56 protein-coding genes and 1 pseudogene (2 of these 57 running past the window's edge) are annotated in these 56,621 nt (G+C 61.7%); 26 read left to right on the top strand and 31 right to left on the bottom strand.

Features of this window, described 5'->3' with window-relative positions:
• The 4 genes in view from TTER_RS10100 to TTER_RS14890 are tightly spaced (at most 13 nt apart) and all read left to right on the top strand, a layout consistent with a single transcriptional unit that may run on beyond the window.
• Window positions 1-165, top strand: partial view of a hypothetical protein gene (locus TTER_RS10100; protein WP_012875924.1) — the final stretch only. 246 nt of this gene lie to the left of the window's left edge; 165 of the gene's 411 nt are visible here — the last part of the coding sequence; the start codon falls outside the window, past its left edge; it ends in the stop codon at window positions 163-165.
• Window positions 166-172: 7 nt separating this feature from the next.
• Window positions 173-2,350 carry a hypothetical protein gene (locus TTER_RS10095; RefSeq protein WP_012875923.1) on the top strand — a complete coding sequence of 726 codons (2,178 nt, stop codon included), beginning with the start codon at window positions 173-175 and terminating at the stop codon, window positions 2,348-2,350.
• A 13-nt stretch (window positions 2,351-2,363) separates the two neighbouring features.
• Window positions 2,364-3,719: an ADP-ribosylglycohydrolase family protein gene (locus TTER_RS10090; RefSeq protein WP_012875922.1), complete on the top strand. Its 1,356-nt coding sequence runs from the start codon at window positions 2,364-2,366 to the stop codon at window positions 3,717-3,719.
• Window positions 3,704-3,961 (top strand): hypothetical protein, encoded by a 258-nt coding sequence (locus TTER_RS14890; RefSeq protein WP_049823051.1) that lies wholly within the window; start codon window positions 3,704-3,706, stop codon window positions 3,959-3,961. Before TTER_RS10090 ends, TTER_RS14890 begins: the two co-directional genes overlap by 16 nt.
• Window positions 3,962-4,113: 152 nt before the next feature.
• On the opposite strand, the gene TTER_RS10085 is transcribed toward TTER_RS14890, so the two are convergent.
• On the bottom strand, window positions 4,114-5,031 hold the full coding sequence (locus TTER_RS10085) for an AraC family transcriptional regulator (RefSeq protein ID WP_083768945.1): 918 nt from the start codon (window positions 5,029-5,031) through the stop codon (window positions 4,114-4,116).
• Window positions 5,032-5,257: 226 nt separating this feature from the next.
• Between TTER_RS10085 and TTER_RS10080 the strand changes: the two genes are divergently transcribed.
• From TTER_RS10080 to TTER_RS10060, 5 genes are read left to right on the top strand one after another with little or no spacing between them, the layout of a single operon-like run.
• Window positions 5,258-5,881 (top strand): DUF1326 domain-containing protein, encoded by a 624-nt coding sequence (locus TTER_RS10080; RefSeq protein ID WP_012875921.1) that lies wholly within the window; start codon window positions 5,258-5,260, stop codon window positions 5,879-5,881.
• 26 nt (window positions 5,882-5,907) lie between these two features.
• The gene (locus TTER_RS10075; RefSeq protein ID WP_012875920.1) at window positions 5,908-6,210 is read left to right on the top strand and encodes a hypothetical protein; all 303 of its coding nucleotides are present in this window, start codon (window positions 5,908-5,910) and stop codon (window positions 6,208-6,210) included.
• Window positions 6,211-6,222: 12 nt separating this feature from the next.
• A complete protein-coding gene (locus TTER_RS10070) occupies window positions 6,223-7,026 on the top strand; it encodes a DUF2182 domain-containing protein (protein WP_012875919.1) in 804 nt (267 codons plus the stop codon).
• A 46-nt stretch (window positions 7,027-7,072) separates the two neighbouring features.
• Window positions 7,073-7,717, top strand: a complete 645-nt coding sequence (locus TTER_RS10065) for a DUF1326 domain-containing protein (protein ID WP_012875918.1) — start codon at window positions 7,073-7,075, stop codon at window positions 7,715-7,717.
• Window positions 7,714-8,421, top strand: coding sequence for a DUF1326 domain-containing protein (locus TTER_RS10060; protein ID WP_241215267.1), 708 nt, complete (start codon window positions 7,714-7,716; stop codon window positions 8,419-8,421). The genes TTER_RS10065 and TTER_RS10060 overlap by 4 nt, the downstream gene beginning before the upstream one ends.
• Window positions 8,422-9,093: 672 nt before the next feature.
• Here TTER_RS10060 and TTER_RS10050 read toward each other — a convergent pair.
• The 12 genes and pseudogenes from TTER_RS10050 to TTER_RS09990 form a co-directional block, all read right to left on the bottom strand.
• Window positions 9,094-9,486, bottom strand: a complete 393-nt coding sequence (locus TTER_RS10050) for a cupin domain-containing protein (RefSeq protein ID WP_012875916.1) — start codon at window positions 9,484-9,486, stop codon at window positions 9,094-9,096.
• A gap of 33 nt (window positions 9,487-9,519) precedes the next feature.
• Window positions 9,520-10,386, bottom strand: coding sequence for an NAD(P)-dependent oxidoreductase (locus TTER_RS10045; protein WP_012875915.1), 867 nt, complete (start codon window positions 10,384-10,386; stop codon window positions 9,520-9,522).
• Window positions 10,387-10,471: 85 nt separating this feature from the next.
• Window positions 10,472-11,269 carry a creatininase family protein gene (locus TTER_RS10040; protein ID WP_012875914.1) on the bottom strand — a complete coding sequence of 266 codons (798 nt, stop codon included), beginning with the start codon at window positions 11,267-11,269 and terminating at the stop codon, window positions 10,472-10,474.
• Window positions 11,270-11,316: 47 nt separating this feature from the next.
• The gene (locus TTER_RS10035) at window positions 11,317-12,165 is read right to left on the bottom strand and encodes an LLM class F420-dependent oxidoreductase (RefSeq protein WP_012875913.1); all 849 of its coding nucleotides are present in this window, start codon (window positions 12,163-12,165) and stop codon (window positions 11,317-11,319) included.
• Window positions 12,166-12,281: 116 nt separating this feature from the next.
• Window positions 12,282-13,253, bottom strand: coding sequence for an aldo/keto reductase (locus tag TTER_RS10030; RefSeq protein WP_012875912.1), 972 nt, complete (start codon window positions 13,251-13,253; stop codon window positions 12,282-12,284).
• Between the two features lie 38 nt (window positions 13,254-13,291).
• Entirely contained in the window at window positions 13,292-14,290 is a 999-nt protein-coding gene (locus tag TTER_RS10025) for an aldo/keto reductase (RefSeq protein ID WP_012875911.1), read from the bottom strand.
• A 24-nt stretch (window positions 14,291-14,314) separates the two neighbouring features.
• A pseudogene (locus TTER_RS10020) lies at window positions 14,315-14,980 on the bottom strand (CocE/NonD family hydrolase).
• A 66-nt stretch (window positions 14,981-15,046) separates the two neighbouring features.
• Window positions 15,047-15,424: a DUF2255 family protein gene (locus tag TTER_RS10010; RefSeq protein WP_012875910.1), complete on the bottom strand. Its 378-nt coding sequence runs from the start codon at window positions 15,422-15,424 to the stop codon at window positions 15,047-15,049.
• Between the two features lie 70 nt (window positions 15,425-15,494).
• Window positions 15,495-16,391, bottom strand: a complete 897-nt coding sequence (locus TTER_RS10005) for an aldo/keto reductase (RefSeq protein WP_012875909.1) — start codon at window positions 16,389-16,391, stop codon at window positions 15,495-15,497.
• Window positions 16,391-16,759, bottom strand: a complete 369-nt coding sequence (locus tag TTER_RS10000; RefSeq protein ID WP_083769014.1) for a nitroreductase family deazaflavin-dependent oxidoreductase — start codon at window positions 16,757-16,759, stop codon at window positions 16,391-16,393. The genes TTER_RS10005 and TTER_RS10000 overlap by 1 nt, the downstream gene beginning before the upstream one ends.
• A 67-nt stretch (window positions 16,760-16,826) precedes the next feature.
• Window positions 16,827-17,852 carry a zinc-dependent alcohol dehydrogenase family protein gene (locus tag TTER_RS09995; protein WP_012875907.1) on the bottom strand — a complete coding sequence of 342 codons (1,026 nt, stop codon included), beginning with the start codon at window positions 17,850-17,852 and terminating at the stop codon, window positions 16,827-16,829.
• Between the two features lie 255 nt (window positions 17,853-18,107).
• Window positions 18,108-19,517, bottom strand: a complete 1,410-nt coding sequence (locus tag TTER_RS09990) for an MFS transporter (protein ID WP_012875906.1) — start codon at window positions 19,515-19,517, stop codon at window positions 18,108-18,110.
• A gap of 154 nt (window positions 19,518-19,671) precedes the next feature.
• Here TTER_RS09990 and TTER_RS09985 point away from each other — a divergent pair, with 154 nt between their 5' ends.
• A complete protein-coding gene (locus TTER_RS09985; protein WP_012875905.1) occupies window positions 19,672-20,637 on the top strand; it encodes an AraC family transcriptional regulator in 966 nt (321 codons plus the stop codon).
• A 24-nt stretch (window positions 20,638-20,661) separates the two neighbouring features.
• On the opposite strand, the gene TTER_RS09980 is transcribed toward TTER_RS09985, so the two are convergent.
• From TTER_RS09980 to TTER_RS09965, 4 genes are all read right to left on the bottom strand, one after another.
• Complete coding sequence (locus TTER_RS09980) at window positions 20,662-20,904, bottom strand: glycoside hydrolase family 95-like protein (protein WP_012875904.1); 243 nt, start codon at window positions 20,902-20,904, stop codon at window positions 20,662-20,664.
• A 226-nt stretch (window positions 20,905-21,130) separates the two neighbouring features.
• A complete protein-coding gene (locus TTER_RS09975) occupies window positions 21,131-21,895 on the bottom strand; it encodes an SDR family NAD(P)-dependent oxidoreductase (protein WP_012875903.1) in 765 nt (254 codons plus the stop codon).
• 10 nt (window positions 21,896-21,905) lie between these two features.
• The gene (locus tag TTER_RS09970) at window positions 21,906-23,204 is read right to left on the bottom strand and encodes an aspartate aminotransferase family protein (RefSeq protein WP_012875902.1); all 1,299 of its coding nucleotides are present in this window, start codon (window positions 23,202-23,204) and stop codon (window positions 21,906-21,908) included.
• A 2-nt stretch (window positions 23,205-23,206) separates the two neighbouring features.
• Window positions 23,207-23,896 (bottom strand): GntR family transcriptional regulator, encoded by a 690-nt coding sequence (locus TTER_RS09965; RefSeq protein WP_012875901.1) that lies wholly within the window; start codon window positions 23,894-23,896, stop codon window positions 23,207-23,209.
• Window positions 23,897-24,148: 252 nt separating this feature from the next.
• On the opposite strand from TTER_RS09965, the gene TTER_RS09960 reads away from it, so the two are divergent.
• Genes TTER_RS09960 through TTER_RS09945 form a run of 4 tightly spaced genes read left to right on the top strand, consistent with a single transcriptional unit; the run spans window position 24,149 to window position 28,615 of the window.
• A complete protein-coding gene (locus TTER_RS09960; RefSeq protein ID WP_012875900.1) occupies window positions 24,149-25,498 on the top strand; it encodes an ABC transporter substrate-binding protein in 1,350 nt (449 codons plus the stop codon).
• Window positions 25,499-25,507: 9 nt separating this feature from the next.
• The gene (locus TTER_RS09955) at window positions 25,508-26,467 is read left to right on the top strand and encodes a carbohydrate ABC transporter permease (RefSeq protein WP_012875899.1); all 960 of its coding nucleotides are present in this window, start codon (window positions 25,508-25,510) and stop codon (window positions 26,465-26,467) included.
• A gap of 4 nt (window positions 26,468-26,471) precedes the next feature.
• Window positions 26,472-27,320, top strand: coding sequence for a carbohydrate ABC transporter permease (locus TTER_RS09950; RefSeq protein ID WP_012875898.1), 849 nt, complete (start codon window positions 26,472-26,474; stop codon window positions 27,318-27,320).
• Window positions 27,321-27,328: 8 nt separating this feature from the next.
• Entirely contained in the window at window positions 27,329-28,615 is a 1,287-nt protein-coding gene (locus tag TTER_RS09945; RefSeq protein WP_012875897.1) for a glycoside hydrolase, read from the top strand.
• A 9-nt stretch (window positions 28,616-28,624) separates the two neighbouring features.
• Here TTER_RS09945 and TTER_RS09940 read toward each other — a convergent pair whose 3' ends face one another.
• From TTER_RS09940 to TTER_RS09930, 3 genes are all read right to left on the bottom strand, one after another.
• Window positions 28,625-29,971 (bottom strand): family 4 glycosyl hydrolase, encoded by a 1,347-nt coding sequence (locus tag TTER_RS09940; RefSeq protein WP_012875896.1) that lies wholly within the window; start codon window positions 29,969-29,971, stop codon window positions 28,625-28,627.
• Window positions 29,972-29,999: 28 nt separating this feature from the next.
• Window positions 30,000-31,724: a dihydroxy-acid dehydratase gene (locus TTER_RS09935; protein WP_012875895.1), complete on the bottom strand. Its 1,725-nt coding sequence runs from the start codon at window positions 31,722-31,724 to the stop codon at window positions 30,000-30,002.
• A 227-nt stretch (window positions 31,725-31,951) separates the two neighbouring features.
• Window positions 31,952-32,371, bottom strand: coding sequence for a hypothetical protein (locus TTER_RS09930; RefSeq protein WP_012875894.1), 420 nt, complete (start codon window positions 32,369-32,371; stop codon window positions 31,952-31,954).
• A 190-nt stretch (window positions 32,372-32,561) separates the two neighbouring features.
• Between TTER_RS09930 and TTER_RS09925 the strand changes: the two genes are divergently transcribed.
• From TTER_RS09925 to cmr6, 10 genes are all read left to right on the top strand, one after another.
• Complete coding sequence (locus tag TTER_RS09925; RefSeq protein WP_012875893.1) at window positions 32,562-34,166, top strand: glycoside hydrolase family 10-like protein; 1,605 nt, start codon at window positions 32,562-32,564, stop codon at window positions 34,164-34,166.
• Window positions 34,167-34,288: 122 nt separating this feature from the next.
• Window positions 34,289-35,086 carry a glycerophosphodiester phosphodiesterase gene (locus TTER_RS14885; protein WP_012875892.1) on the top strand — a complete coding sequence of 266 codons (798 nt, stop codon included), beginning with the start codon at window positions 34,289-34,291 and terminating at the stop codon, window positions 35,084-35,086.
• Window positions 35,087-35,207: 121 nt separating this feature from the next.
• Entirely contained in the window at window positions 35,208-36,512 is a 1,305-nt protein-coding gene (locus tag TTER_RS09920) for a TM1812 family CRISPR-associated protein (RefSeq protein ID WP_012875891.1), read from the top strand.
• 16 nt (window positions 36,513-36,528) lie between these two features.
• Window positions 36,529-37,845 (top strand): TM1812 family CRISPR-associated protein, encoded by a 1,317-nt coding sequence (locus tag TTER_RS09915; protein ID WP_012875890.1) that lies wholly within the window; start codon window positions 36,529-36,531, stop codon window positions 37,843-37,845.
• A gap of 11 nt (window positions 37,846-37,856) precedes the next feature.
• Window positions 37,857-39,017: a type III-B CRISPR module RAMP protein Cmr1 gene (gene cmr1 / locus TTER_RS09910; RefSeq protein WP_012875889.1), complete on the top strand. Its 1,161-nt coding sequence runs from the start codon at window positions 37,857-37,859 to the stop codon at window positions 39,015-39,017.
• Entirely contained in the window at window positions 39,014-40,888 is a 1,875-nt protein-coding gene (gene cas10 / locus TTER_RS09905; RefSeq protein ID WP_012875888.1) for a type III-B CRISPR-associated protein Cas10/Cmr2, read from the top strand. Before cmr1 ends, cas10 begins: the two co-directional genes overlap by 4 nt.
• Window positions 40,881-42,143 carry a type III-B CRISPR module-associated protein Cmr3 gene (cmr3, locus tag TTER_RS09900; RefSeq protein ID WP_012875887.1) on the top strand — a complete coding sequence of 421 codons (1,263 nt, stop codon included), beginning with the start codon at window positions 40,881-40,883 and terminating at the stop codon, window positions 42,141-42,143. Before cas10 ends, cmr3 begins: the two co-directional genes overlap by 8 nt.
• A 3-nt stretch (window positions 42,144-42,146) precedes the next feature.
• Window positions 42,147-43,043, top strand: a complete 897-nt coding sequence (cmr4, locus tag TTER_RS09895; protein ID WP_012875886.1) for a type III-B CRISPR module RAMP protein Cmr4 — start codon at window positions 42,147-42,149, stop codon at window positions 43,041-43,043.
• A complete protein-coding gene (cmr5, locus tag TTER_RS09890; RefSeq protein WP_012875885.1) occupies window positions 43,040-43,438 on the top strand; it encodes a type III-B CRISPR module-associated protein Cmr5 in 399 nt (132 codons plus the stop codon). Before cmr4 ends, cmr5 begins: the two co-directional genes overlap by 4 nt.
• Window positions 43,439-43,440: 2 nt before the next feature.
• Entirely contained in the window at window positions 43,441-44,862 is a 1,422-nt protein-coding gene (gene cmr6, locus TTER_RS14880; protein WP_012875884.1) for a type III-B CRISPR module RAMP protein Cmr6, read from the top strand.
• A 27-nt stretch (window positions 44,863-44,889) separates the two neighbouring features.
• On the opposite strand, the gene TTER_RS09880 is transcribed toward cmr6, so the two are convergent.
• The 3 genes from TTER_RS09880 to TTER_RS09870 form a co-directional block, all read right to left on the bottom strand.
• On the bottom strand, window positions 44,890-46,008 hold the full coding sequence (locus TTER_RS09880; RefSeq protein ID WP_012875883.1) for a phytanoyl-CoA dioxygenase family protein: 1,119 nt from the start codon (window positions 46,006-46,008) through the stop codon (window positions 44,890-44,892).
• A 100-nt stretch (window positions 46,009-46,108) separates the two neighbouring features.
• Window positions 46,109-46,945 (bottom strand): helix-turn-helix transcriptional regulator, encoded by an 837-nt coding sequence (locus tag TTER_RS09875; protein ID WP_012875882.1) that lies wholly within the window; start codon window positions 46,943-46,945, stop codon window positions 46,109-46,111.
• Window positions 46,946-46,955: 10 nt separating this feature from the next.
• On the bottom strand, window positions 46,956-47,417 hold the full coding sequence (locus tag TTER_RS09870) for a RidA family protein (protein WP_012875881.1): 462 nt from the start codon (window positions 47,415-47,417) through the stop codon (window positions 46,956-46,958).
• A gap of 97 nt (window positions 47,418-47,514) precedes the next feature.
• Here TTER_RS09870 and TTER_RS09865 point away from each other — a divergent pair, with 97 nt between their 5' ends.
• Window positions 47,515-48,786 carry a heme-copper oxidase family protein gene (locus tag TTER_RS09865; protein WP_148211984.1) on the top strand — a complete coding sequence of 424 codons (1,272 nt, stop codon included), beginning with the start codon at window positions 47,515-47,517 and terminating at the stop codon, window positions 48,784-48,786.
• Here TTER_RS09865 and TTER_RS09860 read toward each other — a convergent pair.
• The 6 genes from TTER_RS09860 to TTER_RS09835 all read right to left on the bottom strand — a co-directional run bounded on the left by TTER_RS09860 (window position 48,753) and on the right by TTER_RS09835 (window position 54,164).
• Window positions 48,753-49,457, bottom strand: coding sequence for an intradiol ring-cleavage dioxygenase (locus TTER_RS09860; RefSeq protein ID WP_012875879.1), 705 nt, complete (start codon window positions 49,455-49,457; stop codon window positions 48,753-48,755). The genes TTER_RS09865 and TTER_RS09860 overlap by 34 nt on opposite strands.
• 14 nt (window positions 49,458-49,471) lie before the next feature.
• Entirely contained in the window at window positions 49,472-49,927 is a 456-nt protein-coding gene (locus TTER_RS09855; protein WP_012875878.1) for a hypothetical protein, read from the bottom strand.
• 67 nt (window positions 49,928-49,994) lie between these two features.
• Window positions 49,995-50,624, bottom strand: a complete 630-nt coding sequence (locus tag TTER_RS14875) for a DUF5666 domain-containing protein (protein ID WP_148211983.1) — start codon at window positions 50,622-50,624, stop codon at window positions 49,995-49,997.
• Between the two features lie 236 nt (window positions 50,625-50,860).
• Window positions 50,861-52,237, bottom strand: coding sequence for a GH1 family beta-glucosidase (locus tag TTER_RS09845; RefSeq protein ID WP_012875876.1), 1,377 nt, complete (start codon window positions 52,235-52,237; stop codon window positions 50,861-50,863).
• 12 nt (window positions 52,238-52,249) lie between these two features.
• A complete protein-coding gene (locus tag TTER_RS09840) occupies window positions 52,250-53,020 on the bottom strand; it encodes a sugar phosphate isomerase/epimerase family protein (RefSeq protein WP_012875875.1) in 771 nt (256 codons plus the stop codon).
• A gap of 49 nt (window positions 53,021-53,069) precedes the next feature.
• On the bottom strand, window positions 53,070-54,164 hold the full coding sequence (locus tag TTER_RS09835; protein ID WP_012875874.1) for a Gfo/Idh/MocA family protein: 1,095 nt from the start codon (window positions 54,162-54,164) through the stop codon (window positions 53,070-53,072).
• A gap of 164 nt (window positions 54,165-54,328) precedes the next feature.
• On the opposite strand from TTER_RS09835, the gene TTER_RS09830 reads away from it, so the two are divergent.
• Window positions 54,329-55,900, top strand: a complete 1,572-nt coding sequence (locus tag TTER_RS09830; RefSeq protein ID WP_012875873.1) for an SdiA-regulated/phytase-like domain-containing protein — start codon at window positions 54,329-54,331, stop codon at window positions 55,898-55,900.
• Between the two features lie 4 nt (window positions 55,901-55,904).
• Here TTER_RS09830 and TTER_RS09825 read toward each other — a convergent pair whose 3' ends face one another.
• Complete coding sequence (locus TTER_RS09825; RefSeq protein ID WP_012875872.1) at window positions 55,905-56,531, bottom strand: hypothetical protein; 627 nt, start codon at window positions 56,529-56,531, stop codon at window positions 55,905-55,907.
• A gap of 22 nt (window positions 56,532-56,553) precedes the next feature.
• Window positions 56,554-56,621 carry the 3' portion of a hypothetical protein gene (locus TTER_RS09820; protein WP_041425221.1) on the bottom strand. The gene runs 325 nt beyond the window's last position, so only the last 68 of its 393 coding nucleotides appear in the window; its start codon lies off the right edge, out of view; it ends in the stop codon at window positions 56,554-56,556.

Below are 56,621 nucleotides of genomic sequence, written 5' to 3'. Positions count from 1 at the left end.
GGCAACGACCTACAGACACGAGCATTTCTCAAAATTGTCAAGGATAGTTCCGAGAAATCTGCGGCAGCGGCTTTCGATGAGTTCGTGAGGCAATGGAAGTCATCCGGAGGTGAGGCGGCTTCGGCGGAGATGAGCGACAAGCTTGCGAGCATATATAAGGAGTAAGAACCGCATGGCATCAGTGGACACGCTCTCGGCCCTTGGGGCACACCCTCAGTGGCTACCTCCCAGGTCGGACTGCAGGGTGTTCCTGGGGCGGCCTGGAGCTCCTGAGGCGACCAAGACGGTGGTGGAGCCCGGCAACAGCTTCTCACCCGGGATGTATACTTTTGGCGTCACCTGGTGGCTCAGGCTGCACACGGGCTCCAGTGGAGCGACGTTCTTCGCTCCGGAGCGGGCTCCTCTGGAGAAGCTCCGGTGGCGCTGGGAGGAGGGGTTCCTACCACTGCTGCACTGCGACGTGCAACTGGATGACCTCAGCATTCGTCACTCGCTCCTGCAGCCGGCCGGGGAGGATGCACCAGCGGTGGACGCCACTGTCCAGTTGGTCAACACTGGGGCGCAGGCAGTGCGCCTCGAGCTGTTCCTGGCGCTGCGATCCCTGGGCCCGGCAGGCGGCCCGGTAGGCTACATAGCGCTTGGTGATGAGGGCACGGCGTGCGTCGACCGGGATGGCAGAGTTCTCCTGTCGGTGTCAAGCCCCCCAGATGCCGCCGGGTGCGGTGTGGGGGACCCATCCCCGTTGGCGATGAGGGGTGAGGTGCCACCTACCACCAAAGCCGCTGACGACGGTGGGTGGTGCTACGCACTCCTCAAGTACGAGCTACTGCTCGGCTCGGGAGACAGGTGGCAGCTCCAGCTGCGGTGCCCCCTACAGCCGAGAAGCGCCCTCAGGGCAGACATGCCATCCAAGGGGACGACACTTCCAGACGGCTGGGAAGCAAGAAGGCAAGCTCATCTGGACTGGTGGAGAAGCAGGCTTGAGACCTTGCGGGTAGATGTCCCGGACGCAAGGTTCAGGGAGGCCTTCCACGCCGGCTTGGTACATATGCTGACAGCGATGGTGGGCGATCAGGTGCGCATCTCGCCGCTCTTCTACCCACTGCCCTGGCTAAGGGATGGTGTGTTCATCATGCGCTGCCTAGACCTGGCGGGCATGCACGACATCGCCTGGGAAGCCACGGAGTTCTGCAGCAGACACGACTTCTTCGGCGGGTTTGGAGCCGAGGGCGACGCTCCCGGTCAGGGTATATGGGCCATCGTGCAGCACTACAGGCTCACGCACGACCTGGAATGGCTGCGCGCTCAGTATCCAGCCATCAGGCGGAAGGTGGAATGGCTCCTGAGGATGCGCCGGGCTGACACCCCGATCAGGGTAACCACCGATACCCCAGTGCTGGCCAAGATGCAGGCGGAGGCACACCTCGGGGTGATATGCCTGCCAGCAGCTCACGGCCTCATCATGGGCAACATGGATCACGCAGTCTCCTACTCCATCGGCTGGGTGAACCACTGGGCCATCTGCGGTCTGAGGGAGGCAGCGTACGCTGCCTCCGAGCTGGGACAGAGGGAAGACGCATCTACCTGGAAGTTAGAGGCCGAACAGCTCTGGGCATCCCTGCAGAAATACGCCGAGGAGCATCCCGAGCTGCTCACCATGGAGCGCACCCTCAACAGCATGCTCTGGCCCTGCCACGTGTGGGAGGGCCATGCAGCGCGTCAGCAGGCTGCCGAGGCGATCGATGCCTATTGGAGGAGGGTCCGGACGGCCGAGGACGGCAGCTACCTACCTGAGCCCTACTGGCTCTACTTTGAGGCGGCTCAGGCCCACAACGCCCTGCTCCTGGGGCAGAGAGAGAAAGCCTGGCAAGTGCTGGACTACAGGCTGAGCCACCAGGACCTGCCAGGGCTCTACGGCTGGCGGGAGGGAGGAGAAGGCGTCGGCACGGAGAACGCTACGGATGGCGTCACGCTCATCCCCCATCTGCGGGGGTGCCAAAGGGTGGACAGCATAGCCCCCCATGGGTGGACACAGGCTGAGTTGTGGCTGCTCCAGAGGGCAATGCTCCTGGAGGAGATGGAGGCAGAGCTGCTGCTGTTCGCGGGTGTACCCCGCGGATGGCTCCAACCTGGTGGTAGAGTCTCCTTCCATGACCTACCCTCCTGGTACGGGAGGGTGAGCGCGGAGCTAGAGGTCCAGCCAGATGGGCGATCGGTGCACATCAAAGTCCGAGGCGCGGATGCCCACACCAGGGTGAGGATCAGCTTACCAGGCGCGGAGGCTGTGCTGGAGAGCCCGGGACGTGACGAGGAACTGCGAACGGTCATCCCGATGCAAGATCAACCCTAAGGAGAGGTGAGCGATGCTACCAACGAAAGTCGTGGCCGAACGCATTCGGCAAGCTATAGAAGCCCGCGCCCTGCAGGGCTACGTGGTGGATGGCCTGATGGCCAGGTGGGAGGAGGTGAGGTCCAGCCCAGAGGAGTTGATGCGCCTGCAAGACACCCTCCGCATGCTCCCCCTGCAGCCCGAGTGGCCCTACCAAGAGCCCTCAGGACTGGATGAGATACGGGCGGAGAGAGCACCAGTCCAGCTATCCAACCTGTACCTCTCTGAAGAGGAGATAGCAGACAGGATACACGGCGGGTGGCTGGGCAGGATCGTAGGATGCATCCTGGGTAAGCCGCTGGAGGTGGGGTACGGACAGGATGAGATCAGAGCCTACCTGGAGGGAGCAGATGCTTATCCCCTGGACGACTATGTACCTTCCAGCTCGCGCACAGGGCAGATACTCAGGCGTGATTGCGTGCCCAGCATGCGAGGCTTCGTCCAATACGCGCAGGAGGACGATGACCTTAACTACATGTGCCTGGCCCTCAAGCTCCTGGAGAGACATGGACTGAAGTTCACGACGCTGGACGTAGGGCTCAACTGGCTGGAGTCCATCCCGTTCATGTGGACCTGGGGACCTGAGCATTCCGTCTACCTGAACCTGGCCACCGCGGTGGGTGAGCACTATCCGGAGGAGATCGATCTGGAGCAGGTCACGAGCCACCTCAACCCCGGAGAAGAGCTGATAGGAGCCCAGATACGAGCGGACGTGTACGGCTACATCTGCCCGGGGAATCCCGAGCTGGCCGCTGCCCTGGCATGGAAGGATGCCTATCTCACCCATCGCAAGAACGGATTGTACGGGGCCATGTGGGTTGCCGCCACCCTAGCCAGCACCTTCGTGGCCAAAGACGTCGAAGAAGCGATGAGGATGGGCCTGGCACAGATACCCAGGAGGTCCCGGTTCTTTGAGGCCCTAGAACAGACGCTCGCGTGGGCCAAATTGGACGGCGGCTGGGAGGAGACGGGCAGGCGCATCTCCTCATGCTTCGGCAAATACGGCTTCGCGGGAGCCATCAACAACGCGTGTATAGTGGCCGCTGCCCTCATGTACGGTTGGGGCAACGGCGGCGAGCCGGCCTCGACGATCTTCGAGAGGACTATCACCATAGCCGTCCAGCTGGGGCAGGACACCGACTCCAACGGGGCCACAGCGGGATCGATCATCGGGACGATGCTCGGGGCGCACCAGCTACCACAGAAGTGGACCGTCCCTCTGCACGACACGCTGCACACCTGCGTCGTGGGCTTCGGCAAGGAGAACATAAAATCCCTTGCCCACCGCACCTACGAGCTCAGCAGGCTCACCAGGTGGCAATCGCCCTAGGCCTTGATGCGGACCCAAAGGCAGGATTCATTCCCAGAGATGCACCACTGGCTACACCTCTGCGGTGGATGAAATGGGCTGACCTGCATGCGGGCCATCGGGAGTCCACCCCCTTGGGGATGACTGCCCGTCAAGAAAGCCTTCAGCGCCCGACGGTGGGCCATGCCGAGCAGGTCGTACAGCTTGTTCCCAGGATGCGCACATCCCCTCATACAGGAGGATACAACGGCTGCATAATCTGAGCACGAGCATCAGGCTGTCTTGTGACTCTTGTACGTGAGTATCTATCTACAAGGGCTGCAACTCCATCAGCACGCTGGCGCCACTGTGCTGGGGGATTACCCATAGCCCGCTTGAAGGCACGATTAAACGCCTCCTCGGATTCGTAGCCTACTTAGTACGCCACGGCAGCTGCGCTCAAAGTTGTATCGCGCAGCAGATGTGCTGCTGTCTGGAGCCGCCATTCGTTCAGGTAGTGCATGGGAGCACGCCCCAGCAGGCGGCTAAACCGCTCGCTGAGGGTGGAGCGAGAGCATGCTGACCGCCGCGCCAGCTCCTCGACGGTCCACCTGTGAGCCGGATCCGCATGCAGCTCCCTCAGTGCAGGCCCCACGATAGGATCATGCAGGGCAGCGAACCAGCCGATCTGTAGCGGATGGCTTGCCCAGTATCGCCGCAGCACCTCGAGGAGCAAGAGTTCCAGCGGGCGCAGCACTATGGAAGGTGACGTCAGCCACAGTCCCTCAGTTGCCTCGGCCGCGTAACGGGCACTCTCCATAACCCAGGTCGTTGCTGCCCCGGTAGGTAGCTGGATCTCAAGTACGGGCGCAAATGAGCCTACCACGGGGTCAAAGATCGGGTCATCACATTGGAGGTAGATGCAGATCAGACCAGTATGTGGGCCAGCTCCATCATGTTGGGGTAGCTGTCGTTGTAGCCAAGACGCCTGCAGCAGCGATTGGCTTGGAGCTACCTCCGACTCGCAGCTGGTCACGGTATGCCGATCCGCATAAGGCAACAGCACCACTTCCCCTTCGCTGAGCTCCAGGGCGATCCCATCGTGCAAACGCAGGCAGCACTTCCCCTTGGTAACGACGTACATCACCATGAGTCGTCGCGCCGACAAGTGCAGGATGTGGGCCAGGTCGCCCGAGGGAGAGGATTCGTAAGCCCAGGGGGCAGCGAGCTCGGCCCGCAGCACCATGGCACCCGCCAGGCCGATCACCGACAGCAGATCAGCCAGCAGGTCCGGCGGCGATCGCCGTGTGGAGAAATCAGGCGAATTGGTCAACCCCTTCGGCGTCCGCATCATGGTACTCCCCTATCTCGAGCCTTATACTTACGCTCGAGAACAGGATCATTATACTGTCCCAATGTGTGGGAATAGTTGAGGGGCGGGGATCCGCACATCAATCTCAAGGACATCTCAAGGGCATATGGATAGTGCTTGGTGTAGTGGCCAAGGCAACAGCTAACGGTCCGGGAGATTAGTATGTCGTCAGGGATACGGGTGGCCAAGCACCGCGGAGGATATGTTGATGGCAACGCAAGCGACTCCCACATGGCAGATCAAGGGGACCATTGTCCTGGCATGCAACTGCGACTACGGATGTCCGTGCAACTTCAATGCACCACCCACCCAAGGCCATTGTGAGGGTGGGTGGAGCTGGCACATAGATGAGGGCAGCTACGGCGACGTACGTCTGGATAACCTTACCTTCTCGATCCTCTGCGACTGGCCGGGGGCGATCCACGAGGGCAACGGGAAGGCTCTCGTGCTGATCGACGAGCACGCAGATGACGCCCAGCACGAAGCCATCTCCACCCTAGTAAGCGGTGAGGTGGGTGGCCCCTGGGCGATCCTGAGGCACACCTGGACAGAAGTTTACGGGCCGTACCCCGCTGCCTACGAGCTCGACCTGCGAGAGCATCATTCCTCGATCCGTGCGGGCAGCATTCTGGACCTGGAGCTCGAGCCCATTAGGAACCCGGTCACAGGGGCGGAGGCGCATCCGCGCATCCTGCTGCCGGAAGGCTTCGTCTGGAAAGATGGGTGCGTTACCGCCTCCCGGAAGTTCCGGGTACAGCACAGCGTATCCTACGATCACTCGGGCAAGTACGCTGCGTTCGCTAAGTTCGAGTACTCCGGGCCACCCTCATAGCTGATTGCCTGGGGCAGGAGCAGGGCATGGACAGAGCGTCTTCCACACAGTCGATCGAGGTACGTAGCACCAGCTGCCGACATCTCGGACGCAGCCGGCGCTACCAGTTCAACCACGACACTCTCGACCCACTGTGCGTGCAGTGCGCGATTCTCTATCGCCCGGTATGCCATCGGGCCCTCAGGATCGCACTGGTTGCAGGGACGATCCTCACGCTCATCAACCAGGGAGAGCTTACGCCCATGATCCTGCTCAAGACAGGGCTGACCTACGCCGCCCAGTATGCGGTCTCCGCGCTCTCTGTCCTGCAGGCAAACAGAGTACCTTAAAGGAGAGTAGCCATGTCGCAAGCGAACTCGCACGAAGTCCACCAACACGGTACGAACGCCCTACAGGTCCTCAGGCGGCGCGAGAACCTGTGGATCACGGTCGCGCTGCTCACGATAACCTTGGGAGCATGGATCTACACCATCTACAGGCCCAATCCAATGGGTGGCATGGATGGCGGGATGATGACGGGCGGCGGCATGAGCGATGTGACGCTCTTCCTGCTCGGTTGGAGCGTAATGATGGTCGCAATGATGATACCCGCGACGCTGCCGCTGATCCTACTCTACAGGACGGTGTCGCGCACGCGCACGACTGTATCGTCATTCCCATGGCTGGGGATGGGCGGACTCTTAGCAGGCTACCTCGCCGTATGGGTGGTGGTCGGGCTGCCGGTGTACGCCTACAGCTTGCTTGCCGATCAAATGGGATCATGGGGCACCGCGCTGCCAGCAGCGCTGCTGGTCGCGGGCGGGCTGTACCAGTTCACGGCCCTCAAGCGCTCGTGTCACTCTCGTTGCTCCTCCCCACTGTTCTTCCTCATGCAGTACTACAAACCCGGTCTGAGTGGGGCGATTAGGCTCGGGATACTGCACGGCATAGACTGTCTGGGCTGTTGCGCGGGACTGATGGTGGGGTTGGTCGCGCTTGGAATGATGAACTTAGCACTGATGCTCACGGCCGCCGTGATCATCTTCGCTGAGAAGACCTTGCCCTCCGGGCATCGGGTGTCCAGGCCGCTGGGCATGGCCATGGTAGCGGGAGGCATCCTGCTCCTGGCTTTGTCGTTGACCAACGGGAACCACATGACGATGTAGACGCTTGGCCATCTCTGTAGAACAAAAACATGGGAGGAATAGGAAAATGAATCAAGTACCTGAATGGCATGTTACTGGAGATTGGTTTGATGTGTGCAGTTGTAGTGTGCCATGCCCCTGCGAGTTCGCTCAGCCGCCAACGAACAACCACTGCGAGGGTGTCCTCGTCTGGCACATCCGCGAGGGCCATTACGGCGACGTGCAACTAGATGGATTGAACGTCCTCGCCCTCGGCGCGTTCGATGACAATATCTGGGCGGGCGCGAAGGCGGCGATGGCTATCTTTCTAGACGAGCGGGCCGACGAGCGCCAGCGGCAGGCCCTCCAGTCAATCTTCGGAGGTCAAGTTGGAGGTTGGCCAGCAGGATTTGCCGAGCTCATAGGCGACCTGCGAGGGGTCGAGTTTGCCCCGATCAGGGTCGAGGTATCTGACGACCTGGCCTACTGGCGAGTTGAGATACCTGGCAAGGTGACCGCTACAGCCGAAGCACTCTCAGGCCCCACGACCCCGTCCGGGCAGAGGGTCCAGCTGATGAACCCGCCCGGCAGCGAGGTCGGACCTGGCCAGGTGGCCACCTGGGGGAGCAGAGACGTGATGGAGCCCACCGAGGTCTTCGGTTTCCGGACCAACTTCACCGGCAGGTCGAGCAAGCACATCCCGTTCGACTGGAGCGGTCCAGGGGAGTCGTGACCGGAAGCGATACTTTGGCATCCTTTGTTGCCTATACAGGAGGTGTGGCGGGAATAATATGGTGCTTACGAGCGGGGTTTGACAAGCAGGTGCATACTCAGGGGAAACCTATGGCATGGCATATCTCAGGAACGTACTACGCACCATGTAGCTGCAAGGTAGGCTGCCCATGTACGCTTGGCGAGCCGGACGGCGACCAGGGCTGGTGCTCGGGCGCGATACTGCTTGATATCCAGAGCGGCGAGGTCGACGGCACCGACGTGAGTGGGTCCAGAGCGCTGTTTCTAGCGGACTGGCCTCGCGGATTCATCAGTGGCAACGGCACGGCCAGGATATACTTCGACTCGAGCATCTCCGCCGAGAAGCGCTCTGCATTGGAGCCGATGCTCATGGGCAAGATGGGAGGAGTGCTGGAGGTGCTGGCTTCCCTCGTGCCCAACATGCTAGCACCTAAGGATGCCCCCATTCAGATACAGACGATCGACGGCAAGACCCAGGCAACGGTGGGGGACGTGGGTATGGTCGTGGTTGAGCCCCTGGTCGGACCTAATGGTGAGCCGACCGTCCTGCAGAACGGGGCATTCGCCTTTCGCGGCCACATCACGCTCGGGAGAGGTACGGGCACGTACTTCCACGATCCAGAGATGCGGGCTTGGACCAGTGCTGGGCACGGGGAGATGGAGGAATTCGACTGGAGCGCATGACGTGATGCTGGCAGCGACCAGGACAGCGGCTCTCCGCTGGCACCGGGGCTGAGACCAGATACATAGTTATGAGCCTACCGCTCAGATACCGACGTCTCACCGCCGGTATCTTAGCCTAACACTTCAATAAATAGATGGGCGGATCCCCATACCGACGCTGGATGGAGAGCAGCAGGAGCTGGCTCGAGACCCTGAAGGTGCGGGGAGGCAGCAGCGATGGGGGCAGCTGCCCTTGACAGCCCAACCGATACGCTGCGGGGAGGGGTGCAGAAACCCTGATGAGCTCAGCGCCAGCACCCACCCCAATACCTACCCGAAGGGTCATTCCCCTCCCAGTAGAGGCGTATTGGGGATCCCCATCAGCCACCGCGTCATGACTGGGCGAGGTCGGATCCCGAGGCTTACAGCCGACCTCGCCCAGTCACCGCACCCATATATGGCACGAAGCTACGCATCCGCACTGAGCACCCCTCCGGCACAGCACCGCTAGGTAACGGCTGGGCTGCAGCCCTCCACGAGTGGATGAAGTAGTGCTTGCCGGACGCTAGTCATTAGCTGTAGTTGCCAACCCGACAATCCAGTACGCACCGCCCCGACGGTGCCCTCTGTAGCTTAGATATAGGGCACCGGGGCTGTTGCGGTCCTGCCGGTGCTGCCATGGGCTACCGGGGATTATCCCGCGCGGTAGTCCTCGTCCGACACGGGATCCAGCCAGGTGACCCTGCCGAAGGTGATCGCCAGGTGGCGCATCCGGTGCTCCTCCTCGGGATGCGCCCCGTGCCAGTGCTCGACTCCGGCGGGGATGCGCACGATGTCTCCCTCCGAGGCGTCCACCGGCTGCTCGCCGCGCACCTGCACCCGGCCTCGCCCCTCCAGGAAGTACAGCACCTGCTCGCCGCTGTGCACGTGCCAGAAGGTGCGCGCCCCCTTCTCGAAGGTCACCCTGGCCATAGCCACCGGCCCCTCAGAGGAGACGACCGACTGTATGTGGGTGGTGCCGGTGAAGCTAGTGGGCTCGCCGGACTGCTGTGGTAGATCTTCGATATGCTCAACCTGCAGCGCCATCTCTTACCTCCTTGGTTCTGTAGTGCCTCTGCATCAGGCCCCCCTGAGGACCTCCACCACGGCCGCGAAGTCCGCATCAGTGAGACCCCGCGCGAGGGCCATCCTGTAGATCTCGCGTGCCGCGGCCACCGTCGGCAGCGGCACGGTCCGCTCGACGCCCTCGTCGAGGGCGTAGGTCATGTCCTTGTGCATCCAGCGCAGGGCGAACTGCGTGCTGTAGTCGCCAGAGAGCATCTTGGGCCCCTTGGTCCTGACGACGGCGCTGCCCACCGCCCCGTTGCTGAGGATGTCCAGCACCTGAGAGGTGTCCAGCCCCGCGCTCTCCGCCAGGTGCAGCGCCTCGGCCAGGGCCGCGGCCTGCACGCCGACCAGCAGGTTGTTGATCAGCTTCATCGTCGCCCCGCTGCCGGTAGGTCCTAGGTGATGGATCGTCCGCCCCATGGCCTTCAGGATCGGCTCAACCTGTTCCAGGGTGCGCGCGTCCCCGCCTACCAGGAAAGTCAGCTCGCCGGCCTCCGCCTGGGGCTGGCTGCCGGTGACCGGGGCATCGAGGAACTGGCAGCCCATGTCCTGCGCGCGCCCCGCGAGCTCCCTGACCCACCTGGTCGAAAGGGTGCTGCACTCGATCAGCACCATCCCGGGTCTAGCGCCCTCCAGCGCGCCGGCCTCGCCCAGCCAGATGTGCCGGGACGCGCCGTCGTCCGCGACCATGCTGATGACGACGTCGGCCCCCTCGGCAGCCTGCCTGGGAGTATCGGCGACCTCCGCCCCCGCATCCCGCAGGGGCAACCCTTTCTCGAGGCTGCGGTTATACACGACCAGCGGGAAGCCCGCCTTGAGCAGGTTGCGCGCCATGCCGCTGCCCATCAGCCCCAGACCGATCAAAGCCACACGCTGCATGCTTCCACCTCCTTCCAAAGCTAAGACCGCAAGAGTTGCTACACGTAGCCGAGTAGCACCAAGCGTGCCCGCCAAGATGGTGCGCCTAGTACGGAGAAGCTGACCCCCTGTAGAACTCGTCCTGCAGGCGCGCGGCCTCGGTATCGGCCTTGATCGCGCGCAGCGCCCTGGCCACCTGTTCGGCTCGGGCATCCAGGAGCCTGTCACCTGCCTCGGCGTCCGCGGCCCGGGCGTCTCCCTGGTAGTGCGTGGGGTGATCGGCGTACCACCAGATGCCGGTCTGCACCCCGGCCTCGCGCAGGGCCCTAAGGCGACCCAGGGCCCTGCCCTCGTCATTGGTCGGGACCTGGTCCATGCGCACCAGGTCCGGGCGGATCGCGAGGATCATGCTCGTCTCCCCCGGCCCGGCGTGGCCCTCGGCAGAGGCATCCCACGGGACCTCTACGCCCTGGGGCAGGGGGCCTAGCGCGTGCACGATGTAGATCACGTAGTCGCGCGGGCTGTACAGCGGCAGCATGTTGAACAGCGCCAACAGCCCGAAGTTGCCACCGTGGGCGTTCAGCAGCACGATCTTCTTCAGGCCGTTGCGGGCCACCTCCCGGCAGACGTTGTCGAGCAGCTGGATCATCAGATCAGGATCGATGCTGATCGTTCCCGCCCTGTGACGGGCCTCAGGGATCTGCGTGAAGATGTAGTCGGGGAAGACTATCGCCGGCTCGATGGCCGCGGCGCGATTGGCTACCTCGCGCCCTATGTACATGTCGGTCCCCAGAGGGAGGTGATGACCGTGGCGCTCGATTACCGACAGCGGTATCACGCACACGCCCCCGCACTCCTTGACCGCCTCCGGGAAACGGTCTCCGGTAAGCTCCTCCCATCTCATCTCCTGCGCCTCCAAAAGTTAGAAGTGTTCTAGGGACTCATGTCCCGTCAACTAAACTGGCTAACTACCTCGTCGGCAAGCTTAGAGACTATCCCCTCGGGATAAGGGTAAGTCAGCATCAGGACTAGGTGCGTGGCCCCGGCTTCGACGAACGCCCGCACCGCCTCGGTGGTCGCCTGCAGATCGTCGTAGTTGACCCGCAGTTGGACCGAGAGCTCGATCTCGCTGGGATCGCGGCCCACAGCCGCGCAGTGCTCGTGCAGCACCTGCACCTTGTGCCGGAAGGTCTCCACATCGCCGCCAGTCGAGTTCCATATATCGGCGTAGCGTGCCGCGACGCGCAGGGTGAGCTGCTCGCCGCCGCCACCGATGACGAACGGCGGGTGGGGCTTCTGGACGGGCTTGGGCTCGCAGCGCGCCTGCTTGAGCTGGTAGTAACGCCCATCGAAATCGGTGAGGTGCTGGGTGAAGAGCCGCTTGATGATCTCGCAAGCTTCCCCCAGCCGCCGAATGCGCTCGCCGGGCTTGTAGAGCGGGATGCCCATGCTCTCGTGCTCGTACTCGTTCCATCCAGCGCCGATCCCGAAGTCCAGCCGCCCACCTGAGATCACATCCAGGGTGGCCGCCATGTGCGCGAGCACCGCAGGGTGGCGGTAGGTGTTGCCCGTGACCATGATCCCCAGCCGCAGCCGGGAGGTCTGCGCCGCCAGGGCCGACAGCAGCGTCCAGCCCTCGTAGCATGGGCCGTCGAGATCCCCCTGGATCGGCGCGAAGTGGTCGAACAGCCAGGCGTGCTCGAACGCAGGGTGCTCATCGGCCTCCTTCCAGACCCGCAGCATGGCCTCGTAGGTGGTGTGTTGAGGAGCGGTCTTGATGCCCCATCTCAGCTTGGTCAACTCACGTGCCCTCCTTGACTTTGATGACCAGGACCGACGGCCGCCTCCTGAGTACCAGGCGGCCGTCGAGGTGCATTGTAACCTCTAACCTTCGGGGCTGTAAATCACCTCCGAACCTACCAGGCGTAGGCCATGGGCGCCTCACCTCCTGGTCCGGGCCAGATCTCGTCCAGCCGACGCAGCACGTCCTCCGAGAGCTCTATCTCCAGCGCCCTCAGGCTGCCGGTCAGCTGCTCGACCGTGCGCGGGCCGATTATGGGAGATGTGACGTCGGGATTGTGCAGCAGCCAGGCCAGGGCCACGTTGGCCGGCTCCTCTCCCAGCTCTCGGCACAGCGCCTCGTACGCTTCCAGCTGAGGGCGGCGCCTCTCGATCTGCTCCCGCATGCGATCGTCCGCGCGTCGCCCCTCGCTGACCCCTCGCAGCACGCCTCCGAGCAGCCCGCCGCCGATAGGGCTGTAAGGGATGAGCCCCAGGCCGTAGTGGCGGCACGCGGGGATGACCTCCAGCTCTACCATGCGATTGCTGAGGTTGTACACGCTCTGCTCGGACACCAGCCCGAGGAAATGGCGCTCCCTGGCGGCGCACTGCGCGGTAGCGATGTCCCAGCCAGCGAAGTTGCTGCTGCCCACGTAGAGCACCTTCCCCTGCTGGACGAGGACCTCCATCGCCTGCCAGATCTCGTCCCAGGGCGTGCTGCGCTCTATGTGGTGCATCTGGTACAGGTCTATGTGGTCGGTCTGCAGGCGCCGCAGGCTGTCCTCGCACGCCTTGCGGATGTGGTATGCGGAGAGGCCGCGATCGTTCGGCCCGTCGCCCATCCGGCCGTACACCTTGGTGGCCAGCACGATCTTGTCGCGCCGTCCACCCCCCTGCGCCAGCCACCTGCCGATGATCTCCTCCGTGACGCCTGCCCCAAGATGGAAACCGTAAACGTTGGCGGTGTCGAAGAAGTTGATGCCGTGCTCCAGCGCCTGGTCCATGATCGCGAAGCTCTCCTGCTCGCTCGTCTGGGGACCAAAGTTCATGGTGCCCAGGCACAGGCGACTTACCTGCAGGCCCGTGCGGCCCAGCGATGTGTACTGCATGTCTTGCCTCCTTCTCTAATAGATATCCTCAGTATAAGCTATCTGGCCGGCGTTGGGTTCGGCCCTACCACCGGATGGGGGACATAGGGCTCCTCCAGGTAGGCCACGTCCTCTGGGGAGAGCTGCACGGACAGCGCCCCCACGGCCTCCTCCAGGTGCTCGGGCTTCGTCGCGCCGATGATGGGCGCCACCACGGGCTGCTTCCCCAGCAGCCAGGCGAGGGCCACCTGGGCGCGTGTGACGCCGTGCCTCCGCGCCACCTCGGCGACGCGCTCGATGATCTGCCAGTCCGCATCGGCCATGGCGTCGTACTTCCCCTTGGCTATCTCATCGGTCTGCGCCCGCAGGGAGCTCTCCTGCGACCAATCGCGCGTCAGCCTGCCGGCCGCCAGTGGGCTGTAGGGGATGACCCCTATCCCCTCCTCCCGGCAGAGCGGCAGCATCTCCCGCTCCTCCTCCCGGTAGATCAGGTTCATGTGGTTCTGCATGGAGACGAAGCGGGTCCACCCGTGCCTCTCGGCGACGTACAGGGCTTTCTGGAACTGCCAGGCGAACATCGCCGACGCACCGATGTAGCGGACCTTGCCGGCCTTGACCAGGTCGTGCAGCGCCTCCATAGTCTCCTCTATCGGCGTGTCGTAGTCCCAGCGGTGGATCTGGTAGAGGTCCACGTAGTCGGTCCCCAGTCGCCTGAGGCTGTGGTCGATCTCGGTCATGATCGCCTTGCGCGACAGCCCCGCCCCGTTGGGTCCCGGGCGCATCCTACCATACACCTTGGTAGCGATGACCACCTCATTGCGGCTGGCGAAGTCCCTCAGGGCCCTGCCCAGGATCTCCTCGCTCACGCCCAGCGAATAAACGTTGGCCGTGTCGAAGAAGTTGATGCCCAGATCGAGCGCCTGCTTGATGACCTGCCTGCTTTCCTCCTCGCGGAGCACCCACTTGTGCACCCAGCGATCGGGATCTCCAAAGCCCATGCATCCCAGGCAGATACGTGATACCTCCAAACCGGTGTTACCTAACCTTGTGTATTCCATAAGTGCTTCCTCCTTTTCATTGAGTTATCTCCTTCGAATAATCGGCAGAATCAGGCGCGATGGCCGGGCTGCGTCGTGGAAGACACGGTTGACAGCCGTGCGGTGACTCAGCCAGTCAAGGTAGGACAGCGCGTACTGGCGAATCAGTGGATGGCTGGCAAGGGGTATCTCCGCTAGTGCCGACTCCAGATCGAGCCGACCATCGACCTGCACGCCCCGGCGCCTCATCTCGGCTGAGATGATATCCTCAACCACCCAGCGCAAGTCGTGCAACACTTTAGCTCCCCCTTGGTAGACGCAGCCAGCGCACATATCCGAGAAGGTCACCGAGGGTACCATGGCCCGCAGAGCTGAAGGACTCTCCCTGGCCGGCAGCCACTGGGTAGCTCCCAGGTAGTCCCCCGAAGGGCCTACGATCTCGCTGGACCACAACTGAGAAGCGGCCCAGGCGAAGGTATCAAGGCCGTCGTGCGTCTCATGGATCAGGGGATAGAACTCACCCTCGGAGGCGTAGCGCCCACGCACGTCCTGTATCATAACCACTTAGTCCTCCTGTACGGCCCGCGGCACATCAAACCCGTCGAATGGCACGCGGTCCTTGTCGTAAGGGGTACGGGTGATGAGCACTGGCGCGGGTGACGCTCCATCCAGGCGATAGACGTCGGTGGCTAGCCTCACTCCATCACGCATAGGTGCCATAACGTTCTTCTCGATGAGTATCCTGGGCATACCTCCACGCTCTCCTTCCAGTCAGGGTCAGCTGGGGACTACCTTGAGCGTGGTGCTCCGCGCCGTCGGGGTGAGCATCGGAGGCACGTAGCTATCAAGGTAGCGGCGGTACTTCGTGCGGTACGCCTCGTCTATCTGATCGTTGACGCCTGGGTCGGCCTCGGGATGGAAGGCCACATCCCTCTCCAGGCCGCCCGCCAGCAGCTTGCCGGCGCCGCTTGCCCTGGCGGCTCGATACCAGGCAGCCTCGGCCCCTCGATAGGAGCGCACGTAGAGGTCGTCCCCCACACGCACGATCCAGATGGTGACGGGCCTGCGGGGCGTGCCGTCCCGCCTGAGGGGAGCCACCTGTATCTCCTCGGCCTCACCGATCCGCTCCAGATCCTCCTTTGTCCACACTGCCATGAGGTCACCTCCTTGCTATCCTCACGAATATCATCCTCATCCTTGCATGCTAGGCCAGAAAACCTATATCTTAGTCTTCGATCCTCCGAGGGAACATCCTGGTGTCCACCAGCTTGGGATCAGGACCACCGCGCACACCGGTGTCCAGTGCGTCGATCGCCGCGACCTCCTCGGCCGTGAGCTCGAAGTCAAAGACATCTATGTTCTCCGCTATGCGCTCGGGCCGCGCTGACTTCGGGATCGGGCAGAGCCCATGCTCAAGATGCCAACGCAGTACAACCTGAGCCGAGGTCTTGGCGTACTTGGCTGCCAGATCGACGATGACCGGTTCCTCCAGGCAGTTCTTCACCTTTTGCGGGTCCGTGGGGAAATACCTGTACACCCCACAAATCGGCGACCAAGATTGCGTGACGATGCCGTGTGCAGCATTGAACTCCCGCAGATCCCGCTGCGTGAAGTAGGGGTGCAGCTCCACCTGATTCACAGCTGGTGGGGTGTTCACCTCGGCTAGGAGCCTCTCTAGGTGGCTTGGACTGAAGTTGCACACCCCTATCGCCCGCACCAGCCCATCGACCAGCAACTTCTCGACCGCCCTGTAAGACGCTACCGTGGCTGCAAAGTCCGAGGGCACTGGCCAGTGGAGCAGGTACAGGTCGACGTAGTCCAAGCCTAGCTTGCGCAGGCTTCTGTCGAAGGCATGCAAAGCGGAATCATATCCGTAGTCGCTGATCCACAGCTTGGTCTGAACGAATACCTCCTCACGCCCCATCCCGCTGCTCCTGATACCCTCGCCCACCTGTCGCTCGTTGTTGTAGGAAGCGGCTGTATCGATGAGTCTGTATCCACAGGCCAGAGCGTTCCGGACTGCATCGGCGGTCTGCTCGGGTGGGATCTGGAAGACCCCAAACCCAATCACCGGCATCTCTACTCCATTGTTCAGGATGACCACAGGTCGTGTAGTGTCCATCACGATACCCCCTCAAACTCGATCACGATCGGCAGGGATGTGCGCCCCCACTCGTCGAGCTCACCGCCCCGCCGGTACTTCTCCACAAGCAGCCTGCGGGCCAGCTGGTCCTCAGCCGTGTCGGGCTGGAGCACTCGGGCCTTGCCAGTGTGCACTTCCCCACCCAGCTCCAGCGTGACCTGCGGGTTGGCCCGGATGTTGCGCACCCAGTCAGAACGGTCCCTGCCGCCCGAGAGCAGGTAGACGCGCCCGTCCGCCACCGCAAACCAGATCTCGATGCGGTGGGGACGCCCCGTCCGCCGGCCAACGGTCGTTAGGTAGGCGTAGAGCCTGTCCGCGTGCCGCTCCAGCCAACGCCGGAGGGCCATCCTATCCTCTTGCATCTCCAACCTCCTCACCACACCTCGGGCCCAGGCAACGTGTTGCCTGGGCCCCTCAAGGCACCAGCATCACCTTGATCGCGCGCCGCTCGTCCATAGCCCGGTAGCCCTCGGCCACCTGCTCGAGCGGCAGCCGCAGGTCGAACACCTTGCCAGGGTTGATCTTGCGTTGCCATATCAGGTCGATCAGCTCCGGCAGGAAGCGACGTACCGGTGCGGGGCCGCCATGCAGGTGCACGTGCGAGAAGAAGTACTCGTTGCCGGGGATCTGCACGTCGTGCAACACGCCGACGAACCCGACGTGCCCCCCAGGCCTCGTGGAGCGGATGGCCTGCATCATCGCCTCCTGCGTGCCCACCGCCTCGATGACGGAGTGCGCCCCCAGGCCGTTCGTCAGCTCCTTGACCCTGGCCACTGCCTCATCTCCCCTCTCCTGGATGATGTCCGTGGCGCCGAACTCTCTGGCCAGCGCCTGCCTCGATGGGTTGCGGCTGCCCGTCAGGATGATGCGCTCGGCACCCATCAGGCGCGAGGCGAGCACCGCCAGCAGGCCCACCGCCCCGTCGCCGACCACCGCCACCGTCTTGCCGGGACCCACCTCGGCGGCCACGGCCCCGAACCAGCCCGTGCCCAGCACGTCGGAGGCCGCCAGCAGGTCGGGGATCATGTCGTCGGGCGGGACGTCCGGAGTGGGCACGAGGGTGCCGTCCGCCAGGGGAACGCGCACGTACTCCGCCTGCGCGCCCGTGGGCGCCCCCGGCTGTCGATTGACGCACGAGGTCTGGTAGCCGGATCGGCAGATCTCACAGGTGTTGTCCGAGGCGAAGAAGGTGCCCACCACGAACTGCCCTGGCCTGATGTGCTTCACCTCGCTACCCACCTCCTCGACGAAGCCCGCGTACTCGTGCCCCATCGGGGCAGGCCGCGTCACCGGGTCTATCCCTCGGTAGGGCCAAAGGTCGGAGCCACAGATGCACGTCGCCGGCAACCTAAGGATGGCATCCGTGGGCTCGACTATCTTCGGATCAGGACGCTCCTCGCAGCGCACGTCGCGAGGGCCATACAGCACGGTACCTTTCATACTAACCTCCTTCCAGAACGCACTTATGTCTACTATGGCTTAGGCCATCGGCACCATCAAGCGGTGGGGGACCACAGCCTCCGCACCTAAGCTCGAGGCACCTCAGTGCAGGAGACGGACCCTGAGGGCCCGCGGCGGGCATCGACCCGCACCCGCCGGCCTTCCCGTCGGTCAACTGCCCCTTCCCGATCATGAAACCTTGCATCTCGTGAGCCCGCGCGCACAGCGAGGACACAGAGATCGCCCAGCAGCCGGCTACCCGAGGCGCCCGGCACCACGTTGGCCCCACCACACGGCGAGAGCTCCGAGCACCAAGGGCGCGGTCGTGAGCAGCACGGCGACGTTCCAGCTGGCGATGACTCCAGCAGGCCCGGAGCCGGTCGCACGTCCCACAAGCGTGACCACGGCGCTCACCCCTATAGCCGAGCCTACGAAGCGGGCGGTGTTGTTTGCCCCGCTGCCCATAGCGGTACGGCTCGGCGGCACACTGGCCACTGCCTGTCGTCCCAATGCCGCGTTGAGCAAGCCGTTGGCTACGCCTGCCAGCACCAGCCCAGGCAGCAGCCTCGCCACCGTGGCATCGGAGGTGGGCAGCAGGAGCAGGAGCTCACCCACCGCACACCCAGCCAAACCCACCACCAGCTGCGCCCGTGGGGAGAGCGACGAAGGCAGCCACCTGGCGAGCACCGCAGCGATCGAGCTCGGTCCTGACCATGCAAACAGCACAAGGGTCGCCACCATAACCCCATAGCCCAGTCCCACCTCCACCACTATCGGCACCACGGCCGACAGCGAGAGGATCCCCAGCCCAGCAGCAAAGGCCGCCATCGTTGCTCCCAGGAAGTCGGGACTACTCAGCAGCGACAGGTCGAACATCGGATGTGTGGTGCGGCGCTCGTAGAGCGCAAACGCCACCAGCAACAGCAAACCCGTAGCCAGCAGCAGCATCACCAAAGGGCTGTCCCAACCCAGCCTGCCTTCTACCAAGCCTACCATCAGCGCCGCCACCCCAAGCCCCAGTAGCAGCACTCCCCACACATCCACGGGCCTGGAGAGCTCCACCCTGGACTCCGGCAGCATCACCAGGCCAAGGCCGGCGATCATCACCATCGCCAGCCCCACCAAGAGGTAGGGCAGCCGCCATCCCCCGCCGGTAGCAACGAACGGTCCCAACGAGACCCCGGCTCCCAGCGCGCCCGCCCACAGCCCCATGGCTCGAGCTCTAGGGTATCCCTCAGGAAACAGCTGCCCTATGATGCCCTGAGCACAGGCCAGCACCGCTGCCCCTCCCATGCCCTGCAGGACACGGCCGAGCACTAGCACCAGCCCGTTGGGAGCCAGCCCGCACAGCAGCGAGGCCCCGGCCAGCAACAACGCCCCCACCACAAAGATGCGCCGTCGCCCGTGGTCGTCGCCTATCGCCCCGCTGCTAAGCAGCCCAGCAGCAAGCCCCAGGTTCGTCGCGCTGACCACCCACGCCTGCGTCCCTGGCCCCATCCGCAGATCGGCTGCCGTGCTGACCACCGTGGTCAAGGGCACCATGATGGCTACGTAGAGCAGGATCGTGGCAGCAGATGCCAACGCAAGGGCGCGCCAGGCACCCCGAGACACATCATCCATCCGCGTGTTCACATCCGAGACAACTTCAGATCTATGCACCACCATATGGGATCACCACAACCAACCTACTGGACAGCACTCAATGCCCCACCCCTTCGCTGAGGCTCATCCTGTCCGCGTCTAGGTAACATTATGGGAAGCAGGTGAAAAAAGGTGTTAGAATGATATTCCAGAATTTTTGTCATATAGTGCAAAAACCATGAGCTACACAGAGACAGGACCAAGCACCCAACTGCTGGCCATAGACGAGCGCGAGCGTCTCAGGATGCAGGCCAATCGCGAGGAGCTGGTGGACCTCATCCTACGCGCCGTCCCCGAGGACGGTGCCCGGGAGCCGATCGAGGGGCTCATGCTGCGGAGGACGTCTTACCCCACCGAGGGGGGCCGCGGCGTGTCCCAGCCGACCCTGTGCGTCGTCGCGCAGGGCAGCAAAGAGTTCCTGCTAGGGCACGAGCGCTACAGATACGACCCCTACCACTACCTGGTCGTCACGGCCGAGCTGCCCTACGCCAGCCAGGTGGTCGAGGCATCGCCCGCGCATCCGTTCCTGTGCGTCGTGCTTTACCTCGAGCCCAACCTGGTCCATTCGGTGATCATAGAGGCCGAGCGAGGAGCACCCAGCCCCAGATCGGATATCAGGGCGGTCCACGTGAGCCCGCTGGATGCCGGCCTGCTGGACGCGATGGTCAGGCTCGTGAGGCTCGTGGAGTCACCAGCACAGGCTAGCTTCCTTGCCCCCCTGATCAAGCGAGAGATCATCTACCGGCTGCTGCACAGCGAGCAGCGCGGCCGCCTGTATCAGGTGGCCGCGCAGACCGGCCACACACAGCACATCATACACGCCATCCGCTGGCTCAGGGAGAACCTCGACAAGCCCCTGCGGATAGAGCAGCTGGCGCGGGACACGAGCATGAGCGTCTCCAACTTCCACCATCACTTCAAGGCGATCACCGGCTTGACCCCGCTGCAGTACCACAAGCAGCTCAGGCTACAGGAAGCCCGTCGCCTGATGCTCAACGAGGGCCTGGACGCCACCAGCGCAGGCCACCTCGTGGGCTACCAGGACATCTCCCACTTCGTCCGTGACTACCGCCGCCTCTTCGGATCCCCTCCCATGCGCGACATCGAGCGCCTCAGGGAAGACGCGCTCGCGGGAGTACCTTAGCCTCAGGCTATCCCTGCGCGGGAGCTAGTTAGCACCCTCTAGCGCCCTCAGCTCATAGGTCAGCCCAGCCAGGCAGCGGAAACCGGCGACGCCGTCTTCTTCCCACCGCACCTCCACCGGCGCGCCATCGAGCCTCACGTCAAAGCGATCGCTACAGCGCACCCGACAGAGGCCATCGCGCAGGGTCCTGATCTCGGCGCTGGCCAGGCGTCCCCCCTGCCACCGGACGGACACCTCGAATCCTCCCCGGGCTCGCAGCCCCTGCACCCAACCCTCCCGCCAGGCATCAGGCAGGGCATCCTATCAGCAGGAAGTTGGACACATGCACCGAAGCTTGTACACCTATGGCTATGTGTTATAGACCATGATTAGAGCAGAAGGCAGCGAGGTTTGCTAGCTACTCAAGCTATAGACCTATCGCCACCGGAGGCACACCACGAAGCTGCTGGATTGCTGAGGAGCCTGAAGCTTAGCCGCGGATGACGAGCGCACGCTAGATCGCCGACGAGGCTCCGCCGTCCACGTAGATCGCCGCTCCCGTGACGCCACTGGACTCGTCGGAGGCTAGAAACAGGACTGCGTTGGCCACCTCGCGGGTGGAGAGCATCCTGCCGTTGGGCTGCTGCTGCTTGATCAGGGCGTTCAGCCGGTCCATCCCCCCAAGCTCCTCAGCCAACCTACGGTTCAGGGGTGTATCCACCCAGCCCGGACACACGCAGTTGCACCTTATCCCCCTCTCAGCGTAGGACACCGCGATGGCCTTCGTGAGGCCGATGATCCCGGCCTTCGATGTGGTGTAGGCCTCGTAACCCGGCTCGGTCAGCGTGGCCATGACGGAGGACATGTTGATGATCGAGCCCCGGCCCTGCTCCAGCATGTGAGGGATGGCTTCCCTGCAGAAGAGGTAGGTGCCTCGGAGGTTTACATCGAGCACCCTGTCCCACAGGTCATCGCCCAGCTCGTGAAAGGCCCCGGAGTACATCACGCCCGCGTTGTTGAACACCACATCGATTCGACCATACTGCCGGAGGGCGGCTCCAACGGCCTCTACCGCGGTCGCTTTGTGGGAGACATCCCCGCTGATGCCGACGACCTCGGCCCCTCCAGCCTTGAGCTGGCCGACGAGGCCCGCCAGACCCTCAGCGTCCAGGTCGACCAAGACTAGCCTTGCTCCGTGCTCGGCGAACACCTCCGCGGTGCCTCGACCTATACCGGAAGCCGCTCCTGTTATCACCGCTACCTTACCGTCCAGCCTCATCCCTACCACCTCATGACACGTGCGCTGGCATGCTCGAGAGCACCTGCCTGGCGATCTCGAGGGTCATAGCTATATCCGCCTCCGTGTGGGCAGCTCCCACATGGTTACGCTTCAAGGCGGTGGGGAGCATGAACACCCCGTGCTCGCACATCGATCTCCTGAACCAGATATCCCTCTCCGTGTCGTTCCGCAGCAGGTCCTCGTAGCTCTCGATGGGCCCCTCCATAAAGTAAGGTACGAAGACCGATCCAAAGCGAGCAACGGTCATGACGATGCCCAGCTCGCTGGCTATCTCCTGCAGACCGTTGGCGGCCATCTCAGCCAGCTGGAAGCAGTGCTCGTGGACCCCTCCAACCTCCAGCTCGCGGATGGTCGCGAGCGCCGCCGCCACGCTGCTCGGCGTGCCGTTAAAGGTGCCGGCAAAGAACACTCCCCCTCCCGGTGCTAGCCTCTCCATGTACTCGGCCTTGCCGACCAGAGCCGCTATGGGATAGCCATTGGCCATGGCCTTGGCAAAGGTGGACAGGTCAGGGGTAACCCCACATATCCGCTGGTATCCACCCAGGTCATGGCGGAACCCTGTGACTACCTCATCGAATATGAGCAGGCTACCGTTCGCGTGGGTGATCGTCCTCAGACCCTCTAGGAACCCCTCTTTGGGCATGACACAGCCTATGTTATGAGGTATCACCTCCACGATGACCGCGGCTATCTCATCACTGCGACTGTCCATGAGCTCGCCTACGGCCTCCAGATTGTTGAAGGGGAGCACAAAGGTATGGTCTATCTCCTCCTGTAGCATGCCCTGAGATAGCGGGTCCTTTCGCCCAATCCTCTCTGGTGGGCTGATCACGTTCATGGCCACGGCATCGTGCCAACCATGATAGGTCCCCTGGAACTTGACGATAGAGGGGCGACCGGTGACGGCCCGAGCTAATCTGATGGCGAGGTAGGTCGCCTCCGACCCTGAATTGCACAGCGCTACCATCTCGGCAGACGGGACGTGCTCGGATATCTTCTCTGCAAGCAACACCTCTAGGTCGGTCACTGCCGTTCCCACGAGGTCCACCCTCTCCATAGCCTCCCTCACGGCGGCGTTCACCGCGGGATGATTATGTCCCAGGATAATGGGGCCGAACGCCGCGTGATAGTCGAGGTACCGATTGCCGTCGGCATCGTAGAAGTAAGCTCCCTCGGCCCTGACTATCGCCATAGGCCAGGGCAGAGCTCGGTTGTTAGAATTGACGCCCCCCGGTATATGACGCCTAGCCCTCTCAACCCACTGGAGATTGCCCTCTGTGTTGCCCATCGCTAACCTTCCTCCTCGTGGTTGAACAAGGGAGAGAACCTGTGCCTGACCGACTGGCAATGGAACAGGACCAGCCTGGCGGCCTCGTCTGGATCCCTCCTCACCAGCGCCTGCATAATGAGCCTGTGTTCCCGGTTAGAAGCGAACATGCACTCCCTGTCAAGGCACTTGCCGTAGGCCATGAGAAAGAGATCCGTCTTCTCCTCGTTGCGGTTGACGACCTCTGCGAGCGATCTGTTGTCTGCTGCCTCACCTATCAGCGCATGAAACTCCCTGCCGGAGCGCAGGAAGGTAGGGACGTCCTCGTTGCTGGCGGCCTCCTCCCCCATCTGTATCACCTTTTCCATCTGCTGTATCTGGTCATTGGTTACGTAGAGACAGGCTCGCCTTGCCAGGTAAGGCTCGATCACCTCATTGGCCGTGAACATATCGATAAAATCCTCCCGGGTCAGCCTGCGCACGTACATACCACGACCATACTTGGTCTCTATCAGACCATCGTGTTCGAGCATGAGCAGAGCCTCCCTGACGGGGGTCCTGCTAACGTTGAGTGACCTGGCGATCTCCTCTTCCACCAACGGCTGGCCAGGGGCGAACTGGCCCTGGAGGATAGCCTCTTTGATGGAGGCGTACACCAGCTCTCGGTAGCGCCGGGGCTGACCTACGGGGGGAACCTTCAGAACCGCCTCCACATCAACACCTCCTATCGCAATCCATTTTGTATACAAACATTCTAGTGCAAAGCGCCCATAGAAGCAATAGGAATCCCAAAACACACCGTCAAGAACCTATTGACAAGCCCTGACCTCCCTACTACAATATTAGCTAACCGCTACGGGACATAAATTCGTATATTTGTATACAAAATAGGGGTATTGCAGGCATCAGGGCTAGTAAGGCATACGAGATCGGAGATCAAAAGGGGAGAGGAAGGAGAGCGAGCGATGAGCAGCACTGAGCAGCCTTTATCAAGAAGGTCTTTTCTAAAGATAGGAGGCCTAGCATTAGCAGGCATGGCGGTTGCCTGCGGCGCGCCGCAGGCAACCGCCCCCACCCCGAAGAGCGGAGGCGCAAGCAGCGCCCCGGTCAAGATAACCTTTTGGAACGCCCTCTATCCGACAGAGGATCCCAACAAGAAGAAGAAACGCGAGCAGTTCTACATCTACCAGGCCATCAAGAGGTTCGAGTCGGCTAACCCTCACATCACAGTGGAGCTGGTATCCGTGCCTGGTGATCCGCAGATGTTCACCAAGTTCCGTACGGCCAGCATCGCCAAGAACGGGCCCGACGTCTTTGGCACCTGGTCCGGCAACTACATGCTCAATCTCAAGCAGTTCCTGGAGCCCCTGGACAGCTACTTCACCCAGCCAGAGAAGGACCGCATAACCGGTTGGGAAGCCGTCACAGAGGGCTTTAGGCCGGGTCAGGGCAAGACCTATGGCGTGCCGGCCGGGTCCGATGGCTGTGTGTGCATCTTCTACAACAAAGACCTGCTCTCGAAGGCAGGAGTGGATCCCGAGAAGAACTGGCCCTCGGACTTCGCAGGCTTTCTCCAGGTGCTCCAGCAGATCAAGACCACCGGGGTAATACCGCTGACGCTTGGAGGTGGTGGGTACGTCTATCACTTGTTGAACTACTGGATCGCGCAGATGATAGATGGCAGCCCAGGGCTGGAGGAGCTAGTCACTGGCAAGAGGAAGTTCAGCGACCCCAAGCTAGTGTCCATCGTCCAGAACTGGACCAAGCTGCGACCATACACTAATCCTGGTGCGGAGTCAGCTGGGGACGAAGCTGTCCAGCTCTTCTATCGGAAGAAGGCCGCCATGACGACGGGAGGATTCTGGATCATCTCTGATGCTCGCACAACCCTGGGGGATGCTCTAGGAATGGTCAAGATCCCGAACTACAGCGATGACGCCCCCATCAAGAACGGAGGCGTTGGAGGGGTGGGCACGGCCTTCGTGGTCTCCAACTACTCCAAGCACAAGCAGGAGGCAGTGGACTTCATCAAGTTCTTGATGAGCAAGGAGGAGCAGGAGCTGAAGGCCAAGTCCGGAGAGGGCAACCTAGTGAACGTGAAGGATGTTGACCCCAATGAGCTCTACAAGGACCCGTTGCTCAGGCTACAGTACAAGTGGGGCAACGAGCCGACCACTATATTCTGGCCGGACAACGTCTTCCCCGCCGAGCTCACGGCCGAAGAGGTAGCTCAGGCTCAACTAGCTTGGACCGGTAAGCTCAGCCCCAAGGACTTCATGGAGAAGCTGGATAACAAGCGCGACGAGCTGCTCTAGGAGAAGCCGATGAGTACCTTACGCGGAACCGGCACCGGCAGGGCCCTGGGGCAAGCATCCAAGAAGGCACCAGGCTGTGTGCTCAGCATAGGACCTGGAGGGTTGGCCAAACGGGAGGCCATAACCGCCTACCTCGCGCTGCTCCCGTCGCTCGCGTCGATAGGCCTACTGGTATGGTACCCCTTCATCAACAGCATCTACCATAGCTTCACTCGCTGGGACGGCTACAACTCCAGCTGGATAGGGCTCCACAACTACATCGATATCATTAGCAACGGCGACCTATGGATGTTGCTAAGGACCAACGCCGTGTTCCTGCTATCCGTCCCCGGCATCCTCCTGATATCCCTGGTATTATCAGTGCTGCTGTACGAGCAGGTCCCAGGCTGGTGGCTCTTCAGATCGGTGTACTACCTGCCGACCATCCTGTCGGCTGCGGTAGTGGGCATGCTCATGAAAACCATGTTCTCTCCGGTGGGCGCAGTGAACCAGCTGCTAAAGGACCTCGGACTAGCTTTTCTAACGACCGAGTGGCTTAGCTCCACGCCCACGGCCTTCATGGTGCTCATACTGGCGTTCTACTGGCAGACGCTCGGGCAGGGAGTACTGATATTCCTCTCGGGGCTGGCCAATGTATCGACCGAGCTGTTCGAGGCAGCACGCATCGACGGAGCCAGCTGGTGGCAGAGGTTCTGGAAGGTCACATTGCCGCTGCTCGTGCCCACCATAGCCTACTTCATGATCATCAACGTGATATGGATCTTCGTCGGCCTGTTCGCCCTGGTGTACACGGTCACTGGTGGGGGGCCCGGGTACTCTACGACTCCGATCGACTACATGATCTACCTGAAGGCATTCCAGGTCGGGGACATGGGCTACGCCTCAGCACTGGCGGTGATCCTGTTCGTGATCGTGGCCATAGTTTCAGGCGTACAGCTAAAGATTTTCGACAAGCTCACTACGGAGTAGATGCATGATCAGAGCAAGCGCTTTTCCCCACAGAGAGCAGGCTTGGAGATGGCTGATCTCCCTGATCCTCACGCTTGTGGCGGTGGTAGATCTGTACCCGATCTTCTTCATGGCGGCCAACACCCTGAAGACGAACGCCGAGTATCTTACCAATCCCCTAGGGATGCCGAGGCACTGGACATACCTGGATAACTACATAGGTATGTTCTACAGGTTCGATCTGCCAAGGCTTTTCTTCAACACGCTGCTGTACATCCTGTTGGCCGCAGCCCTGTCCTTGGCTATCTCTATCCCTGGGGCATTCGCCTTAGCCAAGATGAACTTCCCTGCAAGGGGCTTCTTACGGATGGCGATCATCTCCACGCTCATCATCCCAACCATAACCTTTATAATCCCCAACTACCTGCTGATGTCCAAACTGGGGCTGGTGGACCACTACTTGTCCGTCGTGCTGCTATGGGGGATTACTAGCGTGCCTGGGACGATCTTCCTGCTCAGCGCTATCATGAGGGGCATACCGAACGAGGTGCTGGAGGCAGCGAAGGTCGATGGTGCCGGCTTCCTGCAGACCCTCCTCTGGCTGGTGATGCCGCTCAGCGTGCCGGGCATCATCACCGTGCTGATATTCAACTGCACCGGCTGGTGGAACGACCTGCTTCTGCCCCTGATATTCCTCCAGTCAGACAACAAGATGACCATCACGGTCGCGGTCGCCACCATAGTCGGTAGGTATAGCAGCGACTATCCGCTACTCATCACTGGACTGCTGCTAGCGTCTATTCCCCCCATGGGCATCTACATCCTGATGCAGCGCTACATCAGGCAGGGGCTGGTGATAGGATCTATCAAGTAGGAGCTGAGATGGTAGCTGTAGATGTAAGGGTGGACCTGGAGTCCCAATACCAGGAGATAGATGGCTTCGGGGTCAACATCAACCCCGTCTCCCACTGGAGAGATGGCAAGCTGGCTCCCGTGCTGGACACGCTGGTGGACGACCTGGGAGCTAGCATCTTTCGGCTGGACCCTTACGGCACGACCGACTGGATAGATCCGATGGGTGAGCTCGGCAAAAGCGCCCTCAACCGGATAAATTACGAGGCAGCGTACAGGTCACCACCTTTCGGAGAAGCCTGGGAGACGGCCCGCTACTTGGCGAGCAAGGGTGCGACTATCCTCTTGAACGTCAGCGGCCGGGTGCCCAATTGGATGTGTGACGAACAAGATCGCCTCACCGACATCAAGGCCTACTGTGAGCTGTTGGTGTCACTGGTAGACTGGGCCAGACACAAGGAGGGTCTGCCAGTAAAACTCTTCGGTCCCTTCAACGAGACGGACCTTGGCCTCCCAGAGGGCCCCAGCGCGGAACCCCAGATCGTGGCCGAGGCGACGGCACTGCTTGCCGCTGGGCTGCGGGATTTGGGGCTAAGGGACGTCAAGCTGGTGGTGGCCGACCAGGGCAGATATAACCTCGACTACATCCAGGCCATAGCTCGCGAGCCCGCCGCCCGGGACGCGGTAGGCGTGGTCGGGATGCACTGCTACTCGGATATACCTCTAGACTCCGTAAGCCGCTTTATCCAAGATCTTGACCTGCCATGGAGATACTGGTTGACCGAGTACGGGGACCTGGACCAGACCGGAGAGAAGGAATGGGAAGTAGCGGTGGCCTCCACACGCCGCCTCTTGCGAGGGCTTCAAGATGGTGCCCAGGCAGCCTTGGTATGGGACGCCTACGATAACTACCATCGCCACGATGAGTCCTGGAGCATATATGGCCTGCTGCGCACTGCCCTGGGCCGATACCTCCCCAAGAAGAGGTACTACGCCGCCAAACAGATCTACAGGTTCGTGCGTGCGGGGGCCCGCAGGGTGGCGGTGACCACCAGCTACTCAGGGGTAACTTGCCTCGCGTTCACCCACGCAGAGGGTATCACCATTGTCGGCCTCAACGAGGGACAGGATCACATCTCCCTGCGCCTCGCGCTTGAGCACGCAGACGAAGCGTCCCTGGGAGGCAGGGAGTGCTCGATTTGGGCGACGACCAGGGAGCTGAACTGCGAGATGCTGTACAGGTTTCCGCTCTCTCGGCAGCTGCAGCTGCACGTACTGCCCGAGAGCATCTTCACCGTCACCTCCTGTGCCCCATGAGGGAGCACTCTACCTGTAGTGCTCCCTCATGGCCTCATGCCCTGGCAGGCTAAGTATCTCCTCAACCAACTTAGCTGCCTGCTCTTCGGAGCGGGTCCATGGGTCCATGAGCACTAGCTGGCGCAGCAGCTCCAAGCTACCGTGCTCGTAGGCTGCAAGCTCCATATTGACCGGAGCTACCCTGTCGCGAAGTATGTGGTCGATGACGGGTCCGGGCAGGCCATCAGTGTGCACGGGCTCAAGGCCTCGCCTGCTCGCCAGCAAAGGCACCTCCACGGCGATATCCCTCGGTAGGCCCGGCACGAACTCGTGCGTGTTCGGCACGTTCCCTATGAGCACCTTGGGCACATCAAAGTACAGCGACTCCATCATAGGCACCATGACCTCGCCCGAAGCCTTCGGAGGGAAATGATCGATGAGCCTGGCGTTTGGATCAGCTGCCAGCTGGGCCATCTGCCTAACTTTGCTCTCCCCCCACTGGAAATAGCGCTGCCACCAGCCTGCCGGGTCCTCCCGCCAGCACCGCTCGACCTCCTCGCTGGTATGGTACCACCAGGGCCATGATCCGCCTCCCGGGGTGCAGGTGTCGCCTATAGGGAACACCCCGAACCTGCGGTAGAGGTCGATGGCCTTGGGCCCGAGATCATCACTCCAGCCACAGTTCTCCCAATAGGCTGGAGCTTCTTGCGCTATCCAGTCCTCGAGGAGAGGGAAGACATCCTGACCGTTATGGTAGATATGCGTCAGCCAGACGTGGTGGTTGACCCCAGGCACCTGGAAGGTGAGCTTGTCTCTGTCGAGCTTGAGCACATCTGCCAGGTGATACACACCGGAGAAACCGTGGCATAGGCCGACCATCTGGACTTGGGGGTACTTGCGGGACAGATAGGTTATGCCAGCCAGGACCGGATTGGCTACTTGTAGGTACCAGGCATCGGGGCATAGCTCCATAATGTCCTGGAGGACTTCCTCGAAGAGCCTGATCTGGTAGAAGTTGATCCAGAAGGCCTCGTCATGCATCACGTGAAGGCTACCGCCGAGGCGATAACCCAGCTTGCGCGCCTTATCCCAACCCTCACGCAGCCTATGGTGACCCGCAGCCAGTGCGGTGTTCACCACAAAGTCCGCCCCCTGCAGCGCCTGCCTGCGATCCGTGGAGCTCTCAAGGTAAAGCTGTGTGCCCACCTCCGTGGCATACCTACGGCAAAGGTTGTACACGACATCCAACCTGTCTGGATCTATATCCATGAACACGACTGTGCTACCACTTAGATTGGGAGTCAGGCAGAGATCTCGTATGAGGCTAAGAGAGAACACAGCACTGCCAGCCCCTATGATCGTTATTCTTGGTGCCATCTCCTCCTCCTTTGGATCAAGAATTCTCTCAGGATCTACCTACAACCGGTTCAACCAGGCCCAGATCTTCCCCTGGGACCAGCCTAAGAAAATCGAAGTCGCAGCCCTCATCGGCCTGCAGGACGTGCTCCATGTAGAGCAGGGGGTAGCCCCGGACGTGCTTGCGCGGAGGTGGCCTCCACTCTTGCCTACGATGGTCCATCTCCTCCTCATCCAGGAGCACAGATAACTTGCGGGAGGCAACGTCTATCTCCACCATGTCCCCGTCCCTCAGCAATCCCAGAGGCCCCCCTACGGCTGCCTCGGGACAGGCGTGCAGCACTATGGTGCCCGAACTGGTGCCGCTCATGCGCGCATCGCTGATGCGTAACATGTCCTTGATGCCCCTGGATAGCATCTTGCGTGGTATGGGGATGGCACCCCACTCGGGCATACCCGGCCCACCGACCGGCCCGGCATTGCGCAGCACGAGCACAGAGGACGGGGTCACCGGCAGGTCAGGGTCATCTATCCTCTGGAGCATATCCTCATAACTCTCAAAGACCAGCGCGGGCCCAGAGTGCCGTAGCAGATCGGGAGAAGCCGTGCTGGTCCTCAGGATAGCCCCCCTCGGCACGAGGTTACCATGGAGCACCGCTATGCTGCCGTCCGCATAGGGGGCAGAGGCCAACGACCTGATGGTGTCGCCCTGTGGCTCTGGGGCTGACTCCAGGTTCTTGCCCAGAGTCTCACCGGTGACCGTCAGGCAGCCTAGCGAGAGCATGTGTTGGAGCTCGCGCATCAGCGCGGGCACTCCGCCCGCTGCGTCGAAGTCGTCCATCAGCTTCTCGCCGGACGGCTCCACATCTACCAGCATCGGGACCATGCGAGCCACACGATCGAAATCTGCAAGTTGCAGATCGATTCCCAGCCTGCCAGCCATCGCCAGGAGGTGGATCACCGCGTTCGTGGAGCCCCCTATCGCTGAGTAGACTATCAATGCGTTCTCGAACGCGTCCCGGGTCATGATATCCGAGGGTTTTATCTGCCTTTGGACCAGATTGACGATCGCAAAGCCGCTCTTCTCGGCAGCCGCGAGTCTTCTGGAATCCACGGCTGGGATGGTGGATGTGCCAGGCAGCATCATGCCCAACGCCTCGGCCAGCACAGCCATCGTGGAGGCGGTTCCCATAGTGTTGCAGGTGCCGACGCTGGCCGAGTAGCGCGCCTCCAGCTCCTCGGCACTCGACCCATCCACCTCCCCGAGCCTGTACTTGTCCATGTACTCCCACAGAGCAACCCCCGATCCTAGCCTGTGCCCCCGCCAGCAGCCAGGGATCTTGGGACCTGCGCACACCTGAATCGCCGGGATGTTGGCGCTGGCGGCCGCCATTAGCTGCGCTGGTATGGTCTTGTCACAGCCTCCGAGCAGCACCACGCCGTCTATCGGGTAGGACCTCAGGGTCTCCTCGACCTCCATGGCGAGCAGGTTCCTGTACAGCATGGCGGTAGGCTTCATCAGCTCCTCGCCCAGAGATATGGAGTTGAACTCCAGAGGGACCCCTCCGGCAGCCATCACCCCTCTCTTGACAGCGGCGGCCAACGCTCGCAACCCCAGATTGCAGTTGTTCAGCTCGCTCCATGTGTTGGCTATGCCTATCACGGGCTTACCCCGGAACAACTCGGGATTCATTCCCAGGGTACGCAGCACCGACCGGTGCTGCAGCCCGAGCTCGCCCTGCCTGTCAAACCATCTTCGACTTCTCAGCTCCACTTAACAACCGCCTGTTGGTTCGCGTATTTCTGCATTTTTGTATACAATTATACGAAAATACAGGCGCTATAGCTAGGGGTGGAAGAGGACACGTGAGCCCTCACAGGGTTCAACCCCGAGGAGATCGGCACAGACCATATGCCTGCACAGAAACGGTCACCGATGACCTCCGTCCCTGGGGAGCTGGAATTATGGTCTGGGGTGCGACGAGCGAGGGCTCCAGGGGGCTACCGATGCAGCAGGGTACGGAGCGCCGCTCTGTACCACGGCAGACCGGACTCCTCGCCGGCAGCAGCTTGATCAGCATCATCGACGCTCATGGAGAGCACGTAGTGTGGGAAGTCCCAGTCGTAGACCGGCACTCCATCGGGATTCATAGGCATGTAGGCTCTGGGGTCGATCAGACCTCCTAGCAGGACATCCCCTGAGGAAGCCCTGGGCTCGGCTGGTCGGGAGGGCTGCACGCGCATCCTGCGCCCGGCCTCACGTGACATCTCGATGGTAAGCCTTGCATCCAGCCAGCGCTGCTTGAGGAGCACCAGGGGCGATGGCTCCGCAGCGCCCAGCCGGTACCGGGCGTATATCGACCACAGCAGCACTGGACGCTTCAAGGTGACAGGCATGGTGCGTCGCCGGGTTGTTGGCATAGCAGACCTCCTCGCTCTTCAGCCTTTGCCAATGAGCAACTATATTAACCCCCTTTCGAGCACTTATGTCAATAGTTCGTGGCCGTTACCTCCCAGAACGCCCCTCCTGGACAATGGTTGACAGGCATTTGCATTCCTGCAAGAATGTTTGTCGTTCAGACATGCGTATGCAAAAAGTGAGGAGCGAGAGATGAGCACCATAAGCAGGCGAACGTTCATCCAAGGTGCGGCTGCAGGGCTAGCGGCCCTACCCCTGCTAGCGCGGTCCCGTAGCGCGGTGGCAGGCACAAAGGAGCTGGTGGGCGATGGCTGCCCCGATCCCGAAGGCATAATGCCCAAGCGCCAGTTCCGAGGGGTATGGATCGCTACCGTGAGCAACCTGGATTGGCCCTCTCAGCCTGGTCTGCCAGCGGAGACGCAGAAGGCACAGCTGCGAGCCCTGCTTGATGCGGCCCAAGGAATGGGAATGAACACCATCGTGCTCCAGATCAGGCCAACAACGGACGCATTTTATCCTTCCCAGCTTGCACCGTGGTCCCAGTATCTAACCGGCGTGCAGGGACAAGACCCAGGCTACGACCCGCTGGCCTTTGCGATCGATGAGGCCCATAGCCGTAACCTTGAGCTCCACGCCTGGTTCAACCCCTACAGAGTGAGTCTGCAGAGCGACCTCAGCAGGCTCGCACCCAATAACCCTGCCCGGCAGCATCCCGACTGGGTACGCGCCTACGGCGGCCAGCTGTGGTTCGATCCAGGACTGCCGGAGGTGCGCCAGCTGATCGAGGCATCGATTGTTGAGGTCGTGGAGCGATACGACATAGACGCCGTACACTTTGATGACTACTTCTATCCATACCCTTCGGGCAACAACGAGTTCCCAGATGAAGCTACCTACCAGCAGTATGGTGCTGGCTTCGCCAGCAAGGCTGACTGGCGCAGGCACAACGTGAACACGCTTGTGCAGGAGCTCTCGGTGCTGATCAAGCGCACGAAGCCGTGGGTGAAGCTCGGCATCAGCCCATTTGGCATATGGCGCAACAGATCCACCGATCCCCTAGGGTCCGACACCTCCGGCTTCCAGAGCTACGACGGCATCTACGCCGACACTCGGCTGTGGGTCAAGAGCAACTGGCTGGACTACATAGCTCCCCAGATCTACTGGAGCTTCCACTTTGCTCCCGCGGCGTACGAGGCGCTTGTCCCCTGGTGGGCCCAGGTAGTAGAGGGCACGAACGTGCACCTATACATAGGACAGGCCGCGTACAAGATAGGCGCAAGCACGCAGTCCCCAGAGTGGAGCGACCCAGATGAGATGCCCAATCACCTGTGGTTTAACTTACAGTATTCTCAGGTCAAGGGCGATATCTACTTCCGGATCTCGAACCTCTTGGCCAACCCCCTAGGGTTCAGAGATCGCCTGGAGCAGGAGCTGTATCGCCACCCCGCGCTCGTGCCAGTCATGCCTTGGCTGGGAGGAGTTGCCCCTCACCACGTAGCACTGACGCAGGCCCGGCGCAACCCACAAGGGGTCGAACTGGAATGGCGAGCGATCCCGCACGACAACAGCGCCGCCTACTACGCGATCTACCGCTTCGATAGCAAGGTGCGCCCCCAAGACGTCTGCGCCTTCAATGACCCCAGGCAACTGATCGCCACTGTGCGCCGTGTCGAGAGCTCAAGCTCCCAGACCTACGTTGACACCTCCGCGAGTCAAGGACAGGGGTACGCCTACTACGTGACCGCGCTGGACCGCCTGCACCATGAGAGCTGGCCGAGCAATCGGCGCTCTCCCTGATGTTCAATAGAGCATTAAGGGGACAGGGAGTTTGTCACCCAAAGTTTATCTTCTTTTAATTCGAGCTTAACCTCCTCGCGCTACAATGTCATTGGAGAAAAGCGACGGAGAGTGTCAAACAGATGTCATGCCAAACCCGGGGCCGCACGATAGCCATCGCTCACAGGGGCGCGCACAACGCCTGGATCCCCGAGAACTCCCTGCAAGCCGTGCGAGAGGCGTTGGGCCTCGGGGCCGACTGGGTGGAGTTCGACGTCTGGAATGATGCCCAGGGCAAACTAGTGGTAACGCACGACCTCTACCCCAACGGCAAGGAGCCACCCAGACCTTACCCGCCGGTGGAGCCCTTTCTCGAGCTGGTGGCGTCTTCGGACATGGGGCTGAACTTCGACTGGAAGGGCTTCGGGGCCGAGAGACACGTCGCCAGGCTGCTCCGGAGCTTTGATCTCACCTGCCGCACGATCGTAAGCTCGGGCTCGCCGGAGGTGCTGCTGAGGCTGAAGCACCATGACCCAGCTATCACGACGGGGCTATCTATCTCGGCGTCACCATCGCGGCTGCGAAGGCTGCTTGCGGAAGTCCCCGGGCTGCGGCGGGTGCCGCTATGGTACCTGTTGGCCGGCACCTCTCCCCTGAGGTCCTGGCTCGTGGACCAGCTGGACCTGCTGCTGGAGGTCTCGCAGGTGGATGCCATCATGCTCCACTACCCCCTTGCGTCCGCCACCGTGGTGCAGGCCATCCGCGACAGGCACAAGGGAGTGTACCTGTGGACCGCCCATGATGTGGAGACCTTCCACAGCCTGCTCCCGCTCCAGCCCGACGGCATAGCTATGGACGACATGTGGACCCTCCTGGGAGCCCAAGCCACCAGGGAGATATCCCCCAACCCCCTGGGCCTCGCCATCGAGCCCCATCCCTGATCTCCACCTTCTAACAAAATCATATATCTTTTTGCCCCAATATTACTCTTTGACTATTGAAAGATGTAGTCCACAGTGCAATAATACGTGCAAACTTATCTGTACAGAAAGGGACCTTTGCATGCAGGAAGCTGACTCCTCTAACTGGCGCAGAGTGCTGGTCACCGCCGTTGGCACCGGTAACTACAGCGAAGTCAGATACAAGCTCGACGACGAGGTCTCCGGCCCCAACAAGTTCTCTTCTATCGCCCTGGGGGAGATCCTTAGCCCGCATGGAGAACCCCTGCACGTGGTGGCGCTGTGGACCGGGGGCGCGCGCAACAATCCCAACAGCACGCACTACGCCGACTACGCCAAGGCCGTGCAGGCACACGGCTGGAGCTATCAGCCCCTGGACATACCCGAGGGCATGAGCGAGGCCGAGCTGTGGGAGATATTTGAGAAGATAGGGCACGCCCTGGAAGTCAACGACAGCGTGATAGTCGACATTACTCACGGATTCAGATCCATCCCGGTGGTGATGGTCACCGCCCTGCAGTACTACAGGCTCAACAAGCCGCTGTCATCTTTAAATGTGTATTACTCTGCCTTTCTGCCTAGCAGGCCTCCTGAGGAAGCCACGCCTGTAATATCGCTCGACATGATCCTGGCGCTGGCCGACTGGACCTACGGCGCCAAGCTGTTCGAGGAGCGCCTGGTAGCAGCCCCGTTGGCAGATCAGATCGAACAGACCCAGAAGCGGTCGCACGTTGACCCTTCCTGGCAGGGGCAGAGGCTCACGCGCATAAAAAAAGTCTCCACGGCCCTGAAGGAGCTGGACAGGCTTCTGCACAACAACCTCCCGATAGAGGCGGGGATAAAGGCCAGCGAGCTGCTCCAGAGAGCTGAGGAGGCCCGCGCCGAGTTCCCCAGCTTCCCACCCATTCAGGACTTCTGGGAGAAGATCGAGAGGCAGGCCAGGAATATATGTGTGGGCATAGATCCCAAAGAGAAGCCCACTTACCCCCTAACTCCCGAAGAGCTTGAGCGCCAACTCAAGCTGATCGAAAGCTACAAGCGCATGGGCAACATCCTGAGCAGCGTTACCCTTATGAGGGAGTGGATAGTATCGGCCTATGTGTACGCCCTGGGCAAGGGCGACTCCTGGCTGGACTACGACAGGACGCGTCGGGATGCCGAAGCCGACCTGAACACCTTCTCCCGATGCCGAAGAAACCATGTACCCCTCTACTTCGCACGGGATGACCAGCTGATGAACGAGCTTATCGACGCCTGGGACTCCACCGTGAAGATTCGTAACGAGCTGGCACACTGTGGCATGAGGCCCGAGGCCGTATCCGGGCTCGAACTCAACACGGACAGGCTGGAGACGATCCTGGCGCTCATTAGGCAGGCTGACGCTCAAACTGTGGGGGAGGGCAACTGAGCCCTTGGAAGCAGCAATGGAGAACAGGACCAAGCTCATAACCGCCCTGGGAACAAGACGGTACGATCCTTGTCGTTACTACATCGAGGGAGACCCTGGGCGAACGTCCAGTGTAACCAGGTTCGCCGCTATGGGATTAGCCGAGCTGGCTGTGGAGTGCGGACAGCCCCTGGAAATAGTGGCTCTGGAAACTGCAAGGGTCAAGGATTCGGATAACCACAAACTTCTGCATGAAGAGTTCGAAGAAAAGAGGAGTGTGGGCGGGCGGGCGTGGGAGCTACGAGTGGAGGAAATCCCCGACGGCAAGGATAAGGAAGAACTATGGCAGATATTCGAGACGTTAGGCAAGCATATCGAGCAGGGAGACCACATAATCATAGACATCACCAACGGCTTTAGGTCCCTGCCGACCGTCATGATCTCCGCTGCCCAGTACTACCTGTACCTGAATAGGGCCGCTGACCTGAAGATCTACTACGGGGCCTTCGAATCAGTCGGGAACACGCAGGGAACAGCTGGCCAGGGGCAGGAAGGCGGGACACCTGAGGTTCCCATAATCGACATCACCCTCATAACATCCATCTCTGACTGGACCTACGGCCTGAGGCTCTTCGACGAACACCTGATCACATTGCCCCTAGCCGAGAGGATAAGATCATCTTTTCTAGGTAAGAACGCTAGCGATCCTAACCTTATCCCGGAACAATTCTCATCAGCGCTGGTTGATAGTTTGAAGAAGATAGATTTCTACCTGCAAAATGCCATGCCGCTGGAGATGGGGATGGAAGCGCGCAAACTGCGTAGTCTTCTGGAGACAATTAGCACGCGGACAAACAAATTTAGGCCGGTATTAAGGGACTTCCTGAAAAAGCTCAAGGAACTACTGAACGAAGTATCCACAGATCAAGCTTCTAAGAAGGAAGACATAAAGCTATCCCGGGATGAGCTAGAGCGGCAAAAGATGATCATAGAAAGGCAGTTGAATAGCAAGCAGGTTGGCAATGCTCTGCTCCTTGCAAGGGAATGGTTGGTCTCCGCAGCTATACTCTACGAATGTAAGAAGACACCTGCAAGGAACAAAGTACAGGGTTGGCTGAGTCAACGGACACGTGAAGCTTACGCTGATAGGCTTTTTGGCAACGATCAAAAGGATGGCCAGAGCTCTCAAAGTAATCAGTTCCCAGAGGAGTTCATACAAGCATGGAAGCTAGTCAGCCGTTATCGTAACCCTATAGCACATGCAGCTATGAACACAGATTGGTATCAGAATAGCCACAAGCAGATTTCCAAAGATGTAAGAGACAGCCTGGACAATATCATCAAACTACTATAGAGGGGTGCGGAATGAAAGAGTTAGAGCTTAGGATGAAGGTCGTGACGCCGCTGTTCATGGGGGGAGCAGACAACACGCAGGCCGAGCTACGTCCGTCCTCTATCAAGGGACTGCTGCGCTTCTGGTGGAGGGCAATACAGCCGCCGGAAGTTATCAAAAGTGTGGCAGTAAAGGAACAAGACAATCAAGCTAAGGGAGATAAAGATATTCCCGAAATAGTTAAGAAGGAGTCGAAGATCTTTGGTGGAGCTGGCAAAGATCAAGGCCAGTCGAGGGTACACATAAGAATAGTCAAGCTTCAGGATCCCAGCATCGAGGCCTACCGAGGTAAAAGAGACCAGGTAGGCATAACTTATCTTGGGTACGGCGTTGCCGACTCCAAGTCAAACCGCAAAGCGATAATGCCGGGGTATGAGTTTGAGGTCCAGATAAGCCTTAGAGACCTGACTCCTTCAGAAGAGGAGGAGGTCATGGATGCCCTATGGTGCATGACTCACCTGGGGGGGATGGGATCCAGGTCGCGGCGCGGCTTCGGATCGGTGGTGGCTACCAGGGATATCTACAAGTCAAAAGATGAACTCGTGCAGGCCATAAAAGTTAAGCTGGATAGGATCCGACAACGCTCACAGGATCAGGGCGGGCTACCAGACTACACGGCCATAACCAAGAACACAAGAGTCTACATCCTTGAGCCTGAAAACAGTTGGGAAAAAGCCCTCAACAAGGTAGGTGTTCTCCTGTCTCAATACAGATTAGGGACGCGCGGCCAACCTGCACAGATAGTGAGACCACAAGATTTCATTACAGAGACGCAAGAGGTAAAGGCTTTTGCTAGTAGAGGGGAGTGCCCACAGAACCCACCGCCAAGGGCGCTGTTCGGGCTGCCGCATAATTACTTTTTCAAAGATACTAGGCAAAATGTACAGACCGAGGCCGAGCTGCAAGGGACGAAGATAACCCGCAGGGCGAGCCCCCTCTTCATCCACATCCATCAGCTAGCAAGCGACCAGTATGTGCCCGTTATCTCTTTTATACCCGCGAAGTTCCTGCCTAAGGATAGTCAACTAGTACTAGAAAGCAATGGTAGGAACTGTAATACACCGCTACCTCCAAGCTATAAGCCTATATTGGACTTCTTGAGGAAGATGCCCAACTCCGAGGTGGTGCTATGAACTACGTGCTGCAGTTCTCTTTCTCCCCAGTGCAGGAGTTCGTGGCCGAGGCCCGCAAGACGGCCGACCTGCGCACGGGATCCTTCCTGATAAGCTACCTGTCCGTCCGCGCTGCCCACGCAGCGATCGAGCAGGCTCGCGAAGACGGAGACCCCGACGCAGAAGGACGTCTGTTCCCCGACATAACCAACGACCCGATTTACCGCAGGCTCTCCGGTCAGAGCCAGGACCAGCCCGATACGGGATCCTTCCCCAACCAGTTCTCCCTGAGCGTGCCCGATGAGCAGACAGCCCGAAGATGGGCGGAGGCTGCCCAAGGTGAGCTGCAAAAAGCGTGGGAAGAGATCGCATCCCGTGCCTGGCAGCAGCTCGAGAGCTGGTATCACCAGCAGATGGACGACGAGGTGAAGAAGCTCTGGGACCAACAGATAAAGAATACCTGGGCCATCTTCTGGGTGGTATCCGAGGGAGGCATATCTGGGCAGCTGAACAGCCGCAAGCTCCTGCGCAACTTCAGAAGCGTGCTGGAGAGCGGCGAAAACTGCACAGTCTGCGGCCACCGAAGCCACCTGGGCATGCCCCCCAGCTCCCAAAAGCAGAGAGTCAATCGGCAGCAGTTCTGGGAAGAGCTACGCAGCGGTCCATTGGGAATCAGAGGGCTCCTGGGCCCTAAAGAGAGGCTGTGCGCAGTGTGCATGACCAAGCGCCTGCTTCCCGAGAGGGGGATCGCAAAAGACTGCATTGGGTGGAACCTGGAGGGGCAGTTTCCCTCCACTCCTGCCATCGCTGCGCACCCGTGGGGGGAAAGGGTGATCGCCGACTCCAGCGCTCTGCGTGCTGCCGATGAGTTCGTCGGGAGCCTGGCCGATGTGCTAGGGAGAAATTCCTTTCGGGCTATGGACTACGCTAGCCACATGGACTTCTTCTACGAGAGCTACTACGACGAGCTCATAACGGACCGGAAGAGGCGCGACAACGCCCTGCGGGAGCTGCACGCATTTTTCTCCAGGACGCAGGATAAAGTAGGGCTGCCGGGCAACACCGTGGCGGTTCTCGCGATGGACGGGGATCGTCTCGGGCAGAGGCTGGCCAAGATCAGCGAACACCCGGAGAGGGAGGCCAAGCTGAGGGAACTGTCGGGTGCCATACTGCGATTCAGCCAGGAAGTGAGAGCCATCTTTGACGATTACCGCCAGAGGCCCTCGCCGGCCGCGCTGGTGTACGCCGGTGGTGAGGATGTGCTTGCCCTGTTGCCCATCAACCTGGCGCTGGAGATCGTACAGAAGATCCGCCAGGCGTACGTAGAGGCAACCGCCCAGATATCCCGAGACATAGGGGAGGATTTCACGATCTCGGGCGGCCTGCTGTTCGCTCCCATGAACCTGCCGTTGCGCACGATGATCCGCACGACGCACATGCTGGAGGACGTGGCCAAGGAGGAGGCCGGCAGGAACGCCCTGGCCATCAGCGTCTGGCGGGGCAGCGGCGAGATCCTCCGACTGGCGCGCAAGTGGTCGGATGGGGGTACCTCCGCCATCGTGGATAAGCTCACAGGGCTGACCGGCATGGTGGATGATTATCCCAGCAGGTTCCTGTACCAGGCCATCGACCTGCTCAACACCATGCAGTCCGAGCACTCGCCGCTGGATCAGGAGGCGATCAGCAAGCTGCTGGCCGTAGAGCTGTGGGGCAGCAGGGAGAAGAAGTACCAGATAGATACAATCGAACAAGCTGAGCAGAGACTCGCACCTCTCCTGGAAGCAGCGACACATAACGGCAAGCTCGACCCCGCTGTGTTTCGCCTGCTGCGCTTCTTCCAGGAGGAGCAGCTGGGAGCGGAATCAAGGGAGGGGGTGTTAACCCATGAGTGATACCTGGCTTAAACTAGTGCCCAACGACGTGCTCTTCTTCAGAGGGACCGAGCCCTTCAACGCCGGCGAGACGGGGTACGTGCGTAGCCAGTTCCCGCCGTCGCCCACCGTGATACAGGGAGCCATACGCACAGGACTGCTCGAGGCCAACGGCGTCTCCATCAAAGACTACGTGAGTCAATATGCACAGCTGCAGACCGAGCACCCCAGGCTGTTGGAGCTGGTGGGATCACCAAAGCATGGCTTTGCAGCCTCTAAGTCGGCCACGCTTGACCTCGTGGGCCCATTCGTCGCCGTGGGGGATGAGGTACTGATCCCCGCCCCAAGCGACCTGGCACGCCCGAAGGGCACCCAGTCGGCTGGGGTGGTCTACGTGGCCCCGAGCGACGACACGGCATTCTCCGACCTGGGCAGGATCCGCCTCATTAGGCCGGTCACCAAGGGCAACGGACAGGCGGTCGAGACGGTCAAGAACGTCTGGCTTAGGCTGAACGAGCGCACCCTAAGGGCTTACCTCACTGGACAGATGCTGGAGACAGGTGACTTGGTGGAGCTCACGGTGAGCTACAACAGGCGCACCCTGGAGGGTGGGATAGACGAGAACGCTCGCAGGCGGGTGCACACGGAAGCCAAGGTGGGACTCGCCCTGCAGGAGAAGTCGCGCACCGCCGTCGAGGGGATGCTCTACTACATCAGTCCCCTGCGCTTCGGGGACGACGTCAGCCTCCTGGTGGGTATCAGGGCCGACTTGGGCGAATTAAAGTTAGAGCGGCCGGATTTCCTGGCGCTGGGCGGTGAGGGCAGGTTCGTGAGCGTACAAGAAGGTCAGCCCATGTACCTCTCACCTCCCGAGGAGGTCAGGGACATGATCGACCAAACCCACAGGTTCAAGCTCACCCTCCTGCAGCCCGCGATATTTGCTCCCGAGAGCGCCGATGTGCAGGAATCGCCGGACGCCTGGCTGCCTGATGGGTTCAGCAAGGTGAGCCAAGGCAGCTACGACTGCTGGGAGGGAGAGCTGGGAGGCATCCGCTGCAGGCTCATCGGGGCCAGCATCTCGAGGTACCAAGAGATAGGAGGGTGGGACATCGCCCTCAAGAGAGCCTCCGGAACCTACAGGGCGGTGCCCGCGGGGAGCGTGTACTTTTTCGAGACCGAGGCCAGCGGGAGGGATGTCCTGCAAGCGCTGCACGACCAGAAGATAGGCGGATTCTCACAACTAGGATTCGGACACTGCATCATAGGAGGATGGTAACAGATGGAGAAGGCCATAGTCACTTTCTACACCGTCACCGCGATGCACGCGGGCTCGGGATCTACCATAGGCGCCATAGATCTACCGATCCAGCGGGAGGTGCACACCAACTTCCCGGTCATCCCGGGATCCAGCCTGAAGGGCGCCCTGCGCCAGACCGCCACCGATAAGTGGGGCAAGAACGGCAAGCTCACGACCGTCTTCGGCCCCGAGACCAGCGAGGGCGACAAGCATGGGGGGTCCGTCCTCGTCGGGGAGGCCAAGCTGCTGGCACTGCCGGTCAGGTCCATTCAGTCGGTCTTCTTCTGGGTAACCTGCCCGATGATCCTGCAGCGCCTCGTAAGAGACCTGAAGCAACTGGGCATCAAAGACCTCCATGTCCCCACAGTGACCGACGACAACACCGCCCTGATCCCCGAAGATCTTGATGAGCTACGGAACTCAGGGGGCAGGCTCGTGCTGGAGGATCTGGACTTCGCGACCGAAAAATGCGACGATCTCAAGGCTCTGATCACCTTGGTAGCCAAGAACCTGGTGCCCGAGAACATCGGGCAGCACTTCATGGACAAGCTCCAGAAGCATTTGGTAGTGGTGAGCGACGAGAACATGGCCTACCTCTCGGTCAACGGCACACAGGTGGCCTCGCGCATCGTGCTGGACGACGCCACCAAGACCAGCAAGAACCTGTGGCAGGAGGAGACCCTGCCTTCCGAGACGATCTTGTGGAGCTTCGTCATAGCGCGCGAACCTCGAGCTAACGGTCTTGATAGCGCCAAAGAAGTCATGGATGCTATGCGCGAGATCCTGGGGAACGATGAGCCCGTACAGATCGGAGGCAACGAGACCGTGGGCAACGGATGGTGCTTCACCAAGCTCTATACCGGAGGGAATGCACAATGAGCCAGACGCTGTCTCAGCAGAGAGCTAAGTACGCCATGGAGAAGGTGCTGGAGGTCGCAAAGCTTGAGGATAACAAGAAGGAGGACTACTCCAACTTCTGCCTCCGGCTACCCGGCATGATCCTGAACAACGGGCTTGGGCAGTCGCTGGCGTTCCTGCTGGCAGATGCCCAGAAGAACGAGCAGAAGATGAGCTACAAGCTCTACGAGCAGCTATCGGAGTGGATCATCATGAGGAGGCGTATCTACCCGGATGAGTACGGTAAAAACGGGCTCATGAAGGCCATCCTTGAGGGAGATAGGGGTGCCTACGTACGCGCGCAGACCGAGGTGCTGGAGCTGCTGGGGTGGATGAAGCGCTTCTCAGACGCATACATCGGTAGGCCGGGGCAATAATCATGAGCAAGAGCAGAGATCGCCGCCAGCAGAACAGACCACAAGGTACCCCCAAGGGTAGCACCGGGAGCGCATCCAAGCCTCAGGAACAGCATCAACGAAATATCATCTATGGAAACCATCTGCCCCTGTATAAATCCGTCCAGGATGTGTTCATCAAAGTGGCACCATTCAAGAATCGCGTCGGCAACCCCTCGCTGCTGTACGACAAGTTCATCGACGTCTGGCACTGGAGCAGCAATGACCCCCTGAACGGCATTGTCAAAGAGGTCAAAACAGGGCGAAATGGTAGCAATCAAGAGTCCGTCATCAAGCTCTTCCTGCAGAAGTTCCTGCCCCTTCATCAATGGGCAAGGGAGTTAAAGAACGACCTGGAAGACTACTTGCAGCGGCGCAGGGAGCTGGTGCGGAAGCTGGGGGGCAGGACCATCCGGCTGCGGACCGAGTGGCGCTTCATGTCCGGTACCGGCGCTCATCACCCACTGGAGAGCGGCTTCGTGTGGCACCACACGCTGGGAGTGCCCTACCTGCCGGCCTCCGGCGTCAAGGGCGTGATAAGGGCATCTATAACCCCCCTTCGCCCCGGGGAAGACGCGAGCCCAGAGGAGATCAGATCCTACTTCGAGAAGGTGATGAAGGTCGAAGAGCTCTTTGGCTACGAGAGCATAGAGAAGGAGGACGCCCTGCTCAATAAGCTCAGCGATGACGAGCGGCAGAGATACAACCGCAGCCCCAGGGAGGGCTCCCTCATCGTGTTCGATGCCATCCCCACAGCGTTGCCCAAGCTCGAGCTGGATATCCTCAACGTCCACTACCCAGATTACTACGGGCAGCACGAGCCGCCCGCTGACTGGCAGTCGCCCAACCCCGTGTACTTCCTGACGGTGGGGCCGGACTGCGAGTTCGAGTTCGCGCTGGCCCCGATCGCCCGCAACAGCGATGGGCGCACCGACAAAGAGAAGGGGGAGCGCCTGCTTGAGGAGGGCGAGGAGATCCTGATGGAAGCGCTGAACAGCCTGGGGGCGGGAGCCAAGACCTCTATCGGCTATGGCAGGTTCAGGCGGTCCACCCAGGAAGGCGCTCAGGAGACCGCATCCGCTGCGACCACGGCCGTCGCCTCTGCACCAGAGGGAACCCCCTCGCCCACCACGACCACAACCGCCGCGCCCTCGGGGCAGGACCTCAGGTTCGAAGAACTCCAGCGCCAGATAGGTGCATTGAGGTCAGGCGATATAGGTAAAGCAGATGCCGCGGTGAACTCGATAGCCAACGCCGATCTCTCGCCCGCACAGCGCAGGGAGCTGGCGCGCCAGCTCGATGCCAAGCTGTTCCCTCCGGGCAGCGACAAGAAGCGCCAAGAGCGCCAGGATAAGGGCTGGTACAAGAAGCTGCAGAACCTGATCGAGAAGGGGGAGGCAGAGTAAGCCTCCCCCTTTCCGCATACACCCCGCCTACATATCGTCATCGTCGCGCTGGTTGGGATCGGCCATCTCCATGCCCATCATGCCGCTGTCCATGTCGCCCATCGCGGCGAGAGCGTACTCCCGCTGCCGCCTGCGTTCCTCGGGCGAGAGCAGCGCCGCGCACGGAGTGCCGAACCTCGGCTTCGCGAACGGCAGGTGGGTGTCCCCCCGCGCCAGGATGTGCGAGCCGTTGGTCATCTTGGTGACGGGGTCGATCGCGGTGGCGGCGTGGGGATTGTCCGGCTCGGTGTCCGCGCCCCACTGGGTGAAGGACCGCGCGTTGCAGTAGTGACCGACGAAGGCTCGGCGGAACCTGTCGGTCGTGAAGTTCTTCTTGCTGCGGTGCAGGATGTGCCCCCCAAAGAACACCACGTCTCCAGGCTGGGCGGCCACGAGCACCTGGGGATACTTGTTGGCGATCGGTGTGAGGTCGTTCTCCTCGTCGTTGGGGTTGCTCACCCCTCCCACCCTCTGGATGTCGGCTATCTGCGTGTCCCCGTAACCATAGCCTTTCTTCGGCGGATACACTGGCTCGTGCTGGCTGCCCACAGCAAACCATAGCGCACCATTGAGCTCGTCGCACTCATCTATGGCGATCCACGCGCCGCAGAGGCTGTCCGGATGGGTGGGGATGTAGTACGAGTCCTGGTGCCAGCCCTGGCCGGGCTTGCCGGGAGGCTTGAGGAACAGCATAGTCTGCAGCGCCAACACATCCGGACCTATGAGCACCTCCAGCACATCCAGCACCCGGGGATGTAGCAGGAAGCGCTCGTGCAACTCCAGCTTGCGGTGCAGCATGTGGATGCGCAGGAAGTACTGGGCCTTCTCCTCGGGCGACAGGTGCTCGGGAGGAGCCGCTAGCGGCTGCACGCTCACGCCCGAAGCGTCCGAGCGATACCTCTCATCCAATCTGGAGGACCGCTGCTCGGGCAACCTGCCCTGCATCAGGTCCTCCGTGTGCTGCCTGAGCAAGTCTATGTCCGCCTGCGGCACGAGCCCGCGCACCACCAGGAAGCCCTGCCGCCTGAAGGTGATGTACTCCTCGACGGATACCCTGTACCGGTCGGTTCTCTCGGTGTAGCTGGATGTCTCCAGAACGGTAGCCATATATCTCCTCCGCACGCTCGTTGTTGACACGATTATGCTCTGAGGAGACAGGGCATGGCCATACCGCGCACTAACCTAAACATACATCGTATTGACCAGATCACAACATCTCCGGGAGGATGGGAGCAAACTGTACCTGGCCTAGCTGGGACTCTTTGCGCAGCTGTGAGGGCGACTTACCATACAGCTCCTTGAACCGCTGAGAGAAGTGGAAGGGGCTGGAGAAGCCGTAAATCCTGGATATCTGCGTGATGGTGTAGTTGGATCGCAACAACAGCATGGCCGCGCGGTCCAGCCGGCAGATGCGCACGGTCCCCAGCGGGGACAGCCCCGTGTAGGAGCGGAACAGCCTGCACAGGTACTCCGGCGAGACGCCCGCGTGCGCTGCCATGTCCTCCAGGGAGATCTCGGCTGAGGGATCCTCGTCTAGCCTCGCGGTTATGTACCTGCGGGCCAGCTCCACCGGCTCGGGGAGGTTGGGCTTGCTCACCCACAGGATATCCGTCTCCCCACCGATGTACGACTCCAGCATCAGGGTTATGGCCAGCTCAGCCTGCCCCTCGTTGCCCTGCTCCATGCAGGCGAGCACGTGCCCAAACAGGGGCACGAGCACCCCCGCTGACTGAGCCTCGTAGACCCAGGGCCAGACGTCCACCGGCGGCCAGTAGTGCGGAAACTCCCTGATGTCGAAGTGGAAGTAAGCGTGCCTCGTCCGGACCTCACGATCGAAACGAAACAGGTCCATCATGCCGCGCCTGCAGAGCAACACGGCCCCCTCAGGTAAGTGGAACCTTCCGAGCTCGAGGCACTCGTACTCAGCGCTCCCGTTCATGATCCACACGAACTCAAAGTCCTTCAGCCTCCTGGGACCGAATGTAGCCCCAGGAGGGTAGCTAGCTACACCGTAGGCCGTGGGCAGGGATACTTGCAGCGGCAACTTGCGGCTCCTAGATAGCCACCTCGGCTATGAGCTCCACCTCCACGGGCGCGCCGTTGGGCAGCTCCGATACCCCGACCGCCGCCCGAGCGTGCCTGCCGCTCTCGCCGAACACGGCCTGCATCAGCTCGGAGGCGCCGTTGATCACCTGCGGTTGGGCGACGAACCCCGGCGCGGAGGCCACGTAGCCCGTGAGCTTGACGATCCTCCGGACCAGATCCAGCGACCCCAGCTCGGCCCTCAGCGCTGCCAGCGCGTTGATGGCGGCCACGCGCGCCGCCTCCTGCCCATCCTCGAGCGACACGCCTTCTCCAAGCTTGCCTCGGGCGACCAGCTCCCCACCACGCGTCGGCAGCTGCCCCGACACGAACACCAGGTTGCCGGTGCGTACGGTGGGCACGTAGGCCGCAAGCGGTCTGGCGGGCTCAGGAATCTCTATCCCCAGCTCCTTGATCCTGGCTTCAAACGACACTCTCAACCTCCAGCTATCTCGTGTAGGGCCTCGGAGGAGTCCTCCGAGGCCGCTCTCATATTAATCCAAAACACACCTTGGTGCCAGGGGCTTATACTTGAATGACGGAGGTACACGCTTGGCCCAGAGATGGAGGGAGTACGCACAGGCTGCCTGCACGCTGGCGGTCCTTGGGGGGTTCCTGCCGGGAGCGCTGCTCTTCCTGCTGTCTCCACGAGGGGCGGGGCCAGCGTGGGTGGCGACCGCCCAGGCGCACGGGCATACGCAGCTGTTCGGCTGGGTGGGCCTGATGGTGTTGGGAGTTGGGTTCCACTTCCTGCCCCGGCTACGCAGCGCTCGCCAGCTCGATCCGCCCATGACGGGCTGGGCGCTGTGGTTGCTCCTGGCCGGGATAGCGAGCAGGCTACTGGCGCAGCCCATGGCGGCGGGCAGCCAGTCGCCCTGGCTCCGCAACAGCGCGGCCTGGGTGCTGGTCACGGGCGCGTGGCTCGAGCTCGCCGGCTGCACGCTGGTGCTTGCGATCCTGTGGCGGACCCTCAGGGACGGCCCACCCTTGCGACAGATGAAGGGCATGACGCGGGTCATGCCGTTCTTCCTCGCCGGCTTCCTCTCGTTGTGGGGGGCGGCACTGGTCAACGCCCTGGCGGCGCTGCAGAGCAGCGTCGTGCGCTACGGGATCTACCCGGCAAGCTCCATGGGGGCGATCATCACCCTCATGCTCCAGGGGTTCATCGTCCCGATATCCGTGGGGATGTCGGCGCGCAACTTCCCCATCTTATTCCGGACTCGGATGCCCTCCATGCCCCTGCTCTGGGCGGGGCTAGCTATCCAGGTGGCGGCGGTGGCCTCGTCGCTGCTGGGCGTGGAGGGCCAGGTCCTCTACCTGCTCGCCGCCGGGCTATTCACAGCTGGCCTGCGGCTGCTGGAGCCTCGCCGGCCGCGCCCCAGGGGATCCCTGCCCATCCCGCGAGACCCCGCGCAGCTGCTGGCGCTCTCGGCCTACCTGTGGCTGCTCGTGGGCGCCCTGATGGCCGTGGGTGGCCGACAGGATGCCTACCGGCACGCCCTGGGCGCCGGGTTCGCCACGCTGCTCATCTTCGGGGTGGGCACCCACCTTTTGCCGGGGTTCGGGAAGCAGCAGGTCCGCAGCAGGGCCGTGACGTGGGCCCTGCTGGTCGCGGGCAACCTCACCGTGCTCGCCAGGGTGGCGCCCTCGGCCTTTCCCTGGCTGCCAGGGCACGGTCACCTGGAGGTGGCTGCGGGGGTGCTGGGCGCCTGCTGCGTGGTGGCGTTCGCCTGGAATACCGGGCTCCTAGGAGAGGTCGAGGGCGAGGGCTATCGAGGCCGTATAGGATCGCCCGGCGTGTGAGGGCTTGAGCAGCAGCTGGTCTCCCCCTGGAGGTAGATGGCGTCCTGGGCGTTCCTCGTGTCCCTCTGACCCTTGGAGGCGTACGGCGGCTGCGCGTGCACCTGATCGGTGAGCTCGTCCGGGAAGAAGAGCTGGGAGGTGAAGTCGTAGACCCCACTGCCTGTCCCTCCGTAGCGCACCTTGAAATGGATGTGCACGGCCCTGCCACTGTACCAGCCAGGGTATATGGTCACGAAGCGGGCCACACCGCGCTCATCGGTCAGCTGGTAGCCCCGCAGGAACTTCTTCCCGGTGGTGTCGAAGTTGGGATCAGAGACGTCCGAGTACACGCCCAGCGCATCGCAGTGCCACACATCCACGCGAGCGTCCGGCAAGGGCTCGCATGCGGCACCCAGCTGCATCAGCTGGAAGCTCAGGTCGAGCCGCAGCCCCTCCTTCCTCGTGCCATCGGTGGGGTCGGTGCGGATGTCCGACCTGCGCAGGTCCTCGTCCACGAAGTAAGGCCCCTCAGTGAGCTCGGGCCGCACGACGCAGGCCGCGGAGGGAGAGCTCCGCTCGGCGCCGCTCGGGAGGGAGCAGGCGGTGAGGAAGGCCAGGCCCAGGGCCCCAAAGCTCACCAGCACCTCCCGTCTGGTGAGCAACCTGCCGACGGGCTTGTCGTCGAGATCCAAAGACTCACACCTCCCTACTTATTGCGCAGCGAGAGCTGATCCCGCCGGGGCGAGGGCACGATCAGCGCGTAGTTGTACCAGCTCTGCACCCTGCTGGGGCCAAGCAACCAGAGCAGGATGAACGCCAGCTCGATCCAGAACGCCCCCCGCGCCTTGCCATCGGACGATACCCAGGCCGTGAAGGTGCCCAGGTAGTCCCCCTTATCCACCAGGTAGACCAACATCAGAGCGGCGCAGGTGAGCACCCCCATCACCCAGCCTGCCCCCCACCTGTCCTGCATGATGCCAAACACCGACAGGAGCGCGAGCAACGCCCCAAGGAGAAACAGCACCAGCGGCAGGTAGAGCTCCCTCTGCAGGAGAGCTGGCGCCTCTGCCAGGTGCAGGCCAGCGACCGCGCTCATCATCAGCCCGGCCAGCAGCTTTATCCCCCTCGGCACGTGTAGCTCGGTGATCACAGTTGTCTCCATACGTCAACCTCACAAAGCATCCCGGGGGATTTTTCCCCCGGGATGTATGATAGCCTTTTTGTGGCCCCTACTGGGAGTTGGAGCTCGCCCCATTGGTGGACTCCACCTCGTCGCGATCCCAACCCCTGTGGTGCCAGCCGAATTCGCCTTCCCCTATCAGCACAGCCCGTGCCTCGATGACGCCCTGGGAGTTCTCCCGGCCTATCACCCGCACGAACTCGCCGACCTTGAGGTCGCTCTTCGTGGCCTCCTGCCCATCCTTGCGGAAGACGGTGTCCGCGGAGACCTGTACGGTCTTGCTGCCGCTGTCCGTCTTCACGGTCACGGTGTTGCCGCTGATCTTAGACACCGTGCCCGCGACGGCCGGGAAGCACGGCCCGTGCATGTGTCGCCCGAAGAACGGGAAGGGCATCCCCGTCTCCTGTATGCGGGACTTGATCTCCTGGGCCTGCTGCTGGGTGATCTTGCCATCCTTGACAGCCTGGTCGATCACGTCCTCGCTGGCCTGGGTCATGGCAGACTGCACCTCCTGGGGCTTCTTGCCCAGGATCTGGGCCACCTTGTTGACGAACTGCTGATAGTAGCTGTTGGTGCTGGAGCTGCTCTGGGCGTTCACTGCCTGCGCGCTGAAGAAGACCAGCGTCAGGAGCAGCAACCCCACAGAGGCCATGAAGCCCAGCTTACGGATATTTCTCAAGCGCTGTACACCTCCTTTCATCACAAGGATCTTCTGATCTGTGCCATGGGTACGGGTTCTAGGGTCCTGTAAGGTAATGTGTGCCTTGGTGAGCATCCCCCCTTTCTCTGTTGGCATCAACGCCGTCGCCAGCGTTCGATTATGAGTGTAGGGGGTGAACTTCAAGGGAAGATCTCAGGGAGGTAAGAGGACGGTAAGAAAATTGAGGGGGCGGGATGACCGCCCCCCGGGGAAGATCAGGCAACGCTCTCGGTGGGCACGAGCTGGCCCTCGGCCACCACGCGGCTGTACCACAGGCCGCTGTCCTTGATGGTGCGCTCCAGCGTCTCGTAGTCCACGTAGTACAGCCCGAAACGCTTGCTGTAGCCGAAGGCCCACTCGAAGTTGTCCATGAGGGACCAGGCGAAGTACCCACGTAGGGGCACTCCATCGCGGATGGCGCGCTGGGCGGCGTCTAGATGCGAGGCGTAGTACTCCACGCGCTTGGGATCGTGCACCCGCCCCTCGACCGGCGGCTCGTCCGGATAGGCCGCACCGTTCTCAGTGATCACTATGGCCGCGGGGGAGTAGTCCCTGTGCAGCCGGGTGAGCAGGTCGTACAGCCCCTGGGGATACACCAGCCAGCCCATGTCGGTGTACTCTCCGTCCACCCGCACCTGCTCGACATGCAGCGGCGGGTTGCCCTCCGAATGCTGCACGAACGAGGGGCTGTAGTAGTTCACCCCCAGGAAGTCCAGGGGCGCCCCTATCACCCCAAGGTCCGACTCGTCGAAGGAGGGCACCCAGGACCCGAAGACATCGATCATGTCGCGGGGGTAGCCCCCCGTGAACAGCGGGTCGAGGAACCACCTGTTCATGAAGCCATCCAGCCGCTTGGCCGCGGCCTCGTCCTCGGCGCTGTCGCCGGCCGGATAGGCGTGGGTCAGGTTCAGGGTGATCCCCACCTGGGAGTCGCGGGAGTTCTCCCTGATGACCGGCACGGCGAGGCCGTGGGCCAGCAGCAGGTTGTGCACCACCGGCAGGTAGGACTCGGGCTCCTTCCGGCCGGGGGCGTGCTCGCCGGTGAAGTAGCCCAGGAAGGCCACCACCCAGGGCTCGTTGAGGGTGATCCAGTGCTTGACCCTGTCGCCCAGCCGCCGGGTGACCACGTCGGCGTACTCGGCGAACGCCTTGGAGGTATCGGGGTTGGGCCAGCCACCTCGATCCTCCAGTGCCTGGGGCAGGTCCCAGTGGTACAGCGTCACCCATGGGGTGATGCCTGCGGCCAGCAGGCCATCCACCAGGCGATCGTAGAAGTCCAGCCCCGGCGGGTTGACCCTGCCCCACCCCTCGGGCAGGATGCGGGGCCAGGCGATCGAGAACCTGTAGGCGTTGACGTGCAGGCGACGCATCAGCTCGATATCGCCCTGCCAGCGGTGGTAGTGGTCGCAGGCCACGTCGCCGGTGTCGCCGTTGTGGGTCTTGCCCGGGGTGTGGCTGAAGCGGTCCCAGATGGACACCCCCCGGCCATCCTCGCGCACCGCGCCCTCTATCTGGTAGGCCGCGGTGGCCGTCCCCCATGTGAAGTCTGCAGGAAACCTGCCTGGAGCGAGGTCGGTTCTTGGCTGCGACATAGCTACACCTCCTCAGGATCCCAGGGACATCGATATGAGGTTGCGCAGGTTCTCCAGGCTGCGCTTGATGTCGCGGTAGGCGTTGGCGGGATCGTCCTCCTGCTCGACTATCAGCCACTGGGTGCCGGAGGCGTTGGCCGCGGCTATGAGCTGCGGCCAGGGAGTGATGCCATCGCCCACGGTCGTGTCGGACCTGTCGGGCTTGTTGGACATCTCCTTGGCGTGCAGGGTGGGCACCCGCCCGGAATGCCTCCTTATGAGCTCGATCGGGTCCAGCCCAGCGTACATCACCCAGTAGACGTCTATCTGCAGGTCGACGAACGCCGGGTCCGTCTGGGCCGCGAGCAGGTCGTACATCGTCTCCTCGCCCAATGGTTCGAACTCGAACGCGTGGTTGTGGTAGCCGAACCTCAACCCCTCCGTAGCGCAGCGCTCCCCCCAGCGGTTGAAAGTCTCAGCCAGCCTCTTGACGGCCTCCGGGCTGTTGCGCAGCTCCTCGGAGGTGTAGGGCACCACGGCGTACTCGCAGCCGAGGGTGTGCAGCTCCTCAATGACCTTATCAAACTCCTGCTCGAAGCGCTGGTAGGGTACGTGCGCGCTGATCGCTTTTATCCCCAGGTCGTCGAGCAGCGACCTGAGTTCCTGTGGGGTATGCTTGCCGTAGCCAGCGAACTCCACGGCCTTGTAGCCCGCCTCCGCCACGGCGCGGAGCGCACCCGGGAAGTCCTCCCGCGTCTGCTCCCTCAGCGTGTACAGCTCCAATGCCACGTTATCCGGCCCCATAAGTACCTCCTACGTTGTGGTGTTACAAGGTGAAAGCATTGTCCAACCATCAGAAGCTGGTGTCAAGATCCAGCGCTCTGCCCTGCCTGATGGAGTCGCCGATCTTGTTCATGATCTCCAGCACGTGCGTGGCGTGCTCCGCGGTGAGGATCGGCTCCTCCTTGCCAGCTAGGCAGCGCACGAAGTGTGCCGGACCGTACCCGATCAGGCTGAAAGTGGGCCCCTCGTCGGGGAGAGGAGGATACAGCCCGTTGATCCAGCCCTCCACGCCCAGCTCGGAGCCGTCCTCGAGGTACACGTCGATCGAGCCGTAGCCCTCGTACCACCTGGTTATGTCAAGACTCAGCGTGCCCCCGGTGCAGTGCAGCTCGATCGCCGGCGCCTTGCTGTTGGGCACGGCGAAGCTCGCCAACACCTGCGCGAATCGGCTGTGGCCGAAGTCCAGGTGGATGAGCACGTGGTCGTTGGCCTCGACCTGGATCTTCTTCCCGGCATGGGGTCCCGTAAGCACCTTCCTCTCGGGGATGGCTATGCCCCCCATCGCCTGCACCCGCCTGGCGGGGCCCAGCAGGCCGGTGACCGCGTGCAGCGCGTACACCCCGATATCCACCACCGGCCCCACCGTGGCCGAGTAGAAGACCGTGGGGTCGCCGGTGTACTCTCGCCAGCTGGCGGGCCCCATCGTGGCCATCTGCGCGACCGCCAGCGTCGGGCTGCCTATCCGGCCGGAAGCCAGCAGGCGCTTGACCCACTTGAAGCGCGGGGTAGCCATGACCGCCGGCGCCGCAAGCAGGAGCAGGCCCTGCTCCCTGGCGAGCTCGATGAGCGCCTGCGCATCCTCCACCTTGCTGGCTATAGGCTTCTCGGAGAGCACGTGCTTGCCGGCCCTCAGAGCAGCCTCCGTGACCTGGGCGTGCAGAGGGGCGGGCGTGAGGTTGATCACCGCATCCAGACCCGGATGCGCCAGGAACTCCTCGTACGCAGTGTAGGCCTCGGCCCCCGGGAACCGAGCGGCCGCCCTCCTGGCCCTGTCGGCTACGGTGTCGAAGCACGCCACCACCTGGGCGTCCCCCAGCTGCTCCAACACCGGGAAGTACGAGCGGAAAGCCACATCGCCACAACCAATGATCCCTAGCTTCGTCATGTCACTCCCCCAGTAAGAATTTGTCTACCAGGTACTACGATACCAGAAAACCTGTGGGGAGATATGGCTCCTAGGCAGCTATGGCCCAAATGGGCTATGGATTAAAATCGGCGCAATAGATATCTTATATATGTAGCCTTTATGCGAAGAAAGGAATTTGTTCTATGAGAAGGCTAGCGTGCTGTCTGTGTGTGCTCGCTCTGCTGAGCACCTACCGCCCCGCGGCTGCGGAGGAGTCCACCCGTACCAACCTCACAGAGTTTTCCTTGCAAGAGGGCAGGAACACCGTGATGTACGCCACGGCCGATCAGCCGGAGGAGATGCAGTGGGGGCCCACGGCGCTCACGGTCGCCCCAGACGGCACTTTCTGGATCTCCAACTCCTACGTGAACAAGCTCACGCACGTCTCAGCAGAGGGCAGCGTGCTGGGCACCATCGACCTCAAGCCCTACGGTGCCGTGGGCATCACCGATCTCAAGGCCATGCCCTACGGGCTGGTGGCGCTGGATGCAGGTGCGCCTGACATCCGTGTCCTCAAGCTCAGCTATAGCGGCCAGCTCATCCAGAAGTACGTGATACCTGCCTCCCTGGAGAGGTCCATCACCGGGCTTATAGCAGGCCAGGATGGCGAGCTCTACCTGGAGGCACGAGGCATAGTCAAGTACAGGCTGCTGTCTCCAGAGGGCACGCTCTCCCGCGCCTGGGTGAGGGGAGCTACTCTGAACGGCGAGACCATAACCATCACCCCTGCTACGAGGAACAGGCCACGGGCCGGCAGCATCCAGGTAGGTGATGTGGTGCGCAACGTCTGGGTAAACAACTACCTGGGTGGGCTACGGCTGCTGGGGATCAACCCGGCCTCCACCCAGCCAGGCGGCAGCTTCTACGTCATCGTGGTGGACCTTGCCCCTAACTCCAGCGGCTTCTTCAGGTTCGACTACACCGTACGCCACTATCGAGCCGATGGCAGGCTGCTGGGGGTGGCGCGCTTCCCGATCAATCAGCAGTACGTCAACGTGGCCCATCCGCTGGCGATCGCTCCCGACGGCAGCGTGTACGGCCTGGTAACCAGGGAGGACAGCGCCAGGGTGATCAAGCTGGCGTTCAGCTCCAGCCTCTCACCTCTCTTCCCCAAGGGCACCGTGACCACCTCCAGCCCCACCAAGACCCTTGGCGCCTACACGTCTCGAAGCGCCATAGCCAGCAGGGCCTGGGACTACGTCAACAACTCCAGGTACTACACGAGCACGAACATAGCCGGCACCTGTGGCGGCAGGGACGCGCCACGCTACCTGCTCTCCCCCGGCACCTACACGGGCGTGGCCTATGACTGGGGCGGGTGGGATACCGTCAGCGCCTACAACTACTACCTGGACAGAGGGTACCAGGCTGGGGACATCGCCGAGACGAACGTGGGCGCGGAGAGCTGCTCGCGCGGCGTGGACTGCTCGGGGTTCGTCACGAGGGCCTGGGGCAGGTCGGACCAGAAGTACTACACAGCCTCCCTGCCGAACATCTCCTACGCGCTGCCCGGGCCGTGGTCGCTGGAGACGGGCGACATTATGAACCAGCCGTACTCGCATGTGCGGCTGGTCAGCTCGGTGGACGGCAACGGCGCGTTCGTGTGGGAATCCACCGCCTACGCCGGCATGGACAGGGTGGTCTACAGGTACATCCCGTGGACGAGCTTCCTGCAGTACCAGCCCCGCAGGTACAGCTACCTTTCCAATCCCTAGTGGTTTAGCGGAGCGCGTCCTGCGGCCACAGGCTGACGAGCCTAGTTGGCAGCACTGGCCTCATACGGTATCTGCTCGGCGGCAGCACGTCTGAAGCTATCCACTGCCTGGTCGCGAGCCGCGGCATCGTCCGCCGGCACAGCGCCCATCGGCAGGACGTGGTACCAGCTGCGATCGGCATCATAGAGGTCGCCAGTACGTAAGTCCTGCCGGGCTCGAGCAGCTCCTGGCCGTCAAAGACCACCTTCACCAGCTTGCCACTCAGGTCTCGTGTGTACCCACCGTACTGGTCGACGATGACGCTGCTGGGCAACGATATCTGCCTCGAGGGCTCGGAGTCCAGCTTGGATGGGTCGAGCCTGCGGGTGGACTTGATCACCTCGAGCACCTCCACGCGGAAGCGCGTACTCGGCCATCTGAGGTCCGCTACCTCCTCCGTCCGCTCGATCACCCGCCCCACAAACACGGCATCGGCATAGCCTACCAGCTTCCTGCGATCGCTGAAATCGGTGACCCAGCTGCCCTCGACCTGCCTCGTAGCGGGGATGCTGATCCACACGATGTAGGCGCCTACCAGCAGCGCAACCACGAGTGCCCACCCCCGACGTGAGAGAAGTCTGTCATCAGCCATAGCTCTCCTCCTTAGCAAATTGCTACTGCCATCTATCATAATAGTCTTTCTTATCGTGGCTTTGAGGGGAAATAAAACACCCCACAACTT

This window comes from Thermobaculum terrenum ATCC BAA-798 (assembly GCF_000025005.1).
GTDB lineage: Bacteria > Chloroflexota > Chloroflexia > Thermobaculales > Thermobaculaceae > Thermobaculum > Thermobaculum terrenum.
Note: the sequence above shows the minus strand (reverse complement) of the source record. Positions and strands in the feature narration are given on the sequence as shown.

Excerpts from the sequence above, each read along its gene's own strand:
- TTER_RS10095 (WP_012875923.1), top strand. The coding sequence starts at position 173 with ATGGCATCAGTGGACACGCTCTCGGCCCTTGGGGCACACCCTCAGTGG.
- TTER_RS10090 (WP_012875922.1), top strand. The coding sequence starts at position 2,364 with ATGCTACCAACGAAAGTCGTGGCCGAACGCATTCGGCAAGCTATAGAA.
- TTER_RS10085 (WP_083768945.1), bottom strand. The coding sequence starts at position 5,031 with ATGATGCGGACGCCGAAGGGGTTGACCAATTCGCCTGATTTCTCCACA.
- TTER_RS10080 (WP_012875921.1), top strand. The coding sequence starts at position 5,258 with ATGGCAACGCAAGCGACTCCCACATGGCAGATCAAGGGGACCATTGTC.
- TTER_RS10075 (WP_012875920.1), top strand. The coding sequence starts at position 5,908 with ATGGACAGAGCGTCTTCCACACAGTCGATCGAGGTACGTAGCACCAGC.
- TTER_RS10070 (WP_012875919.1), top strand. The coding sequence starts at position 6,223 with ATGTCGCAAGCGAACTCGCACGAAGTCCACCAACACGGTACGAACGCC.
- TTER_RS10065 (WP_012875918.1), top strand. The coding sequence starts at position 7,073 with ATGAATCAAGTACCTGAATGGCATGTTACTGGAGATTGGTTTGATGTG.
- TTER_RS10050 (WP_012875916.1), bottom strand. The coding sequence starts at position 9,486 with ATGGCGCTGCAGGTTGAGCATATCGAAGATCTACCACAGCAGTCCGGC.
- TTER_RS10045 (WP_012875915.1), bottom strand. The coding sequence starts at position 10,386 with ATGCAGCGTGTGGCTTTGATCGGTCTGGGGCTGATGGGCAGCGGCATG.
- TTER_RS10040 (WP_012875914.1), bottom strand. The coding sequence starts at position 11,269 with ATGAGATGGGAGGAGCTTACCGGAGACCGTTTCCCGGAGGCGGTCAAG.
- TTER_RS10030 (WP_012875912.1), bottom strand. The coding sequence starts at position 13,253 with ATGCAGTACACATCGCTGGGCCGCACGGGCCTGCAGGTAAGTCGCCTG.
- TTER_RS10025 (WP_012875911.1), bottom strand. The coding sequence starts at position 14,290 with ATGGAATACACAAGGTTAGGTAACACCGGTTTGGAGGTATCACGTATC.
- TTER_RS10010 (WP_012875910.1), bottom strand. The coding sequence starts at position 15,424 with ATGGCAGTGTGGACAAAGGAGGATCTGGAGCGGATCGGTGAGGCCGAG.
- TTER_RS10005 (WP_012875909.1), bottom strand. The coding sequence starts at position 16,391 with ATGGACACTACACGACCTGTGGTCATCCTGAACAATGGAGTAGAGATG.
- TTER_RS10000 (WP_083769014.1), bottom strand. The coding sequence starts at position 16,759 with ATGGCCCTCCGGCGTTGGCTGGAGCGGCACGCGGACAGGCTCTACGCC.
- TTER_RS09995 (WP_012875907.1), bottom strand. The coding sequence starts at position 17,852 with ATGAAAGGTACCGTGCTGTATGGCCCTCGCGACGTGCGCTGCGAGGAG.
- TTER_RS09990 (WP_012875906.1), bottom strand. The coding sequence starts at position 19,517 with ATGGTGGTGCATAGATCTGAAGTTGTCTCGGATGTGAACACGCGGATG.
- TTER_RS09985 (WP_012875905.1), top strand. The coding sequence starts at position 19,672 with ATGAGCTACACAGAGACAGGACCAAGCACCCAACTGCTGGCCATAGAC.
- TTER_RS09975 (WP_012875903.1), bottom strand. The coding sequence starts at position 21,895 with ATGAGGCTGGACGGTAAGGTAGCGGTGATAACAGGAGCGGCTTCCGGT.
- TTER_RS09970 (WP_012875902.1), bottom strand. The coding sequence starts at position 23,204 with ATGGGCAACACAGAGGGCAATCTCCAGTGGGTTGAGAGGGCTAGGCGT.
- TTER_RS09960 (WP_012875900.1), top strand. The coding sequence starts at position 24,149 with ATGAGCAGCACTGAGCAGCCTTTATCAAGAAGGTCTTTTCTAAAGATA.
- TTER_RS09955 (WP_012875899.1), top strand. The coding sequence starts at position 25,508 with ATGAGTACCTTACGCGGAACCGGCACCGGCAGGGCCCTGGGGCAAGCA.
- TTER_RS09950 (WP_012875898.1), top strand. The coding sequence starts at position 26,472 with ATGATCAGAGCAAGCGCTTTTCCCCACAGAGAGCAGGCTTGGAGATGG.
- TTER_RS09945 (WP_012875897.1), top strand. The coding sequence starts at position 27,329 with ATGGTAGCTGTAGATGTAAGGGTGGACCTGGAGTCCCAATACCAGGAG.
- TTER_RS09940 (WP_012875896.1), bottom strand. The coding sequence starts at position 29,971 with ATGGCACCAAGAATAACGATCATAGGGGCTGGCAGTGCTGTGTTCTCT.
- TTER_RS09930 (WP_012875894.1), bottom strand. The coding sequence starts at position 32,371 with ATGCCAACAACCCGGCGACGCACCATGCCTGTCACCTTGAAGCGTCCA.
- TTER_RS09925 (WP_012875893.1), top strand. The coding sequence starts at position 32,562 with ATGAGCACCATAAGCAGGCGAACGTTCATCCAAGGTGCGGCTGCAGGG.
- TTER_RS14885 (WP_012875892.1), top strand. The coding sequence starts at position 34,289 with ATGTCATGCCAAACCCGGGGCCGCACGATAGCCATCGCTCACAGGGGC.
- TTER_RS09920 (WP_012875891.1), top strand. The coding sequence starts at position 35,208 with ATGCAGGAAGCTGACTCCTCTAACTGGCGCAGAGTGCTGGTCACCGCC.
- TTER_RS09915 (WP_012875890.1), top strand. The coding sequence starts at position 36,529 with ATGGAGAACAGGACCAAGCTCATAACCGCCCTGGGAACAAGACGGTAC.
- cmr1 (WP_012875889.1), top strand. The coding sequence starts at position 37,857 with ATGAAAGAGTTAGAGCTTAGGATGAAGGTCGTGACGCCGCTGTTCATG.
- cas10 (WP_012875888.1), top strand. The coding sequence starts at position 39,014 with ATGAACTACGTGCTGCAGTTCTCTTTCTCCCCAGTGCAGGAGTTCGTG.
- cmr3 (WP_012875887.1), top strand. The coding sequence starts at position 40,881 with ATGAGTGATACCTGGCTTAAACTAGTGCCCAACGACGTGCTCTTCTTC.
- cmr4 (WP_012875886.1), top strand. The coding sequence starts at position 42,147 with ATGGAGAAGGCCATAGTCACTTTCTACACCGTCACCGCGATGCACGCG.
- cmr5 (WP_012875885.1), top strand. The coding sequence starts at position 43,040 with ATGAGCCAGACGCTGTCTCAGCAGAGAGCTAAGTACGCCATGGAGAAG.
- cmr6 (WP_012875884.1), top strand. The coding sequence starts at position 43,441 with ATGAGCAAGAGCAGAGATCGCCGCCAGCAGAACAGACCACAAGGTACC.
- TTER_RS09880 (WP_012875883.1), bottom strand. The coding sequence starts at position 46,008 with ATGGCTACCGTTCTGGAGACATCCAGCTACACCGAGAGAACCGACCGG.
- TTER_RS09855 (WP_012875878.1), bottom strand. The coding sequence starts at position 49,927 with ATGGAGACAACTGTGATCACCGAGCTACACGTGCCGAGGGGGATAAAG.
- TTER_RS09845 (WP_012875876.1), bottom strand. The coding sequence starts at position 52,237 with ATGTCGCAGCCAAGAACCGACCTCGCTCCAGGCAGGTTTCCTGCAGAC.
- TTER_RS09840 (WP_012875875.1), bottom strand. The coding sequence starts at position 53,020 with ATGGGGCCGGATAACGTGGCATTGGAGCTGTACACGCTGAGGGAGCAG.
- TTER_RS09835 (WP_012875874.1), bottom strand. The coding sequence starts at position 54,164 with ATGACGAAGCTAGGGATCATTGGTTGTGGCGATGTGGCTTTCCGCTCG.
- TTER_RS09830 (WP_012875873.1), top strand. The coding sequence starts at position 54,329 with ATGAGAAGGCTAGCGTGCTGTCTGTGTGTGCTCGCTCTGCTGAGCACC.
- TTER_RS09825 (WP_012875872.1), bottom strand. The coding sequence starts at position 56,531 with ATGGCTGATGACAGACTTCTCTCACGTCGGGGGTGGGCACTCGTGGTT.